Annotated in this window: 49 protein-coding genes, 2 tRNA genes and 1 pseudogene (1 of these 52 running past the window's edge); 25 read left to right on the top strand and 27 right to left on the bottom strand. The window is 65.9% G+C overall.

All coding sequences use genetic code 11. The features are described from left to right. Positions 1–431, bottom strand: partial view of a type VI secretion system contractile sheath small subunit gene (gene tssB / locus RTQ83_RS10490; protein ID WP_312514118.1) — the 5' portion only. It extends 97 nt beyond the left edge of the window; only the first 431 of its 528 coding nucleotides appear in the window; the start codon lies at positions 429–431; its stop codon lies off the left edge, out of view. Between the two features lie 55 nt (positions 432–486). Then, complete coding sequence (locus RTQ83_RS10485; RefSeq protein ID WP_312514116.1) at positions 487–1,080, bottom strand: hypothetical protein; 594 nt, start codon at positions 1,078–1,080, stop codon at positions 487–489. Between the two features lie 195 nt (positions 1,081–1,275). Between RTQ83_RS10485 and tssJ the strand changes: the two genes are divergently transcribed. From tssJ to icmH, 3 genes are read left to right on the top strand one after another with little or no spacing between them, the layout of a single operon-like run. After that, positions 1,276–1,839 (top strand): type VI secretion system lipoprotein TssJ, encoded by a 564-nt coding sequence (gene tssJ / locus RTQ83_RS10480; protein WP_312514114.1) that lies wholly within the window; start codon positions 1,276–1,278, stop codon positions 1,837–1,839. 24 nt (positions 1,840–1,863) lie between these two features. Beyond that, positions 1,864–3,324 (top strand): type VI secretion system baseplate subunit TssK, encoded by a 1,461-nt coding sequence (tssK, locus tag RTQ83_RS10475; RefSeq protein ID WP_312514112.1) that lies wholly within the window; start codon positions 1,864–1,866, stop codon positions 3,322–3,324. Continuing rightward, positions 3,321–4,079 (top strand): type IVB secretion system protein IcmH/DotU, encoded by a 759-nt coding sequence (gene icmH, locus RTQ83_RS10470; RefSeq protein WP_312514110.1) that lies wholly within the window; start codon positions 3,321–3,323, stop codon positions 4,077–4,079. The genes tssK and icmH overlap by 4 nt, the downstream gene beginning before the upstream one ends. Positions 4,080–4,279: 200 nt before the next feature. Here icmH and RTQ83_RS10465 read toward each other — a convergent pair whose 3' ends face one another. The 4 genes from RTQ83_RS10465 to RTQ83_RS10450 all read right to left on the bottom strand — a co-directional run bounded on the left by RTQ83_RS10465 (position 4,280) and on the right by RTQ83_RS10450 (position 10,709). Beyond that, entirely contained in the window at positions 4,280–5,068 is a 789-nt protein-coding gene (locus RTQ83_RS10465; protein WP_409456102.1) for an OmpA family protein, read from the bottom strand. A 1-nt stretch (position 5,069) separates the two neighbouring features. Then, a complete protein-coding gene (tagF, locus tag RTQ83_RS10460) occupies positions 5,070–6,017 on the bottom strand; it encodes a type VI secretion system-associated protein TagF (protein ID WP_312514108.1) in 948 nt (315 codons plus the stop codon). Continuing rightward, entirely contained in the window at positions 6,017–9,778 is a 3,762-nt protein-coding gene (gene tssM, locus RTQ83_RS10455) for a type VI secretion system membrane subunit TssM (RefSeq protein ID WP_312514107.1), read from the bottom strand. The genes tagF and tssM overlap by 1 nt, the downstream gene beginning before the upstream one ends. 94 nt (positions 9,779–9,872) lie before the next feature. Next, positions 9,873–10,709 (bottom strand): M15 family metallopeptidase, encoded by an 837-nt coding sequence (locus tag RTQ83_RS10450; protein WP_312514262.1) that lies wholly within the window; start codon positions 10,707–10,709, stop codon positions 9,873–9,875. A 62-nt stretch (positions 10,710–10,771) separates the two neighbouring features. Here RTQ83_RS10450 and RTQ83_RS10445 point away from each other — a divergent pair, with 62 nt between their 5' ends. The 3 genes from RTQ83_RS10445 to RTQ83_RS10435 all read left to right on the top strand — a co-directional run bounded on the left by RTQ83_RS10445 (position 10,772) and on the right by RTQ83_RS10435 (position 15,744). Continuing rightward, a complete protein-coding gene (locus RTQ83_RS10445) occupies positions 10,772–11,605 on the top strand; it encodes a hypothetical protein (RefSeq protein ID WP_312514105.1) in 834 nt (277 codons plus the stop codon). Positions 11,606–11,707: 102 nt separating this feature from the next. Beyond that, the gene (locus RTQ83_RS10440) at positions 11,708–13,420 is read left to right on the top strand and encodes a VRR-NUC domain-containing protein (RefSeq protein ID WP_312514103.1); all 1,713 of its coding nucleotides are present in this window, start codon (positions 11,708–11,710) and stop codon (positions 13,418–13,420) included. Then, on the top strand, positions 13,417–15,744 hold the full coding sequence (locus tag RTQ83_RS10435; RefSeq protein ID WP_312514101.1) for an ATP-dependent DNA helicase: 2,328 nt from the start codon (positions 13,417–13,419) through the stop codon (positions 15,742–15,744). Before RTQ83_RS10440 ends, RTQ83_RS10435 begins: the two co-directional genes overlap by 4 nt. Here the strand turns inward: RTQ83_RS10435 and RTQ83_RS10430 are convergent. The 6 genes from RTQ83_RS10430 to RTQ83_RS10405 all read right to left on the bottom strand — a co-directional run bounded on the left by RTQ83_RS10430 (position 15,736) and on the right by RTQ83_RS10405 (position 19,360). Beyond that, the gene (locus RTQ83_RS10430) at positions 15,736–16,491 is read right to left on the bottom strand and encodes a LytTR family DNA-binding domain-containing protein (RefSeq protein ID WP_312514099.1); all 756 of its coding nucleotides are present in this window, start codon (positions 16,489–16,491) and stop codon (positions 15,736–15,738) included. The two genes, RTQ83_RS10435 and RTQ83_RS10430, sit on opposite strands and share 9 nt — an antisense overlap. 3 nt (positions 16,492–16,494) lie before the next feature. Then, positions 16,495–17,574, bottom strand: a complete 1,080-nt coding sequence (locus RTQ83_RS10425) for a histidine kinase (protein WP_312514097.1) — start codon at positions 17,572–17,574, stop codon at positions 16,495–16,497. Between the two features lie 27 nt (positions 17,575–17,601). After that, positions 17,602–18,309, bottom strand: coding sequence for a LiaI-LiaF-like domain-containing protein (locus tag RTQ83_RS10420; protein ID WP_312514095.1), 708 nt, complete (start codon positions 18,307–18,309; stop codon positions 17,602–17,604). Further along, the gene (locus RTQ83_RS10415; protein WP_312514093.1) at positions 18,299–18,688 is read right to left on the bottom strand and encodes a LiaF transmembrane domain-containing protein; all 390 of its coding nucleotides are present in this window, start codon (positions 18,686–18,688) and stop codon (positions 18,299–18,301) included. The genes RTQ83_RS10420 and RTQ83_RS10415 overlap by 11 nt, the downstream gene beginning before the upstream one ends. 224 nt (positions 18,689–18,912) lie before the next feature. Beyond that, on the bottom strand, positions 18,913–19,092 hold the full coding sequence (locus tag RTQ83_RS10410; protein WP_312514092.1) for a hypothetical protein: 180 nt from the start codon (positions 19,090–19,092) through the stop codon (positions 18,913–18,915). Positions 19,093–19,198: 106 nt separating this feature from the next. Further along, positions 19,199–19,360, bottom strand: a complete 162-nt coding sequence (locus RTQ83_RS10405) for a hypothetical protein (RefSeq protein WP_312514089.1) — start codon at positions 19,358–19,360, stop codon at positions 19,199–19,201. Positions 19,361–20,341: 981 nt separating this feature from the next. Between RTQ83_RS10405 and RTQ83_RS10400 the strand changes: the two genes are divergently transcribed. The 15 genes and pseudogenes from RTQ83_RS10400 (at position 20,342) to RTQ83_RS10330 (ending at position 38,046) form a co-directional block, all read left to right on the top strand. Then, the gene (locus RTQ83_RS10400; protein WP_409456101.1) at positions 20,342–22,258 is read left to right on the top strand and encodes a polysaccharide biosynthesis protein; all 1,917 of its coding nucleotides are present in this window, start codon (positions 20,342–20,344) and stop codon (positions 22,256–22,258) included. A 217-nt stretch (positions 22,259–22,475) separates the two neighbouring features. After that, on the top strand, positions 22,476–23,804 hold the full coding sequence (locus RTQ83_RS10395) for a nucleotide sugar dehydrogenase (RefSeq protein ID WP_312514085.1): 1,329 nt from the start codon (positions 22,476–22,478) through the stop codon (positions 23,802–23,804). 12 nt (positions 23,805–23,816) lie between these two features. Further along, entirely contained in the window at positions 23,817–24,878 is a 1,062-nt protein-coding gene (locus RTQ83_RS10390; RefSeq protein WP_312514083.1) for a Gfo/Idh/MocA family oxidoreductase, read from the top strand. Between the two features lie 128 nt (positions 24,879–25,006). Then, positions 25,007–25,567, top strand: a pseudogene (locus tag RTQ83_RS10385) (acyltransferase); the annotation flags it as partial. A gap of 315 nt (positions 25,568–25,882) precedes the next feature. Next, complete coding sequence (locus tag RTQ83_RS10380; protein WP_312514081.1) at positions 25,883–27,085, top strand: DegT/DnrJ/EryC1/StrS family aminotransferase; 1,203 nt, start codon at positions 25,883–25,885, stop codon at positions 27,083–27,085. Next, complete coding sequence (locus RTQ83_RS10375; RefSeq protein ID WP_312514079.1) at positions 27,082–28,329, top strand: oligosaccharide flippase family protein; 1,248 nt, start codon at positions 27,082–27,084, stop codon at positions 28,327–28,329. Before RTQ83_RS10380 ends, RTQ83_RS10375 begins: the two co-directional genes overlap by 4 nt. 200 nt (positions 28,330–28,529) lie before the next feature. Next, positions 28,530–29,753, top strand: coding sequence for a hypothetical protein (locus RTQ83_RS10370; RefSeq protein WP_312514077.1), 1,224 nt, complete (start codon positions 28,530–28,532; stop codon positions 29,751–29,753). Continuing rightward, positions 29,677–30,885 (top strand): glycosyltransferase family 4 protein, encoded by a 1,209-nt coding sequence (locus RTQ83_RS10365; RefSeq protein WP_312514075.1) that lies wholly within the window; start codon positions 29,677–29,679, stop codon positions 30,883–30,885. Before RTQ83_RS10370 ends, RTQ83_RS10365 begins: the two co-directional genes overlap by 77 nt. Before the next feature lie 142 nt (positions 30,886–31,027). After that, positions 31,028–31,726 carry a hypothetical protein gene (locus tag RTQ83_RS10360; protein WP_312514073.1) on the top strand — a complete coding sequence of 233 codons (699 nt, stop codon included), beginning with the start codon at positions 31,028–31,030 and terminating at the stop codon, positions 31,724–31,726. Then, positions 31,723–32,505, top strand: a complete 783-nt coding sequence (locus RTQ83_RS10355) for a hypothetical protein (protein ID WP_312514071.1) — start codon at positions 31,723–31,725, stop codon at positions 32,503–32,505. The genes RTQ83_RS10360 and RTQ83_RS10355 overlap by 4 nt, the downstream gene beginning before the upstream one ends. Beyond that, positions 32,502–34,160 (top strand): glycosyltransferase, encoded by a 1,659-nt coding sequence (locus tag RTQ83_RS10350; protein ID WP_312514069.1) that lies wholly within the window; start codon positions 32,502–32,504, stop codon positions 34,158–34,160. Before RTQ83_RS10355 ends, RTQ83_RS10350 begins: the two co-directional genes overlap by 4 nt. 295 nt (positions 34,161–34,455) lie before the next feature. Then, the gene (locus RTQ83_RS10345) at positions 34,456–35,631 is read left to right on the top strand and encodes a DegT/DnrJ/EryC1/StrS family aminotransferase (protein WP_312514260.1); all 1,176 of its coding nucleotides are present in this window, start codon (positions 34,456–34,458) and stop codon (positions 35,629–35,631) included. Next, positions 35,628–36,218, top strand: a complete 591-nt coding sequence (locus tag RTQ83_RS10340; protein ID WP_312514067.1) for a sugar transferase — start codon at positions 35,628–35,630, stop codon at positions 36,216–36,218. Before RTQ83_RS10345 ends, RTQ83_RS10340 begins: the two co-directional genes overlap by 4 nt. 9 nt (positions 36,219–36,227) lie before the next feature. Continuing rightward, complete coding sequence (locus RTQ83_RS10335; protein WP_312514065.1) at positions 36,228–36,824, top strand: hypothetical protein; 597 nt, start codon at positions 36,228–36,230, stop codon at positions 36,822–36,824. Positions 36,825–36,846: 22 nt separating this feature from the next. Then, the gene (locus tag RTQ83_RS10330) at positions 36,847–38,046 is read left to right on the top strand and encodes an acyltransferase family protein (RefSeq protein WP_312514063.1); all 1,200 of its coding nucleotides are present in this window, start codon (positions 36,847–36,849) and stop codon (positions 38,044–38,046) included. 1,015 nt (positions 38,047–39,061) lie between these two features. Here the strand turns inward: RTQ83_RS10330 and RTQ83_RS10325 are convergent. The 6 genes from RTQ83_RS10325 to RTQ83_RS10300 all read right to left on the bottom strand — a co-directional run bounded on the left by RTQ83_RS10325 (position 39,062) and on the right by RTQ83_RS10300 (position 46,416). Further along, the gene (locus RTQ83_RS10325) at positions 39,062–41,335 is read right to left on the bottom strand and encodes a polysaccharide biosynthesis tyrosine autokinase (RefSeq protein ID WP_312514061.1); all 2,274 of its coding nucleotides are present in this window, start codon (positions 41,333–41,335) and stop codon (positions 39,062–39,064) included. 139 nt (positions 41,336–41,474) lie between these two features. Further along, positions 41,475–42,650 carry a polysaccharide biosynthesis/export family protein gene (locus RTQ83_RS10320; RefSeq protein ID WP_312514059.1) on the bottom strand — a complete coding sequence of 392 codons (1,176 nt, stop codon included), beginning with the start codon at positions 42,648–42,650 and terminating at the stop codon, positions 41,475–41,477. Between the two features lie 137 nt (positions 42,651–42,787). Further along, positions 42,788–44,293: an energy transducer TonB gene (locus RTQ83_RS10315; RefSeq protein ID WP_312514057.1), complete on the bottom strand. Its 1,506-nt coding sequence runs from the start codon at positions 44,291–44,293 to the stop codon at positions 42,788–42,790. Positions 44,294–44,723: 430 nt separating this feature from the next. Then, positions 44,724–45,686 (bottom strand): MBL fold metallo-hydrolase, encoded by a 963-nt coding sequence (locus RTQ83_RS10310; protein ID WP_312514055.1) that lies wholly within the window; start codon positions 45,684–45,686, stop codon positions 44,724–44,726. A 52-nt stretch (positions 45,687–45,738) separates the two neighbouring features. Next, positions 45,739–46,113 (bottom strand): DUF5710 domain-containing protein, encoded by a 375-nt coding sequence (locus RTQ83_RS10305; RefSeq protein ID WP_312514053.1) that lies wholly within the window; start codon positions 46,111–46,113, stop codon positions 45,739–45,741. Positions 46,114–46,197: 84 nt separating this feature from the next. After that, complete coding sequence (locus tag RTQ83_RS10300) at positions 46,198–46,416, bottom strand: holin (RefSeq protein WP_312514051.1); 219 nt, start codon at positions 46,414–46,416, stop codon at positions 46,198–46,200. 171 nt (positions 46,417–46,587) lie between these two features. Between RTQ83_RS10300 and RTQ83_RS10295 the strand changes: the two genes are divergently transcribed. The 3 genes from RTQ83_RS10295 (at position 46,588) to RTQ83_RS10285 (ending at position 48,206) form a co-directional block, all read left to right on the top strand. Beyond that, on the top strand, positions 46,588–47,319 hold the full coding sequence (locus RTQ83_RS10295; protein WP_312514049.1) for an XRE family transcriptional regulator: 732 nt from the start codon (positions 46,588–46,590) through the stop codon (positions 47,317–47,319). Beyond that, on the top strand, positions 47,316–47,603 hold the full coding sequence (locus RTQ83_RS10290) for a hypothetical protein (protein ID WP_312514047.1): 288 nt from the start codon (positions 47,316–47,318) through the stop codon (positions 47,601–47,603). The genes RTQ83_RS10295 and RTQ83_RS10290 overlap by 4 nt, the downstream gene beginning before the upstream one ends. A 231-nt stretch (positions 47,604–47,834) precedes the next feature. Then, on the top strand, positions 47,835–48,206 hold the full coding sequence (locus RTQ83_RS10285) for a TerB family tellurite resistance protein (protein WP_312514046.1): 372 nt from the start codon (positions 47,835–47,837) through the stop codon (positions 48,204–48,206). A 17-nt stretch (positions 48,207–48,223) separates the two neighbouring features. On the opposite strand, the gene RTQ83_RS10280 is transcribed toward RTQ83_RS10285, so the two are convergent. The 6 genes from RTQ83_RS10280 to RTQ83_RS10255 all read right to left on the bottom strand — a co-directional run bounded on the left by RTQ83_RS10280 (position 48,224) and on the right by RTQ83_RS10255 (position 53,658). Then, positions 48,224–48,300 (bottom strand) — tRNA-Arg (locus RTQ83_RS10280). Between the two features lie 80 nt (positions 48,301–48,380). Beyond that, positions 48,381–48,457, bottom strand: a tRNA-Pro gene (locus tag RTQ83_RS10275). A 106-nt stretch (positions 48,458–48,563) separates the two neighbouring features. Then, a complete protein-coding gene (glmM, locus tag RTQ83_RS10270) occupies positions 48,564–49,904 on the bottom strand; it encodes a phosphoglucosamine mutase (RefSeq protein WP_312514044.1) in 1,341 nt (446 codons plus the stop codon). Positions 49,905–49,925: 21 nt separating this feature from the next. Further along, on the bottom strand, positions 49,926–50,801 hold the full coding sequence (folP, locus tag RTQ83_RS10265) for a dihydropteroate synthase (protein WP_312514042.1): 876 nt from the start codon (positions 50,799–50,801) through the stop codon (positions 49,926–49,928). Positions 50,802–50,861: 60 nt separating this feature from the next. Beyond that, complete coding sequence (gene ftsH, locus RTQ83_RS10260; RefSeq protein ID WP_312514040.1) at positions 50,862–52,745, bottom strand: ATP-dependent zinc metalloprotease FtsH; 1,884 nt, start codon at positions 52,743–52,745, stop codon at positions 50,862–50,864. 265 nt (positions 52,746–53,010) lie between these two features. Further along, the gene (locus tag RTQ83_RS10255; protein WP_312514038.1) at positions 53,011–53,658 is read right to left on the bottom strand and encodes an RlmE family RNA methyltransferase; all 648 of its coding nucleotides are present in this window, start codon (positions 53,656–53,658) and stop codon (positions 53,011–53,013) included. A gap of 45 nt (positions 53,659–53,703) precedes the next feature. On the opposite strand from RTQ83_RS10255, the gene yhbY reads away from it, so the two are divergent. Beyond that, positions 53,704–54,174, top strand: a complete 471-nt coding sequence (gene yhbY / locus RTQ83_RS10250) for a ribosome assembly RNA-binding protein YhbY (protein WP_312514036.1) — start codon at positions 53,704–53,706, stop codon at positions 54,172–54,174. Positions 54,175–54,223: 49 nt separating this feature from the next. Here the strand turns inward: yhbY and RTQ83_RS10245 are convergent, their stop codons facing one another. The 3 genes from RTQ83_RS10245 to carB all read right to left on the bottom strand — a co-directional run. After that, a complete protein-coding gene (locus RTQ83_RS10245) occupies positions 54,224–54,694 on the bottom strand; it encodes a DUF4149 domain-containing protein (protein ID WP_312514035.1) in 471 nt (156 codons plus the stop codon). Beyond that, a complete protein-coding gene (gene greA, locus RTQ83_RS10240; RefSeq protein WP_312514033.1) occupies positions 54,694–55,167 on the bottom strand; it encodes a transcription elongation factor GreA in 474 nt (157 codons plus the stop codon). Before greA ends, RTQ83_RS10245 begins: the two co-directional genes overlap by 1 nt. A gap of 150 nt (positions 55,168–55,317) precedes the next feature. Further along, a partial coding sequence (gene carB, locus RTQ83_RS10235) for a carbamoyl-phosphate synthase large subunit (protein WP_312514031.1) occupies positions 55,318–57,671 on the bottom strand: 2,354 nt, incomplete at its 5' end.

Raw genomic sequence — 57,671 nt, 5'->3', positions numbered from 1 at the left:
TCCAGCTTGTCGTTCCCGGCCAGCTTGTTGCGCAGGTCGGCCAGCTTGGTGCGCGCCTCCAAGAGGCCGGCCAGCGGCGCCACCTGGCGCACCACGGATTCAGGCCGGAAGTCGTCCATCTCGCGGAACTGCAGCTGCACGCCGAACTGGCCGCCTTCGTCCGACAGGTGGTTGTCGACCTTGAAGCTGGCCACCGGCGCCACCGCGCCCAGCACCTCGTCGAAGTTGCCGGCGTCGACGTTCACGAACTTGCGGTCCTTCAGGCGCTTCTTCTCGACGTTCGGATCGTTGCCGAAGTCGCCGACCACGCCGACCACGAACGGCAGCTCCTTGTTCTCGATGGCGTCGCCGATCTCGACGTCGTAGGTCATCTGCACGCGCGGCGCGCGCACCTTCTGCAAGCGTTTTTGCACGCTTTCGTTCTTGGCCATGGCGACTCCAGTGGATTGAAGCGGGATCGAAAGGCCGGCGGGCGCCGGCCCGGATTCATTTCAGTACGTCGAACGGGCTGCCGCTTGCAGCAGCGGCGGGCTTGGACGGCCCCGCCACCGCTGGTTGCGATGGGGTCTTGCGCGCCGGCGGGTCTTTGCGCACGGCCTGGCGCGACGACACCAGCACTTCCTCGCCCAGGCTGGAACGCAGCAGTTTGGCCAGATCCTGCGCTTCGCTGCGCACCGATCCCTGCAAGTTGTTCTTGCGGGTCAGGTCGGCCAGCGCCTTGCTTGCCACGCGCAGGCCGCTGACGGCCAGAATGCTGTAGGCCAGCGTGTCGTCGGGGTCGCGCGCCAGCGCTTCCTGGGCGTTGGAGATGGCTTCGCCGTACTGGGTGGCGTCGAAGCGGATCTGGGCCATGCGCACCCACGGCTTCTTGTCGACCGGGTGCGCCACGCTGGCCTGCTTGAGCAGGCCGACGGCTTTTTCGCTCTGGCCCGAAGCGAGAGCGGCGTCGGCTTCGGCATAGATGTTCGGGGATACGGCGGCGCGCTTGTCGGCGCTGGCAGCGTTGGGGGTTTCGCACCCGGCCAGTGCGGCGACGGCGGCCGCAGCGACTAGCACGGGTAACAGGCGATTGCGGATCATGCTCGGCTCTCCAGGGTGTGAACAAGCCACCATTATTCGCATCGCGTCTTCACTGAAATTGTGCCCTGTCAATGATTGATAAGTTCCCGCTGGCGGTGTGGCATACGCGTCGCATTTGCGCGGCGTCAGTGCTGCGCCCGGACGGGTCGGGTTCAATCGGTCGCTGGTGCGCGCCAACAATTCCGAGGAGAAAGCATGAACCCCATCCGCCCAGCCCTTTCCCTGTGCTGTCTGTTGCTGGCCGCCACGCTCGGCGGCTGCGGCGGTACGGCGCTGGAAGCCATCGGGCTGCGCAAGCCGCCCGAGATTCCGGAGCTGCAAAAGCCGCCGCGCAACGTACCACTGCGCCTGCATGCGGCCCAGCGCCTGAACGTCAACGAGCGTGGGCAGCCACTGGCCCTGGCGGTGCGGGTCTACAAACTGCGCCAGAAGGATGTGTTCGAGGCGGCGCCGTTCGCCGCTTTTCTCAATCCGCAGGCCGAACGCGAAAGCCTGGGCGCCGACCTGATCGACGTGCGCGAAATCATGCTGGTGCCGGGCCAGCGCTACGAAGCCGTGGAAAAGGTCGGGCGCGAAGCCGGCGCGGTCGGCGTGGTGGCGCTGTTCCACCGTCCTGCCGGACAACGCTGGCGCACCACGGTCAGCGCCGCCGAGGCCGAGCGCAACGGCATCGACATCGGCCTGTACGGCTGCGCGCTCGGCGTCAACGGCGCCGCCGCGCAGGCCGTGGCGTCGATCGCGTCCGTGCGCTGCCAGTGAAACGATGAACTCTTTCGCAAGTTAATGATGTCCGACCAATCGAGCGAGGCCGACGTGAGCATGCCATCCAAGGTCTTATGGGGCGAGGGACTGTTTCTGCGCCCCCAGCATTTCCAGCAACAGGACCGCTACCATGAAGCGCGGCTGAACCAGACCGCCTGCGCGCTGCACCCGTATTGCTGGGGCGTGCGGCGCCTGGCGGTCGACCTCGACGCGCTGCGCAACGATGTGCTGCGCATCGACGAACTGTCGCTGCTGTTCCCGGACGGCGAAGTGTACCGCGCGCCGGGCGGCGATCCGCTGCCGCTGCCGGTGCGCCTGGGTGAGCTTGCCGGCGCGCCGCAGACGGTCACCTTCCACGCCGCCCTGCCCTCGCTCAAGACCCACGGCGAGAACTGCACCATCGGCGACGACAGTTTCGACCAGCTTGACGCGCCGACGATGCGCTACGGCCGCCACGAGCGCGAGACCCAGGACCTGTACACCCAGGCCGCCGACGCCCCGGTCACCTACCTGCGCAAGACGCTGCGCCTGGTGCCCGACAGCGAAGCGCTGGAAGCCTACGAGAGCTTCCCGCTGCTGCGCCTGCGCCGCGTCGCCACCGGCGGCTTCGAGGTCGATCCCGGCTTCATCCCGCCCAGCATGTCGATCGATGCCGTCAGCGGCCAGTCGGCCGGCCTGCATACCGGCCTGGCGCGGCTGATGGAAAAGCTGCTGGCCAAGGTCAATGCCCTGTACGGCGACCTGCGCGAACCGAGCCGCAACGTGGTCGAGATCCGCGGCGGCGACGTCTCTTCGTTCTGGCTGCTGCACACCGCCAGCGCCGGCTACGCCGCCCTGGCCCACTTCCTGCACCATCGCGAACTGCATCCCGAGCGCCTGTACGGCGCGCTGCTGGCGCTGGCCGGCGGCCTGATGACCTATTCGCGCAGCTACCGGCTGGAAGACCTGCCGTCCTACGTGCATGCCGATCCGGGTCCGCAGTTCGCGCGCCTGGACGGCATCATCCGCGACCTGCTCGACACCGTGATCTCGTCGCGCTACTTCACCATCGCCCTGCACAAGGACCGTCCCAACTACTACCTGGGCGCGCTCGACTCGGGCCGCATCAACCTGCAGACCACGCTGTACCTGGCGGTATCGGCCGACATGGCGGCGCTCAAGCTGGTGGAAGCGGTGCCGCTGCAGTTCAAGATCGGTGCGCCGGAAGACGTCGACAAGTTCGTGCTGTCGGCGCTGCCGGGGGTGAAGCTGGTGCACGCGCCGCAGGTGCCGGCGGCGATTCCGGTGCGGCCGGACACCTATTACTTCGTGCTCGAGAACCGCGGCGCGCTGTACGAGTCGATGCTCAAGTCGCAATCGATCTCGGTCTACGTGCCGGGCGGGCATGGCCCCGGTGGCCCGGCGCCGGGAGGACACGCTGCGGCCCACACCGCGCCCGGCATCCGAGACCTGCGGCTCGAACTGATCGCGGTGTCGGCATGAACGCCTTCATCGAGCGCCGCGCCGCGCCTGCCGGCGAAAAGGGTGCCGGCCGCGAACAGCGGCTGGTGGACATCATGTACGAAGGTTTCTATGCGCTGTTCCTGCTGCAGAACGGCTGCGGGCCGCAGGACAAGGGCGCCTTCGCCGACAACATGACCGCCTTCCTGGCCGACGTCGACCGCAACGCCAAGGGCCTGGGCATCGCCGCCGAAGACGTGACGGCGGCCAAGTATGCCTTCTGCTCGGCGGTGGACGAGATCATCCTGCGCTCCAGCTACGAGGTGCGCGAAGCGTGGGAAACCCGCCCGCTGCAGCTGCGCGTGTTCGGCGACCAGCTGGCCGGGGAGCACTTCTTCCACCGCCTGGAAGACCTGCGCGCGCGCGGCGCCCAGCATGTGGAGGCGCTGGAAGTGTTTCATATGTGCCTGCTGCTCGGCTTCCAGGGCCGCTACGCGCTCGATGGACGCGACAAGCTCGATTACCTGATCGCGCGCCTGGGCGACGAGATCGCGCGCATGCGCGGCCGCACGCGCGGCTTCGCGCCGCATGCCGAAAGGCCGGACCAGGTGGTCAACCGGCTGCGCAGCGACTTGTCGATGTGGGTGATGGGGGCGGTGTTCGCGGTCGTGGGGCTGGGCGGCTATCTCGGGTTCAGGACGGTGCTGGCGGGGGAAACCGAGGCGACGCTGGCGCAGTACAACGACCTGGTAAAGCTGCCGCCGAAGGCGGCGCATGTGACGATCACGTTGCCGTGATCGGCCTGGCCTGACGAAATTGTTAGCAGATGATTCGTCATCCCCGGACTAGGCGTCCCCCTTGGCGGGGACCCAAGTTCCTTGCGTACCACTCGCTTCAAAAGATGTTGCTTCGCTTGCGAACTTGGGTCCCCGCCTCCGCGGGGATGACGTGCTGACGACGCGGGGAAGAAATCAGCAGCCCGCTATTCTTGCGGCATTTACTGAATTACCTTGAACTCAATCCTGCGGTTACGCGCCTTGCCCTCCGGCGTCCGGTTATCCGCCACCGGCCGATCCGGCCCCTCCCCCGACACCGCGATCGAATCCGGCGCAATCCCCTGCCCCACCACATAGGCCTTCACCGCCTCGGCCCGCGCCTGGCTCAGCGACAGGTTGCCGGCGCGCGAGCCGGCGTTGTCGGTATGCCCGATCACCTCCACCCGCACGCCCTTCAGCTTCTGCAGCGCCGCCGTCATCTGGTCCAGTACCGCCGTGCCCGCCGGCGTCAGGGCCGCCTTGCCCGACTCGAATTCGATGATGCGGTCGGCCAGCGCCGTGTCCAGCACCGCCTGCTGCGACTGCACCACGCGCAGGCCGTTGTTGACGGTGTAGGTGGGGTTCAGGCTGGCCGCGATCTCGGCGGCGATGCGCTGGCGCTGGGCTTCGTCGGCGACGTCGCCGCGCAGGCTGACGCTGTTGCCTTCGATTTTCAGCTGACCGCCCTTCACCAGGCGCAGGTTCGGTCCGATCAGGCGTCCGACATAGGTGTTCCAGTTGGCCGGGGTCGAGACCGCGCCCACCGCCAGCTGGTCGACCACGCGGCCGGCGCCGTAGAGCGCGCGCAGGCGCTCGAGCAGCGCGGCCTTGCTGGCTTCGTCGGCCACGGTGCCGCTGACCACCACCGGCGCTTCCGCGCCGGCGCCTTGTGCCACCGTTACCGCCTGCGGATCGGCATGCGCCGCCCCGGCGGCCAGGGTTGCCGCCAACACCAAAGTGAATGCTTTCACGTCAGGCTCCAATGAAGGTCTTCATGAACAGGTCGCGCGCCAGCGGCAGCGGCAGGTCGGGCTGGGCCAGGTGGCTGGCCAGCACCCGCACGTCGCCATCGAACTGCAGCTGTTCGTCGATCCAGGCGGTGTCGCGCAGATGCACCTGGAACTCGCTGCCCACCAGCGGGTCGATCACCGCGCGCAGGGTTTCGGCCAGGGCCGCGCAAAAGCCCACCACCAGCACCGGCCGGTCTTCCTGGCGCGTGACGAACAGCGCCAGGTCGAACTGGGCGCGCCGCAGGAACGGCGCGATCAGCTCGAGCCAGAACGCGGCCACGCAATAGCGCGCCGCGCTGTCCTGGGGCAGCGGCAGCACCAGGCTTTTGTGCAGCTCGGCCGGCTGGCTGTGCATCACCGGCTGCAGCAGCAGTCCCAGCGCCAGCACCAGGCGCGCCACGCCGGGGCGCCCGAGCAGCGCGTCGAGCGAGCCGAGCGTGCCTTGCTCCATCCAGCGCGGCAAGGCGTTCTCGTCGCCCAGCCCGATGGCGCTGTCGGCGATCGCCTGCAGCGAGGCGGCCGGATCGGCATCGGCCAGCACCCTGGGGCAGATCTGTTCGAGGAACACCCACAGCGGCGCGAACGCCAGCGGACAGCGCGTCACGAACGCGGCCGGGTCGCTCAGCGCCAGCGTGCGCGTGGCCAGGAACGGGAAGCGGCGCCCGGACTGGTCGCGGCTGGGCAGCAGGTGGCCCGCCACCGCATGATGGCGCGCCGGGCCGACAAGGGCGAAGCTCACCGGCGGCATGGCGTCGTAATGGAAGCGCCAGCGTGCATCGGACGGCAGTAACGTCATGACCTTCGCCAGCCAGTCGTCGAGCATGCCCATCACGGCGGCGTCGTGGGCCAGCTTGATGAAGTCGGCGCGCGCCGGCACCTTGCCGAAGTAGCCGATCCGGTCGGGGCGCATCACTGGCCTCCCGTACTGGCCAGTGCCGGCGCGGCCGGCGCGCCGGGCGGCGCCGCCACATCGCTGCGCCCGACGATCGCCGGCGGCAGGCGCAGGCCGCGGAAGCCCTGGCCGCCGCCGGCGCTGCCGCCGCCGCCGCCCGCTTGCGGGCTGCTGACGATCTTGAGGTCGACCGCCACCGTCACGTTGTTCGCGCTCCAGCGCAGTTCGTGCACGCCGCCGTCCTTGCGCGTGCGCTGCGCCGCCTCGAACAGGCGCTGCAGGCCGAACTGGCCGGGCTGGTTGAACAGCTCCACCGTGCGGCCGTCGAAGGTTACCGCCGACACCCGCGCCCCGGACACGCCCTGCGGCCCCGGGTGCACCATATTGGTCCAGCTGGGCGGCGTGTTGCGGTAGCGCAGCTGCTGGCCGTCGATCTCGATCGTGTATTCGAGCGTGCCGGGCGCGCTCAATGGCAGCACCTGGAACACGGTCTGGGCCGCGCCGCCGCTGGCCACGCCGTTGTTCGACAGCGGCGCCACCCAGCCCGGGAACGACGCCACAGCCTGGGGCACCAGCGCGATGCCGATGTCGGCCCAGGTGCGCGCCGCCAGCACGTCGCCGCGCCGCACCACCAGCGGTCCCATCGAGCTGTTGACGAACTTGGCCACCGCGCCTTCGGGACCGAACACCTGGCCGATCTCGCCCGGAGTGGCTTCGACGGTGGAAGTGGCGCTGAACGGATACTTGGTGGCCAGCGTGCGCGTGAACGGCTCGACCACCTGCGCCTGCCAGGTCTTGTTGATCTCGGCCTCGGACGGTAGCACGATCATGGCGAAGGTCTGGGTCAGCGGCCGCACCAGCAAGGGCCGCAGCGCGCCTTTCTGGCTGTCGCTCATCCCGGTCAGCATCTGCTCGTCGACGTAGCGCAGCGCATCGGCCAGTTCCGAGCCGCTGCCTTCCAGCGTCTGCTGCATGAACTGCTTGGCGCCGGGGCCGGGGTCGCCCTGGTTCTTCAGTTGATTGAGCCGGGTGCGCAGCCGCGACAGCGCGTCGAGGTAGCCGGTCATCAGGGACGCTTCTTTTTCCTTCGCACCCACCAGCCGCGCCACGCCGGCGAATTCGCGCCCGATCGGCCCGGCCCCGCCGTTCTGCCCCATCAGCTGCACCGGATCGACCGTATCGGCCAGCGTGCGCGCATCCGACGGCGCGCGGCGTAGGATCACTTCCTTGACCCACTGGATCACGCCGCGCTCGGTCTTGCCCAGCGCCGGGCGCAGCGCGCCGGGATTGTCCCACGCCGTCTCTTCATAGATCGTGCGCACCAGCTTGGCGATCGGCGACGCCTGCGGGTCGCCCAGCCGGTTCATGGCCTGCACGCTGGCGTCGAAGCCGCGCAGGTCGGCCACCGCCACGCCCTGCACGAACTTGACCCATTCGCGTGCATAGTCGGCCTTGTACAGGTCGATCAGCGATTTCTGGATCTGTTCCGGGCTCCCCTCAAGCGTCAGGTCGTCGCGCGCGGTGGTCTTCAGCACCCAGTCGACCGTGTTCAGTTCTTTATTCGACGCATCGCGGATCGCACCGACCACGAACTTTTCCCAGGCCGCGCGGGTGAAAGCGCCGCTCACGGCATGGCTGCCGGCCACCAGCGCCGCATCCTGCTCGCCGACGATGCGCGCCACCGTCACCGCCGGGAAGCGCGTGGCGGCGCGGGTCCTGATGTCGGCGTAGACGCGCTCGCGCGCCGGCGTGCCGCGCACCACACGGCGCAGGTGTTCGCGGGTCGCGTCCAGCAGGCCGAGTTTGAGCGTCATCTGCGGCCAGGCCGGGTCGTTGATCTGCTCCAGGTGGAAGGTCAGCAAGCGCTCGGCGCTGCGGATCATCTGCTCGCGCGGCATGCTGCCGCGGTTCGTCTCCAGCCAGCCGCGCCAGTAGCGGGTCAGCTGGTCGTTCAGGTGGCCCGGTTCGGCGTGCCGTTTGTCGCCCAGCATCAGGTAGGTTTTCAGGGCGTTGTAGGCGTCGCCGACATTGGTGGGCGATGCATCCTGGTACGGCTGACCGGGCTTCGGGGGCGCGGTCGGCGCCTGTGCATTCGGGTCGAGCGCGGCGGCATTGTTGTTCACCTCCGTCAGCATCGATTCCAGCGCCGCCGTCACCGGTTCCACCATCACCGCGCGCACACCGGCGAAGTATTCGTCGCGCAGCTTGCGCTCCAATGTCTCTCCCTGGTACAGGCCGAAGGCCAGCGCCAGCGGCTGGTCTTCGGCGTAACGGTCGAGCTGCTCGATCCGGTCCTGCAGGATGTCGAGCGCCTCCAGGCGCGACTGCAGGTCGATGCGGCCGGCCTGCAGTTTCTGCACCTTCTCGAGATCGGACTGCACGTTGGCCACCAGCTGGCGGTTGCCCATGGTCGACCACGACCAGCTGCCCATCGCCGCGCCCAGCACGATGGTGGCGGCGAAGAAGGCGCCCACCTTCCAGCGCGCCGCCGACGGGTTGGTGTAGCGCTTGACCAGTTCGCGGTCGGCGAAGATCACCTTGCGGAACAGGTCGAGCAGGAAGAAGCCGGACTGCTCGCCAGCGCAGTCCGGAGCGCTGCTCTTGTGCTCCTGCAGCGCGAGGTCGAAGCGGCTGGCGACACGCCGGCTCGACAGGTCCTGCACGCTGCCCTCCTGCAGCGCGCTGGTAAAGTAAAAGCCGCGAAACACCGGCTTGAACTGATAGGTGTTTTCTTCGAACAGCGTGGCCAGGAAAGCGCGCAGCGGCGTCTTGATCGCCGCAAACTCCAGCGGGAAGGTGAACACGCCCGGGCGCATCGCGCTGCTGCGGTTGGCGCCCATTCCGGCCAGGCTCATTTCCTTGAGGCCGTCGACCAGCTCTTCGAACTGGCTGTCGAAGAAGCCCAGCACGTCCTGCGGCGCGGCGCGCCGGTTGTAGCGCAGCGTGGCGCCCCAGATGCGATCGCGCTCGGCGCGCTCGGCGCCGTGGAAGAAGTCCTGGAAGCCGGCGATCAGGTCGGCCTTGGTGAACACCACATACACCGGCGCGTGCACGCCCAGGCGCTCGGTCAGTTCCTGGACCCGGGTGCGCAGGTTCTTGGCCAGTTCGTGCGAGGCGCTGGCCGGACCCGCCACCAGTTCGGCCACGCTGACCGCGATCAGGATGCCGTTCACCGGCGCCCGGCTGCGGTGCTTACGTAGCAGATCGAGGAAGCCGAACCACTCGTCGCGGTCGTCGTCCTGCACCGAATAGCGCCCGGCGGTGTCGAGCAGGATGCCGTCGGTGGTGAAGAACCAGTCGCAGTTGCGGGTGCCGCCGACGCCCTGCAGCGCCTTGTTGCCGGGGATCGGGAAGGTCAGCCCGGAATGCACGATGGCGCTGCTCTTGCCCGCCGCCGGATTGCCGATGATCATGTACCACGGCAGTTCGTACAGCGCCGCGGCGCCGCGCGTCAGGCCCAGCTTCGAGGTCTTGATCGTGGACACCGCCTCGAGCAGGTTCTTGCGCAGCACGGCGACTTCGCCCTTGCCGTCGGCGTCACGGCCGCTGTCGGCGTCGGCCATCGCTTCCAGCAATTGCTTGGCCTTGCGCGCGCGCCAGGCGCGGCGCAGCATCCACCACGCCGCCCAGCAGGCCAGCAGCACCAGGCCGACGATGGCGGCCCACAACAGACCGACGCCCAGCAACGCGGCGCCGATCACCAGGATGGCCGCGAGCGCGGCGATACCGAACACCGCCAGCACGCGGGTATCGGTCAGGAATTTCCAGATTCGTGCCATGGCGGGAAATGTGTGGTTGCGGAAGAGTCCAGCGAGAAATGTCGCATGCCGAAGTAAGCCGGGATTTGAGCCGTCGCAACGCCCGCCGACCGTATCAACGGCGCATCACTCCGCGCATCCGCAACTCGATGTGGCCAAAATCCATCATCTGCCAGCGCCCGCCCCAGGTCAGCCCGAGCGACTCGGCCACCTGGCCATACAGCTGGTAACCACGCATCGCCCACGGATCCTTTTCCGAGATCACCAGCTTGCCGTCGCGCAGGAAGGCGCAATCGGCGGCCAGCCCGTACTGGTGCCAGCTCTGGAAGGCGCGCGCATTGGTGACGTGGCTGCCGGCACTGGCCAGCTCGTCCTGGCGCGCCGGGCTGCGATAGCCTTCCAGCAGCGCCATCTCGTAGCCATGCTGTTCCTTCATGATCTTGAATGCCAGCAGCAGGCGGGCGCTGAAGTCGGGATGCAGCAAGCCCCAGTTGCGGCTGGCGTTGACCAGCATCGGCCGCACCAGTTCCACTTCGCGCGTGGTAAAGGCGTCGGGCGGCAGTGCCACCGGCGGTACCAGCTGCTCACCGGCCAGCAGCGCCGCGATCTGTTCGTCGGGCAAAGCGTTGCTGCTTTCATACACCGGCAGCATGGTCGGATTGCTCAGCGCCAGCGCCAGCAGCGACGGCACCAGGATCACCGGCACCCCGACCGCGAGCAGCATGCGGTGCCGGCGCACGCCCTCGAACAGGCGCTGGCGCCAGTCGGTGGCGGCTTGCTCCAGCGCGGCGCCGGACTGTTGCTGCGCATGGCGCCAGGCCGGCACCCGGCGCGCGAACAGGCCGCGCACATTGAACACGCCGCGCGCCACCAGCGCGCGTCCGCCCGGAAACAGCACAAGCCAGATCAGGGCGGATGCAACACAAACGTACAGAAGGGCGATAAAGATCAGCATGGACATCCCCAAGATTGTTTCTAATCGGAATCGGAAAAGCCAATCTTAGGAGTGTTGTCGTGCGTCCTTCAGACGAAAATCAAGCCAGCTCGCATCCCCATCTGCGTCCCAACCTGATGTCGTCATCGCGCCGCGGTGGCCACGACGACAGCATCCTCGCCAAGCTCGAGCGCGAGCCGGCCCGCCGCACCGGTGGCCGCACCGGCCGCCGCCTGGCCTGGTACGGCGCCTCGGCCCTGGTCGCGGTGGCGCTGACCGCTACCCTGGCCTGGCTCGCCGCCGGCAGTGGCGACCAGGTGCTGGAAGTGGCCCAGGCGACCGAAAGCGACACTTCGAGCGCCGCCGGCACGGTGACCCAGCCATTGCAGGAGGCGCAGCCGACCACCGAAGAAGTATTGGGGCTGCCGCCGGAACAGGAAGCGAAGTCAGCCCTGATCGTCGACAGCGCGCCCGATGCGGCGCCGCCGCTGCGCATGCTCGACGCGCCGGCGGCCAGGCCGACGCCTGCACCAGCGCCGCCCGCCGCCGCCCCGCCCGCGCCGGTACGGGTGGCGGCGCCGCCGGTGCCCGCTAAACGACCCGAACCGCGGCCCGAGCCGCGCCCGGAGCGCCGCGCCGAACCGCGTGCGGAGCCCCGTGCCGCGGCGCGCCTTGAAGCACGCCCGTCCGCGGCCCGTCCCCGCAGTGCCAGTGCCCGTCCGCCGGCGCGCCCTTCGTCACGCTCGGCACGCACCATCAACCCGGCCCGCACTGGCGAGCACGACGACAGCGACGTCGCGCTGATCTCGGCCGTCATCTATCACGCCAACGGCCACGCCAGCGCCGACGGCAATGACGAAAACACATCGAACTGCGGCGACGAACCCTGCCGCGCCCGCCCTGCCCGGCAATAGCGTGGTAAAAAGTCCGCGCCGCCAGCCGGCGCGGACAAAAGCGCTGGGATTTTCCAGCCCGGGAGCGTTATACTGTACATAAGCACAGTAGGACGTTCCGTCATGATCAGGGTTCTGGAAAACGAGTTTTATTATCTGGACAATTTCCAGCGCGTTCTCGATTGGATCGGCGAACGCTATGCCGACCTGCTCGACGAGACCGAACTGGCCTTCCTGGCCGCCTTTCCCCTGCTGCCGCAGAATGCGCGCGCCCTGTTCGTGCGCATGGTCATGCGCAAGGGCGACCTGTTCCGCGCCAGCAAGCTCATGTATGCCGAGATCGGCTGCCCGGTCGAAGCCGCCAACCTGCTGCTCGGCACCGGCTGGATCGAGCGCGACCCCGAACTGACGCTGGACGAACTGTTCGAGCTGCTGTCCAAGCCCGAGATCGCCGAAGCCTTTGGCCCGCAGCTGCGCCACAAGAACGCGCGCAAAGGTGACCAGTTGGAAGCCTTACGTGAGGTGCTGAGCGAGGTCTGCGCCGAAGACGGCAACAGCCGCCGCTTCTCGGCCTGGTACCGCGCTTGCCCCGACACTGCGCTGCGCATCCTGGTCAAGCCGCTGTGCGACCGCCTGCGCCTAATCTTTTTCGGCAACCTGCATCAGGACTGGACCGAGTTCGTACTGTCCGACCTCGGCCTGTTCCGCTACGAGCAGGTCGACATCTCGCCGGCCTCGCGCGGCTTCCGGTCGCGCGCCGACGTCGAACACTACATCCAGCTCTATTCGTGCCGCGAACGCTTCGCCACGGCCCGTGACACCGGCGAGACGGTCGACGACATCATGCGCGACGTACCGCAGCACGCCTTCGGCAACGACTGGCTCGAAGGCCGCCGTGAAAAGCTGCTGTTCCAGATCGGCCAGCACTACGAAAAGCTGAAGGACTGGGACGGCGCCTTCGCCGCGTACGCGCGCTGCCGTTTCCCCGGTGCGCGCGCCCGTTCGATCCGGGTGCTGGAAAAGCACGAGCGCTTCGACCACGCCTACGAGCTGCTGTGCGCGGCGCAAGCCGCACCGGAGAGCGACGCCGAACGCCAGCACCTGACGCGCATTGCCCCGCGCCTGGCACGCAAACTCGGCCACGCACGCCTGCCCGCACGGCGCGCCGCCGCCGTCGATCGCATCGACCTGTGCCTGCCTCTGCCGCATCTCGATCCGTGGGTCGAAGGCGTGGTACGCGACCATCTGGCGCAGCAGGGCGAAGTGAACGCACCGGTGTTCTACGTCGAAAACGCCCTGGCCAACACCCTGTTCGGCCTGTTGTGCTGGCGCGCCGTGTTCGCCGCCATCCCTGGTGCCTTCTTCCACCCCTTCCACCGCGGCCCGGCCGACCTGCACAGCGCCGACTTCCACCAGCGCCGCGAGGCCGAATTCGCCGCCTGCCTGGCGCAGCTGGACGATGGCAGCTACCGCGACACGATCCGCCGCAACTTCGCCGAAAAATCCGGCCTGTCCTGCCCCTTCGTGCACTGGGAAGCGATCGACGCCGGCCTGCTCGACCTGGCCCTGCACTGCATCCCGCCGGCCCACCTGCGCAAGTGGTGCGAGCGCATCCTGGCCGACGTCAAGGCCAACCGCACCGGCTTTCCCGACCTGATCCAGTTCTGGCCCGACGAAGCGCGCTACACCATGATCGAGGTGAAGGGACCGGGCGACCGCCTGCAGGACAACCAGCTGCGCTGGATCGAGTACTGCGCCACCCACGGCATGCCGGTCTCGGTGTGCTACCTGCAGTGGCAGCAAGCCGCCGAGCCGGCACTGGAACAGGCCGCGTGAGCTATACCGTCGCGGTACGCGCGCTGTGCGAGTTCACGGCAAAGCAGGGAGACCTCGACCTGCGCTTCACACCCTCGCCCAGCGCCCAGGAAGGCATTGCCGGCCACGCCGTGGTCGCGGCGCGCCGCGGCGACGGCTACCGCACCGAGGTCGCGCTGTCGGGCGAATGGAACGGCGTGCAGGTGCGCGGCCGCGCCGACGGCTACGACGAACACGAGAATCTGATCGAAGAGATCAAGACCCACCGCGGCCGCGCCGACGCGATTCCCGACAACCACCGCCATCTGCACTGGGCCCAGGTGCGGGTCTACGGCCACCTGCTGTGCGCCGAACAGGGTCTGGAGCGGATCAACCTGGCCCTGGTCTATTACGACATCGGCAGCGGCGTCGAAACCGTGCTGCGCGAAACGCGCGACGCCGCCTGGCTCGAAAACCACTTCCGCGAACTGTGCGAGCGCTTTGCCGCCTGGGCTGCCAGCGAAGCCGCGCACCGCGCCGCGCGCGACGCCGCCCTGGGCGCGATGCGCTTCCCGCACGCCGACTTCCGTCCCGGCCAGCGCCAGCTCTCGGAGAACATCTACCGCGCCAATGCCAGCGGCCGCTGCCTGCTGGCGCAAGCGCCGACCGGCATCGGCAAGACCGTCGGCAGCTTGTTTCCGGTGCTGAAAGCGATGCCGCAGCAGGGGCTGGACAAGCTGTTCTTCCTGGCCGCGAAGACGCCGGGAAGGCGACTGGCGCTGGATGGCGCGGCCAGTCTGTGTCGTCCCAGCCCGTCCTCGGGCAAGACGATCCCGCTGCGCGTGCTCGAACTGACCGCGCGCGACAAGGCCTGCGAGCATCCCGACAAGGCCTGCCATGGCGAATCCTGCCCGCTGGCGCAGGGCTTCTACGACCGCCTGCCGGCCGCGCGCGCCGCTGCCGCCGAAGTGCCGGTGCTGGACCGCGACGCGCTGCGCGAAGTGGCGCTGGCGCACGACGTCTGCCCGTATTACCTGGGCAGCGAAATGACGCGCTGGTCGGACGTGATCGTCGGCGACTACAACTATTATTTCGACGGCAGCGCCATGCTGTACGCGCTGGCCCTAAACAACGGCTGGAAGACCAGCGTGCTGGTCGACGAAGCGCACAACCTGGTGAGCCGTGCGCGCTCGATGTACAGCGCGCAGCTGGACCGCAGCGTGCTGCGCCTGGCGCGCGCCAATGCGCCGGGCGAGATCAAGAAGGCGCTGGAACGCGTGGGCCGCGCCTGGTCGGCAGTCAACAAGACTGCCGCCGCGCCCTACCAGGTGCTGGAGTCGCTGCCGTCGAAACTGGTCGATGCGCTGCAAAACGCCGGCAGCACCATCAACGAGCACCTGGCCGCCTTCCCCGGCCCACTCGACCCCGACCTGCAGCGCTTCCATTTCGACGCGCTGGCATTCGTGCGCCTGGCCGAAGCCTTCGGCCCGCACTCGCTGTGCGACCTGTCGCGCGAGGGCCAGGCCGACCCGGTACGCGACTCGGTGATCTGCATCCGCAACGTGGTGCCCGGCCCCTTCCTCGGCCCGCGCTTCGCCGCCGCCCATTCGGCCACGCTGTTCTCGGCCACCCTCGGCACCTGGCACTACTGCTGCGACACGCTCGGCCTGCCCGAGAACACGGCCTGGGTCGACGTCGCCTCGCCGTTCAAGGCCGACCAGCTCGATGTCCACGTCGCGCACGGCATCTCGACCCGCTACCAGCAGCGCGCCGCCTCGGTGGCGCCGATCGCGGCCCTGATCGCGCGCCAGTACCACGAACGCGCCGGCAACTACCTGGCCTTCTTCAGCAGCTTCGACTACATGGACCAGGTGGCGTCGGCGCTGGCACGCCTCGATCCATCGATCCCGCTATGGCGCCAGGAACGGCGCATGAGCGAATCCGAGCGCCAGGGTTTCATCGACCGCTTCGCGCCGGGCGGCGCCGGGGTCGGTTTCGCGGTGCTGGGCGGCGCCTTCGGCGAGGGCGTCGACCTGCCGGGCGAGCGCCTGATCGGCGCTTTCGTGGCGACGCTCGGCTTGCCGCAGGTGAATCCGGTCAACGAGCAGCTGCGCGAACGGATGCAGTCGCTGTTCGGCGCCGGCTACGACTACACCTACCTGTATCCCGGCATCCAGAAGGTGGTCCAGGCGGCCGGGCGCGTGATCCGCACCGAGCAGGATCGCGGCGTGGTGTGGCTGATCGACGACCGCTTTGCGCAGCCGGGCATCCGCGCCCTGATGCCGGCGTGGTGGGAGCTCGACGCGCGTTCCACCGCGAACAAATCCGCAAGCGCGCCGGCAACCGCACCTGCGCTCTCAGCCTAGCAGTTCGCGGATCTTCTGGTAGCCGCTGCGGCTGATCGGCAGCCGCACGTCGCCGTCCAGTACCGCACAGTGATTGTCCTTGCTGACCGGCTCGATGCGCCGCACCGCGCCGACATTCACGATGTACGAGCGGTGGATGCGCACGAACACCGCCGCATCGAGCTGCGCTTCCAGTTCCGACAGGCGCTGGTGCTTCAGATAGCGCTTGCCTTCGGCGCTGATCTGCACATAGTCGTCCTGGGCCTCGATGTAGTCGATGCTGCCGCTTGCCACCACGTGCACGCGCGCGCCGTCGCGGATCAGGACCCGTTCCAGCGGCTGGTGGCGCGCCGCCGCCTCCTTGACCAGCGCCTCGATCGCCGGCGCCTGGTGTGAGTCGTGGGCCCGGTCCACCGCCGGCATGCGCAGCCGCGCCTGGGCCAGCGCTTCGGCCAGGCGTTCGCGCGAGAATGGCTTGAGCAGATAGTCCAGCGCATGCACCTCGAACGCGCGCAGCGCGAACTGGTCGTACGCCGTGGCGAAAATGTAGTGCGGCTTGCTGCCCGCCAGTTCCACCACCTCGAAGCCGTCCAGCTTCGGCATCTGGATATCGAGGAACACCAGATCGGGGTCGTGCTCGGCGATCGCCTTGACCGCCTCGAAGCCGTTGGCGCACTCGCCCACGATCTCCACATCCGGATGCGGCGCCAGGGATTCGCGCAGCACTGCGCGCGCCAGGTATTCGTCATCCACGATCAATACGCGCATCGTCTACTCTCCCGTTTCATAAGGCAGCACCAGGTCCACCCTGAACCCATCGTCGCTTCTGGTCCAATGCACGCCGGCTTCAATGCCGTAGGCCGCCGCCAGGCGCTGGCGCACGTTGACCAGACCGATCCCTTTGCCCTGCACCGGCGATCTGGCATCGCAGCCGGCCTGGGAGTCGACATCGTTTTCGACGCTGATGCGCAGCTGCGACCCGGCACGCTCGGCGCGCAGCCGCACCGCGCCCCCTTCGAGCAGGCCGCCGATGCCGTGCTTGACCGCGTTTTCCACCAGCGGCTGCAGGATCATCGGCGGCAGCAGGACGCGCTCGGCGTCAGGGCCGATCCGTTCTTCGAACGCGAGGCGCGGCCCGAAGCGTACCGCCTCAATCGCGATAAAGCGCCGCACCAGCTCGACCTCGTCCAGCAGCGTCACCTTGCGGTGCGCTTCCAGTCCCAGCGTCTGGCGAAAGAAGCCGGCCAGCTGCAGCGTCATGGCGCGCGCCGCGGCCGCGTCGATCGCAGTCAGCGCGCTGATCGAATTGAGGCTGTTGAACAGGAAGTGCGGATCGATCTGGGTGCGCAGCATGCGCAGCTCGGCCTCCTGCGCCAGCAGGCGCGCCTCCAGCTCGCTGCGTTCCAGGCCGCGGGCGCGCTCGAATTCCATCGCCAGGTAGTGCGCCGCCGCGCTCACCCCGTACAGCAGCACCCCGATCCCGAACATCACCGCTATCAAAGGGCGCGACATCGTCACGTTCTGCGCGTGCGGCACCAGCCATGTGCACAGCGCCGCCCAGGCGCTGCCGGCCGCGCACCACAGGAGGGACGCGGTGACGGCGCTGGCGCAGAACACGCCCAGTATCGCCGGCAAGGGCTTGCGCGCCAACGGAAACGCGCGGCACAGGTAATAGGCGGAGAAGCCACACACGCTGGCATACATCAGCACCAGCGGCAACGCGAACACCAGGCCGGCGCCGAAACTGCCGCCATCAAGGGCGCCGAGCAGGCCCGCCAGCATCAGTCCCAGCATCAGCCAGGCCGCCAGGTACAGCGCCGCGCTGCGCCGGCCCCAGGCGCCCGCTCCCATCAGCGATGCTCCATCAGCGCTGCCCCATCAGTTCCGCACCTCGACCCCGCCCATGATCGCGTAGCCGCGCACGATCAGGCGCTTGCCGTTGTGCGGCGGGGCGATGGTCTTTTCTTCGAACGCGCCCAGGATCGGCGTGCCTTCCAGGATCACGGTCCAATCGGGTGGCACCTTGAGCGTCAGCCCGCCCCAGAACGCGAACACGCTGACGGTCGCCTCGTCCTGGATCGACGCCGTGCGCAGGTCGAGCGCGCAGCCGCCCATGATCGCCGTGACTTCGGCGCCGCGAAAGTCCTGGCTGGCGACGCGGCGCTCGAAGCCGCCCAGCACCGCCACCACATCCAGCACGCTGTCGGTCGGCGCGCCATCCTTGAGCGGCATGCCATGCAGCGTGCGGCGCCCGCGCAGCGACTTGGCCACCAGGTACACGCCAAACCCGATCAGCGCCAGCGGCCACACGGTACGCCAGTCGAAATCGATCACGTCCATCCGGTGCAGCATCATCAGCACACCGACGCCGACCAGCGCACCGCCCATCAGCAGACCGCCCTGGGTGCGGGTATCGCACAGCTTGACGGTGCCTGCGACCACGAACACCATCGGCCAGAACGAAAAGGCGCGGTGCATGTCTAGGATGCCCAGGTTATCGAGCAGGAACAGCAGCCCCATGCCGATCACCAGCACGCCGAGCACCACCTGGCTGCCCACGCCGCGCGGCTGCAGATCATTTTTCATGGCGGCTCTCCAGGTGACTCGCGGCCCGGTTGCTGTCGTAGCGGCGCGCGATGAAGGGGTCGAGCACCAGCTTGACGCCCCACATCAGGATGAACAGCGGCCAGCTGTTGCGGAAGGTGAGTCCGAAGGCGTTCTCGAACACGGCGAACAGCCACAGGCCGGTGAACACGGTCCACAAGCCGTTGCCAAATTCTTTCGGACTCGGATAGCCGATGGTCTGGGCCACCCCGATCACCACCAGCAGCAGCGGCGCGTAGTGCCAGTAGTCCTGGGCGTCGATGTGGCCCAGGCGGTCCAGCAGCACCACCGTGCCCAGGATGATCAGCGCCAGGCCCCACAGCACCTGCTTGCGCCAGCGGTATGCATCGTCGGTATTCATTGATTCGGCTCCATCGGTGATTGAACGTCGGTACAGGAGCAACGATAACAAGAACCGCGGCCGGAGCAAAACCGCTTTTCGGCGAACGGCGGGCGGCGGGCGGCGAATGGCGAAAAAAGTGGAACGGAACGCGCAGACGTCGGCCCGCGACGCGATCAGCCGCGGCACAGGGACGTAAAAAAGCCCGCCTCGGGGGGCGGGCTTTTTCGCTGCGCGAAGCGCGATCAGGCGGCGACGGCCTGTGCCTCGTCGCGTGCGCGCATGCCTTTCGGCTGGTTGCGGTACTTGGCGCGCGCTTCCGCCTGGCGGATCGCTTCGCGGGCGACGTTGGTGCGCTTGATTTCCTGGCGTTCTTTCTTGCCGCGGTGTTGTGCGATGTGCTTGCTGCCGATCTTGCTGGTCATGGATGTCTCCTTGGGTTGAGGCTTGCCGGGTGGCGCCAGGCTGGCGCGCTGCGGCGGATGATGGGCCGGTTGGTGAACCGGCTCGCGTGTTGGATCAGATGCGGGATCAGGTGCGGTTGGTACCCATCTTGAGATCGGCCGGCATCAGCATGCCCCATCCAAGCTGGCGCCGGATCTCCTCGGGCGTCGGAGGCGGTGCGCTGGCACGGGCGCGCCGTTCGAGGTAGGCGCGAACCAGCTGCTTGGGTGCTTGCTTCACTTTTGACATGGCAACCTCCGCTTCCGATACGGACCGCCGTTCCAGCGACAGGCAACGGCGGCCCTGAATTGGTGCCGGTCCTCGAGGCGACCGGCTAACCTGTTGAGATAGTTGGAATGCGCCGAATCGAATCGCGCGTTCCTCACTCAGACAGGTGAATCATACCGAGCCGTACGGATCTTCACCGTTAGGTGCCGCACACTATGGCGACACGTCTCATGTTCGACCCGCTACTGCATTGATTGCGTCGCCGCTTCGCGCTTGATTTGACGCGGGCTACGGCATTTTCTTGATGGCCCACATGCGTGCATTACGCGCATAGTGCTGTGATGTTTGCTTTGCCTGACCCTCACTGCGCGTCGTCGCCGTCATCGCGCTGTCGATGCCTGGAACGACCTTCGGATTAACCCGGACGCATCGGCCGTCCATGCGTTCGTCAAAGCAGCAGTCGAGTGGGATTGATGATCCGTACGTCGTTCGTGAGCCGACGCTTGCGGTTCGTCCCGCAAGGCCCTCCATTCGGCCTGTCAAGACCGGGCGATCTTCGCCTGCGGCATGGCCCGCTGTCCGCCCATCGCATCAAAGTGGGCCACTTTTCAAAGCCCCGGTTTCTCCCATAAAGAAATAACCGCTTAAAAATAATTATTTAAATCTATTTCCATTACTCATCCATTCCAAACTTAGATAAGACGAAGTCCATCCCGATCCCGATTCGCCGTTGAGTGACCTCAAATCGATTATTCAATCACGGACAGATAATAAACTTATAAATGATCGGCCAATCCAATCAGCGCGTTATTTCGTCCCACTATTTTCACCAAAGTCGCTGAGTCATGCTTTGATTCAATTGCTGCGTACATTACGACTCATTACAGGCGTTTATTTATTTTCAGGACAAACAGCAAGCACCCCTGGTCTCCCGATAAGCCGATCGCCATGTCAATTCAACGCCTCAGCCTACCCAGACAGCTTTGCGCCCGAATCGTGTCCATGCATCGCACCAGCAAGGTCGGGTTGGCGATACTGGCCGACCTGACCGCCCTGCCCCTGTGTTTTTTAATCGCGATGATATTGCGTGGCGGCGATTTACAGCTAGCAAAACAATTCGATGCGGCATCGTACATGCTGGTCGCCGTATTAACTATCGGCGCATTCTGGCTATCCGATTTATACCGCGCCGTCATTCGATATATCGATCATCGCCTGCTGATGCTGACCGGCCTGGCATTGGCGATCGCGGTACTCGGCGCTTATCTGACCCTGGTATTGGTCGATGAAGCGCGTTTCCCGCGCAGTGCCCTCGCCATTTACTGGTTTATCGCCTTTTCCTACGTGGTGGTGTCGCGTATCGGCGCGCGCAATCTGCTGCGCAGCCAACGCCCTCCGTGCGCCACCAATTCATTGGCGGTCGCCATCTATGGCGCCGGCGAGGCCGGCGCGCGCCTGGCCCAGACCATGCGCGATGGCGACGAATACCGTCCGCTATGCTTCTTCGACGACAAGCGCGCGCTCACCGACCGCACCGTCGCCGGCCTGCGCGTCTTCCACACCGCGCGCCTGCTCGAACTGGTGGCGGCACTGCGCATCCGCACCGTGGTCATCGCCCTGCCCAGCGTCGCCCCCGAACGCCTGCGCGAGCTGATGCAGCGCCTCGGTCAGGCCGGCGTACCGACCCGCATCCTGACGCGCCTGGTCGACCTGGGCGACGACAAGTCCGCGCCGCGCGAAACCATCCGCGAACTGAAATTCGAAGACCTGCTCGGACGCCCGCCGGTGCCGCCGCGGCTCGACCTGTTCGCCCGCTGCGTGCGCGGCAAGGGCGTGCTGGTGACCGGGGCCGGCGGCTCCATCGGCAGCGAACTTTGCCGCCAGATCGCGACCCTCGGTCCGGCGCGCCTGCACCTGCTCGATCACTCCGAGTACGCGCTCTACACCATCCGCCAGGAGCTGGCCGCGCGCTTTCCCGAGCTGCCCCTGCATGCCCATCTGGGCTCGGTCTGCAACGCCGACCTGGTCGAGCGGGTGCTGGGCGGCGGCCAGGTCGACACCATCTACCACGCGGCCGCCTACAAGCATGTGCCGCTGGTCGAATCGAACATTGTCGAAGGCCTGCGCAACAACGTGCTGGGCACTCAGGTCGTGGCCTCGGCCGCGGCGCGCCACCGCGTAGCGACCTGCGTGCTGATCTCGAGCGACAAGGCGGTACGCCCGACCAACATCATGGGTGCCAGCAAGCGCATCGCCGAACTGATCTTCCAGGCGGCGGCCGCACGCGGCGGCGACACCACCTTCTGCATGGTCCGCTTCGGCAATGTGCTTGGTTCCTCGGGCTCGGTGATCCCGCTGTTCCAGCGCCAGATCGCGCGCGGCGGCCCGGTCACCATCACCCATCCCGAAGTGTCGCGCTACTTCATGCTGATCCCCGAGGCGGCCCAGCTGGTGATCCAGGCCGGTGCCATGGCCAAGGGCGGCGATGTGTTCGTGCTCGACATGGGCGAGCCGGTACGCATCGTCGACTTGGCGCGCACCATGATCGCCATGCACGGCTTGACCGAACGCACCCCACAGCAGCCGCGCGGCGACATCGACATCGAATACGTGGGCCTATTCCCCGGCGAAAAGCTGCACGAGGAACTGCTCACCGACGGCACCGTGTTCCCGAGCGAGCACCCGCGCATCATGCGCATGAAAGAAAGCGCACTGCGCCCGAGCGTACTGGAGACCTGCATCACCTGTCTGATGATGGCGTGCGAGACGCATGAACGCGGCACCATCGAATCGATGGTCAAGGCGATCGTGTCCGAATACGTGCCCTCGCCGCTGCCACCGGTCGTGCAACCGGCGCTGCCGGAGCCGGAGCCCGCGGGCCTGATCCGCAAGCTCGTGCCATTCCGGATCCAGACGTGAACACCGGCGCCCCTCCCGGCTTGTGGCCGCAATCGCAGGCGGGCGCATCGCGTCGCCCGGTCCTGCGGCAGTCGGGGCGCCACTAACGGCACATATCACCAACTTCACGCTTCAACGCAACACGCAGGACAGCAACAGACCTACCGCAGCACGCTTCACCGCATTCGACACACCGCAAGCAGCACCGTATTCATCACCGTACAACCCGAGGAAAACCATGCGAGACGAGAATCAATCAGTTCACCTGGAGCAGCTGCTGTCCCGGCTGCGCGAGCGCCAAGCCGTGATCGGCATCGTCGGTCTCGGCTACGTCGGCCTGCCGCTGGCGTTGCGCTATGCCGCCGCGGGCTTTCGCGTGCTCGGGATCGACATCGACGCCGACAAGGTCGCCCGCCTCAACCGCGGCGACAGCTATATGCAGCACATCGGCGCCGCCGACATCGACGCCGCGCGCGCCGCCGGCTTCAGCGCCAGCACCGATTTCCAGCGCGCCGAAGAACTCGACGCCCTGGTGATCTGCGTCCCCACCCCGCTCACCGCCTACCGCGAACCCGACCTGTCCTACGTGCTCGGCACCGTCGACTCGCTGCTGCCGTACATGCGTCCGGGCCAGCTGCTGTCGCTGGAAAGCACCACCTACCCTGGCACCACCGAGGAAGAACTGCGTCCGCGCCTGGAAGCGCGCGGCCTGCGCGTCGGCCACGACGTGTTCCTGGTGTTTTCGCCCGAGCGCGAAGATCCGGGCAACCCCAATTATCACACCCGCACCATCCCGAAAGTGTGCGGCGGCTCCACCGAAGCCTGCCTGGAAGCCGGCCTCGCGCTGTACCGGCCGGCAATCGACACCGTGGTGCCGGTCAGCTCGACCCGCGCCGCCGAACTGACCAAGCTGCTCGAGAACATCCACCGCGCCGTCAATATCGGCCTGGTCAACGAGATGAAGATCATCGCCGACCGCATGGGCATCGACATCCACGAGGTGATCCGCGCCGCCGCCACCAAGCCGTTCGGCTTCACTCCCTACTATCCTGGCCCCGGCCTGGGCGGACACTGCATCCCGATCGATCCGTTCTACCTCACCTGGAAGGCACGCCAGTACGGCCTGCATACCCGCTTCATCGAGCTGGCCGGCGAGATCAACAGCGACATGCCGCACTGGGTGGTAAGCAAGGTGGCCGACGCCCTCAACAACCGCGGCCGCGCCGTGATGGGCAGCCGCATCCTGGTGCTGGGCATCGCCTACAAGAAGGACGTCGAGGACATGCGCGAATCGCCCTCGGTGGCCCTGATGGAGCTGCTGCGCGCGCGCGGCGCTACGGTCGACTATTCCGACCCGCACGTGCCGATCTTCCCGCGCATGCGCGAACACCGCTTCGAGCTGTCCAGCGTCACGCTGGCGCCGGCCACGATCGCGTCCTATGACGTGGTGCTGCTGGCCACCAGCCACAGCGCCTTCGACTACGACCTGATCCAGCAATACGCCAACCTGATCGTCGACACCCGCGGCGTGTATCCGCCGCGGCTGCCGAACGTGGTCTCCGCTTGAGCGAAGGCATCCATGCTCCACTATCCTCCTCCCATCCTCGACCGCAAGATCCGGTTCGCCCTGGTCGGCTGCGGGCGCATCGCACGCAACCACATGAACGCGATCCGCGATCATGCCGAACGCTGCGAGCTGGTGGGCGTGTGCGACATCGATCCGCGCGCCCTCGACGAAGCCGCCGGCAACACCGGCGCCCGTCCCTTCGCCAGCCTGGAGCAGATGCTGGCCGGATGCGAGCCTGACGCGGTGGTGCTGGCCACGCCGTCCGGCCTGCACTCGCAGCAGGCGATCCGTATCGCCGCCGCCGGCCGCCACGTGATCACCGAAAAGCCGATGGCCACGCGCTGGGAAGACGGCAAGCGCATGGTGGCGGCGGCCGACGAGGCCGGGGTGCGCCTGTTCGTGGTCAAGCAGAACCGCCGCAACGCCACCCTGCAACTGCTCAAGCGGGCGGTCGAGAAGAAACGCTTCGGACGCATCTACATGGTCAACCTGAACGTGTTCTGGACCCGGCCCGACGCCTACTACCAGAGCGCCAGCTGGCGCGGCACCTGGGAATTCGACGGCGGCGCCTTCATGAATCAGGCCAGCCACTACGTCGACCTGCTGGAATGGATCGTCGGCCCGGTCGAAAGCCTGCAGGCCTATACCGCCACGCTGGCGCGCGACATCGAAGTCGAGGACACCGGCGTGATCAGCCTGCGCTGGCGCAATGGCGCCCTGGGTTCGATGAACGTCACCATGCTCACCTGGCCGCGCAATATGGAAGGGTCGATCACCATCCTGGGAGAGCGCGGCAGCGCCCGCATCGGCGGCGTCGCCGTCAACGAAGTCCAGCAATGGGAATTCGCCCAGCCCGATCCCGACGATGCCCAGGTGGCTCAGGCCAGCTACCAGACCACCTCGGTGTACGGCTTCGGTCACCCGCTGTATTACGACAACGTGATCCGCGTGTTGCGTGGCGAAGCCGAACCCGAGACCGATGGCCGCGAAGGACTCAAGTCGCTCGAGGTGCTGGTGGCCGCCTACCGCTCTGCGCGCGACGGCCGCCGCGTCGCCCTGCCGCTGGAGTATTGACCATGACTTTCACGCCTCAATCCTTGACGCCGGGCGCCAGCCAGACTGCAGATCCCTCCGCCGGCGTGACCGCGAGCACGGACGCGGTGACGGCGGGCGCCGCGGTCTGGTCTGCACCGCCGGCCGTGATCCACCCCAGCGCCATCGTCGATGACGGAGCCGAACTCGGCCCGGACACGCGCGTCTGGCACTTCGCCCACGTGTGCGCCGGGGCGCGCATCGGCGCCTACTGCTCGCTCGGCCAGAACGTCTTCGTCGGAAACGATGTGCGCCTCGGCAATCAGGTCAAGGTCCAGAACAATGTCTCGATCTACGACGCGGTGACGCTCGAGGATGAAGTATTCTGCGGCCCCAGCATGGTGTTCACCAATGTCTATAACCCGCGCGCTGCGGTGCCGCGCAAGCACGAATACCGGCGCACGCTGGTACGGCGCGGCGCCAGCATCGGCGCCAACGCTACCATCGTGTGCGGGGTGACGATCGGTGAATACGCCTTCATTGCCGCCGGCGCCGTGGTCAATCGCGACGTCGCTCCCTATGCCCTGATAGCCGGCGTGCCGGCGCGTCACATCGGCTGGATCAGCCGCACGGGCGCGCGCCTTGCCCTGCCCCTGAGCGGCAACGGCGAAGCGCGCTGTCCCGACACCGGCGAATTCTATGTGCTGCACGACGGCGTTTGCAGTCTGGCCGAGGCCTCGTTCGACGCGGCACGCGGCGCGGCGGACAAGGCGTCACGGGCGCCGGCCGCTCCCGCCCGTGAAGATAGTCCCGGCTTAGAGTCCAGCGCCGGAAGCGGCATCCGCCCCAGCGCTGGCGCCAGTTCCAGTTCCAGTTCCAGTTCCGGTCCCGGTTCCGGTTCCGGTTCCAGCAGTTGCATCAGCCGGAACATCGGCGCCGATGCAGACAACGCATCCGACCGCGCCGCGGGCGCCGCCGACACCGACACCGACACGGACACCGCCGCCGACGCCGACGCCGACGCCGATACCGCCCGAGGATAAGCCATGGAATTCATCGACCTCAAATCGCAATACCTGGCTTCGCGCGAGCTGATCAACGCGCGCATCCAGGCCGTGCTCGACCATGGTCAATACATCATGGGGCCCGAGGTCGCCGAACTGGAGCAGCATCTGGCCGCCTGGACCGGCGCGCGCCACTGCATCACCGTGTCCTCCGGCACCGAAGCACTGGTGATCTCCCTGATGGCGCTCGGGGTCAAGCCCGGCGACGAAGTGATCACCACGCCGTTCTCCTTCATCGCCACTGCCGAAGCGGTGCTGCTGGTCGGCGCCACCCCGGTGTTCGTCGACGTCGAATCCGCCACCGGCAACATCGACGCGCGCCTAATCGCCGAACGCATCACGCCGCGTACGCGCGCCATCATCCCGGTCTCCCTGTACGGCCAGCCGGCCGACATGGACAGCATCAACGCCCTGGCCGAACGCCATGGGCTGGCCGTGATCGAGGATGCGGCGCAGAGCTTCGGCGCCAGCTATCGCGGCCGCAAGAGCTGCGCGCTGTCGACGATCGGCTGCACCAGCTTCTTCCCGAGCAAGCCGCTCGGCTGCTACGGCGACGGCGGAGCCCTGTTTACCGACGACGCGGACCTGGCGCGGGCCATGCGCGAAATCCGGGTCCATGGCCAGTCGCGCCGCTACGTCCACACCCGCCTGGGCGTGGGCGGACGTATGGACACCCTGCAGTGTGCGGTCGTGCTAGCCAAGCTGGAAAGCTTCGAATGGGAGCTGGAACAGCGCCGGCGCGCCGCCGCCGATTACGACGCGCTGCTGCTTCACCAACTGCCGGCACTGGCGGTGCGCCACGACCGCACCAGCGCCTATGCGCAGTACACGGTGCTGGTGGACGATCGCGAGCGCGTGCGCGCCGAGCTCGACGCCGCCGGCATCCCGACCGCAGTGCATTATCCGCTGCCGATCCACCAACAGCCCGCCTACACCCACCTGGCGCGCGGCGAATCGTATCCAGTGGCAGAAGCGCTGTCGCGCACCGTACTCAGCCTGCCGATGAGCCCTTTCCTGAGCCGCGCCGACGCGGAGCAGGTCGTACAGGCGCTGCTGCGGGCTTGCCATCGCACCGGCGACGAATCCGCAGCGGCGCCGGACTCGACCAGCACGCCGGCCGACAGTCAGCCCGGCGCCGCGCGCAATCCCTGTGCGGCGTCGGCAATCTTCGCTTCCAGCCCATGAAGCAATTGCCGCAGTTCTGGCGCCAGGTCGTAACCGTCCTCGGCGGCGCGGTCGGCGCGCAAGCCCTGCCGCTGCTGGCGGCGCCGCTGCTCACGCGCATGTGCACGCCTGAGGAAATGGGCGCCTACAGCGTTTGGCTCGGCGTCATCGCCCTGAGCGCGATCGGCGCCACCCTGCGCATGGAAGCGGCGATGATCCTCGACCACGAAGCCGAACACCAGCGTACCTGTTTTCGCGTCGTGTTCTACAGCGCCACCATTACCGCCCTGCTGCTGACCCTCGGTGCCGCCCTGGCACGCCTGGCCGGCTTCGCCCCCGCGCTGCACCTGCCCTGGGCAGCGCTGCTGACCCTCGGCGCCGGCGCCTGGCTCACCGCCTGCATGCAGACCACCTATGCCTATGCCACTTCGCACAACGCCTTCGGCAAGGCGGCGCGCGCCAAGGTCACCACCTCGGCCACCATCGTCCTGACCCAGCTGGCGCTGCTGTACGCCGGCATGGGCGGCGCCGGTCTGGTCGCCGGTCACCTGGCCGGCCTGGTCGCCGGCTACGCCACGGCGCGCTGGCTGCTGCATCCGCCACCGGCGCCGATCGGCTGGTTGCCGGATGTGTTCCAGCGCGCTTATCTGCGCCGCCACCAGGCTTTCTGGCGCTTCTCCCTGCCCTCGAACCTGCTCAATGGCGCGGTCAGCCAGTTGCCGCTGTTCCTGATCGGTATCCGCCACGGGGCCCTGGCCGCGGGCCTGTACGCGCTGACCCAGCGCGTGTTGTCGGCACCGGTGTCGCTGCTGGCGGCATCGGTGCTGGAAGTGTTCAAGCGCGAATCGGTTCTCGAATTCCGCGCACATGGCAACTGCAACCGCGCCTACCGGCACACTTTCAAGGCGCTGCTGCTGCTCGGCACCGGTCCTGCGTTGCTGTTGCTGCTGTTCGCGCCGCCCCTGTTTGCCGCCGTGTTCGGCGCATCCTGGCGCGCAGCGGGCGAACTGGCCCAGCTGATGGCACCGCTGTTCCTGCTGAACTTCATCGCCAGTCCGCTCAGCTACGTGTTCTTCGTCGCCGGGCGTCAGAAAGCCGACCTGCTGTGGCAGGTGACGCTGTTCGCGAGCACGCTCACCGCCTTCCTGCTGCCCGGCAGCGTCAAGCAAAACGTCCTGTGGTACGTGATCGGCTACTCGAGCCTGTACCTGGTCTATCTGCACATGTCCTGGAACTGTTCACGCAACCGATTGGCGGCGGCATGAACACGCCCAACCATACGCCGCAATCGGGGCAGCACCCCGGGCCGCACGGACCGCCACACGAACTCCCATCCGGGATCAAATCGGTCGCGCCGCCGGGGTGGCCAGGAGTGTGGCAGGAGCCGATGCCCGGGCTGCCGTGGCCCGGCACGCCTCAGGGTGCCCGTCAAGGCGCGGCCCGCCAGCGGCGCGAACAGTGGCTGATGATCGGCTGTTTCTTCATGCTGTTCCCAGGCTTTTTCTTCTATCACACGCTGCTCGGTACCGGCACCACCGGCGCATTCCTGGGAGGCTATTTTGCGCCGGTGGCCCTGGTGTTCGCCATGCCGATGATGCTGGTGTACCTGGGTCGCATGCGGCGTGATGCCGCACGCCTGACCATGGTCGACCTCCATTACGGCCTGTTTTTCGCCTACTTCCTCGGCGTGGTCGGGGTCAACGCCGCAGGTGGCGCCAACCTTGCCATCGTCGCCTATCACGTGCTGGCGATCCTGTTCATGGTGCTGGTCTACGTCATGTTCTGCTTCATCGATTTCGACAGCCGCCGCTTCCGTGTCGTCGGGCTGCTCAGCCTGTGCGCCATGTCGGCCATCGTGTTTTCGTATTCCGTCGACGGCGTGTTCTATCTGGGCGCGCTCGGCATTGCCAAGGACAGCAATGCGCTCGCTACTTACCAGGGCTTCTCGCGCTCTTATCTGTTCACCTATCTGGCGGTGGTCAGTTTCACCCGCAGCCTGCCGCTGCGCCTGGTGCTGCATGCGGTTGGCGCCGCCACCCTGTTCGTGAATACCGCGCGCAGCGAATTCGTCGCCCTGCTGTTCGCCATTCCGCTGATCGAGCTCTACTACTCGTGCCACAAGCTGTATTTTTTGCTGGCCGGCGTCTGTCTGGCCACCGCGATCGGTCTGCACCTCGACCAGATCCTGGCCGCACTGCCCTCCAACCGCATCCTGGAGCTGCTCGACCTGTCGCACTCGACGTCGGCCAACAAGCGCCACCAGTTGACGGTGTACGCGATGGAGACCATCGCCGCCCATCCGGTGCTGGGCGACTACGGCAGCTACAAGCCGGGCTACTACTCGCACAACGTGCTCTCGGCCTGGGTCGACCTGGGCCTGTTCGGCATGGTCTACCTGGCGGCGCTGGCGATCGTCCCGATCACGCCGATGTTCTTCCACGAATACTTCGCCGCGCGTGCGCGTCCCCTGTTCCTGCTGGCGTTCGCATTCGCCTGCGTAACCATCCTGTTGCTGCTGTCGTCCCACTACTTCACCGACATGCTGCTCAGCGCCACCCTCGGTGCCTGCAGCCGCTATTCGTACGAGAGGAAACATGCCGCGCATCGTGCACATGACTTCAGCGCATCCGCGCTACGACACCCGGATCTTCGTCAAGCAGTGCCGCACGCTGGCCGCCCATGGCCATGAGGTGAGCCTGGTGGTGGCGGATGGCCGCGGCGACGAAGTGCGCGACAACGTGCGCATCGTCGATGCCTGCCCGCGCGCCGGTCACGTGGCGGACGCCCTGCGCGAGCGTGGTACCGGCACGGTCCCGCACAAGCGTCACGGTCCGCTCGTCACACGCCTGGAACGCATGCTGCTCACCACGCGCAGGGTCGCCGCGCGGGCACTGGCCCTCGAACCCGACGTGGTGCAATTGCACGATCCTGAGCTGCTGCCGGCCGGCTTGCGTCTGCAGCGCGCCGGCATCCACGTCGTTTTCGACGCCCACGAGGACGTGCCGACCCAGTTGCTCGACAAGCCCTATCTGGCGCCGTTCGCGGCGCGCCTGCTGTCCGCCGCCTACGCGCGCTACGAACGTTATGCCTGCGCCCGTCTCGACGGCGTGCTGGCGGCCACGCCGCACATCCGCATGCGGCTGGAAGCGTACAACGCGCGCACGCTGGATGTCGCCAACTATCCGCTGGCGGATGAATTCGTGCCCGCGACGGACGGCGAGCCGGACGGCGAACCAAACGGCGAGCCGCGCCTCGAGGTCTGCTACGTCGGCAGCATATCGGCGATCCGCGGCATCCGCGAACTGGTGCAAGCCTGTGACCTGCTGCGCACGCCGGTCACGCTGGCACTGGCCGGAGGTTTTTCGGAACCCGCGCTGGCGGCTGAAATGGCAGCCCTGCCCGGCTGGGCGCGCGTGCGCCCGCTCGGCCATCTCGACCGCAGCGGCGTGGCCCAGATCATGCGGCGCGCCTGCGCCGGCCTGGTGACGCTGCTACCGACCGCAAGCTACCTCGATGCCCTGCCGGTCAAGATGTTCGAGTACATGGCGGCAGGCATTCCCGTGATCGCCTCGGACTTTCCGCGCTGGCGCGCCATCGTCGAGACCAGCGACTGCGGCCTGTGCGTCGATCCGCGTGACCCGACCGCGATCGCGGCGGCAATTGACCGCCTGGCAGGCGACCCGGAGCTAGCGCGGCGCATGGGCGTCAACGGCAGGCGCGCGGTCGAGCAACGCTACAACTGGCGCCATGAAGCGCAAAAGCTGGTCCGTTTTCATGCCGACCTGTGTCGTCATCCGCTGGCGCATCGCCTCGCGCTTTAAGCGTATGAAAGTTATCGGTGGAAATTAATCTGAATATCAGCGATATCAACCGAACGAAATAAAAGATTCGACACTACCGATCATTTAAGCGAATCAAGGAAGTAATAAGCAAATCACTTTATTGTGGTCAGACGACGCATGAATGGGCAATCACATGTTTTTACAACACTACAATACATTTATTCAAGCCATTAATTTGCCCGTCGCAAAACTGTGTTTTCACGAACATATCGACCCGGACGATATCCGCAATACCTATCGCACGTTCACTCAGCCGCATCCACGCTTTCCCTTCATCCGTGCCAAGACGATCGGCGCCGCACTGATCGACCTGGCGCGCTTCAACGACCGCAATGCGTACCTGGAGCACATCAAAGCCAAGAACCATGGTGGCTACCACGCGAAACGGGCACGCAAGCGCGGTTATGTATTTTCAGAGATCGAGCGCAATAACCATATCGATGAAATTCACGAGATCAATATATCGCTCGACCATCGCCAGGGCCGCCCGATGGATGCCAAGTATATGGAGAAACGCGATGCATTCGAGCGCCGCCCGCATTTTCGGTATTACGGCGTGTTCGATCCAAAAGGAAAACTCGTCGCTTACGCCAATTTGGGCATTTACGGCAATTTCGCCGCTTATTCGCAAATGCTCGGCATCCGTAACAACGACGGCATCATGCACCTGTTGCTGGCCGAGTCGATTTGCCGTCTGATCGACGAAAAACAGGTGCGCTACGTCATGTACGACACCTTTTTTGGCGCCCAGCCGGGCTTGCGGACCTTCAAGACCATCCTCGGCTTCCAGCCTTATCGCGCACGCTATTCATTGCAATGAAAACGCTCCTGAACCGGGTCTATGCCGATTACCTGATGCCCAGCCGCCTCGGCGAGTACGCGGCGCTGCTGCGCGCTGCGGCCGAGGCCGGCTACGCGCAGGTATCGGTGCGCAGCTTTTTCCGCGACCTGAACCGGACAGCGCAACGCGGCCGCACCCTGGTGCACCGGCACGACATCGACAGCGACCTGCGCACGGCGAAGAAAATGTTCGCGATCGAGGCCCGCCATGGCGTCAAGGCCAGCTATTACTTCCGCCTGCGCACACTCGACTACGGCTTCATGCGCGAGATCGAAGCCGCCGGCAGCGAGGCCAGCTACCACTACGAGGAAGTCGCCGACTTCGCCAAACGCCACCGCATCCGCAAGAGCGACGAGCTGCGCCGCCGCTTCCCTGAAATCCGCGAACTGTTCGTGCGCAATATCGGCCAGATCGCTTCGCGCCTGGGCGCGCCACTGGCGACCGTGGCCAGTCACGGCGACTTCGCCAACCGCCGTCTGAAGGTGATTAACCACGAACTGCTGCGCGACGCTTCGCTGCGCGCCCGCTGCGGCATCGAATGCGAGTCCTATGACGTCGAACTATTGCGCGGCTTCGACATGTACATCAGCGACCGCAAGCACCCAGTCTATTACCACCCGATCTCGCCATTCGAAGCGCTCGGGCGCTACGAGCGCATCTGCCTGCTGACCCATCCGGTGCAGTGGGAAACCAACTGGATCGAAAGCACGCGCTGCAACCTGCGCCGTCTACTCGAAGAAATGGCGTGGCGGGTATGAACATCCTCCTGATCAACCACTACGCGGGTTCAGTCCATCACGGCATGGAATACCGCCCGTACTACCTGGCGCGCGAATGGGTGCGCCGCGGCCACCGGGTGTACATCGTTGCCGCCAGCTGCTCCCATCTGCGCCACCAGGCCCCGGACGCCGGCACCAGTTTGCGCACCGAAGAAAATATCGACGGCATCCGCTACATCTGGCTTCGCACGCCACCCTACCGTGGCAATGGCGCGGCACGCGTGCGCAATATGCTCGCCTTCGTCGCGCGCCTGTGGCGCGAAGCGCCGCGTCTGGCGCGCAGCGTGGCGCCGGACGCCGTGATCGCCTCCAGCACCTATCCGCTTGACATCTGGCCGGCGCACCGGATTGCCCGCCTGGCCGGCGCGCGTCTGCTGCACGAAGTACACGACCTGTGGCCGCTGTCGCCGATCGAACTCGGCGGCTATTCGCGCCGCCACCCGTTCATCATGTTATTGCAGGCGGCCGAGAACCACGCCTGCCGCCACGCCGACGCCATCGTCTCGATCCTGCCCAAGGTGCGTGAACACCTGGAAGCGCGCGGCATGGCGCCGCACAAGCTGCACATCATCCCGAACGGCGCCGATCCCGACGAATGGAGAGTTGCGGCCGGACCCGTGGCGGTCGCCGCACCGGTTCCGATGACGCCGACGGCAAACAGCCCAGGTGCGGCAACGTCCACGAGAAGTCGTGTCGCAAAGGCCGATCCGGCAACCACGCCCGCGTTGGTCGGCCTTGCGCTCGAGCGAACACCGGCGCTGGCCGAGTCGTGCAATGCATCAGACTGGCTGCGTGCTGGTTTGGCAGCACGGCCGACACTTACACTCGTCAAGTCCGCTACGTCGCCGGATTCCGACACGCCACGGCCCGGCCCGGATGCGGGTACTGGCAACATGGGGACTGCCAACGCGTTGTCCCGGCCGAATCCAGGGCCTTCCACGTCGGCCGTCGGGCTGGCGGTATCAGGCATCGGCGTGGCCGAGACCGCGCCGGCACTGGCGCGGCAAGCGGCATCATCTCTACCCCAGCTGCCGCCCGAATTGAGCAAGCTGCTGGGACAGCTGCGCGATCAAGGCAAGACGATCGTCGCCTATGCCGGCAGCCACGGTACGGCGAACGCGCTCGACACGCTGCTCGACGCCGCACGCCTGCTTCACGACCAGCCGCTGGCCTTCGTGCTGGTCGGCGCCGGTCCCGAAAAGGAACGGTTGCAGCAGAAAGCGCAGCGGCGTGGGCTGGCACAGGTTTACTTCGCCGCGCCAATCGCCAAGCGCCACATTCCGGCGCTGCTGGCCAATATCGACATCGCCTTCCTCGGCTGGCAACGCCAGCCACTGTACCGCTTCGGCATCGCGCCCAACAAGCTGCTCGACTACATGATGGCGGGCTGCGCGGTGCTGCATGCGGTCGATGCCGGCAACGATCCCGTTGCCGAGGCGGGCTGCGGCGTCAGCGTCGCGCCGGAAGATCCCGTCGCCCTCGCGCAGGGGTTGCTGCGTTTGCTCGAACTCGGCACGCAAGCCCGGCGTGCGATGGGGGCACGCGGCCGCCAATATGCACTCGCCCATTTCACCTATCCGGTGCTGGCGCAGCGCTTTCTCGATGTACTCGCACAGGAGGTTCCCCATGGCTGACCAGGCACTCGCCGATCCCGACGTTCCGGCTGGCGCAGGCAACGTGGCGCCGTTCGACGGCAAAGACGGGCTGACCGAACCTGCTGTGCCAGGGGAGGACGCCGCCGTCATTGTTCACGACGCGCCCAACGCCTGGAGCTGCCGTGACGCCGTGCAGGAAGCAGGTAGCGCCGCGCCCCCCGCCATCGCCAGTCTTGGCGGCAGGACAATGGTCGACGTTGGCGCACTTGCTGACATCGCCAGCGCAGCCCCCCCGGCGAGCTCCGTCAGCAGAACCGAACACGCCGCCAGCGCGGTGGACGCGTCGCCAACCGCATCTCAGGACGACTTCCTGCCCTTCGCCCTGCCCGATATCGGCGAAGAAGAAATCCGCGCGGTCGAGGCCTGCCTGCGCTCCGGCTGGGTAACGACCGGGCCGGTCACCAAGCGCTTCGAGGAAGCGTTCCGCGACTACCTTGGCGCCGGCGTCGAGGCGATCTCGGTCAACTCCGCTACAGCCGGACTGCACCTGGCGCTCGAAAGCCTGGGGATTGATCCCGGCGACGAGGTCATCGTGCCAACCCTGACCTTCACCGCAACCGCCGAAGTGGTGCGCTACCTCGGCGCACGCCCGGTGTTCGTGGATGCCGATCCGCACACGCTGAACCTGGCGCCGGATGCGGTCGCGGCGGCGATCACGCCGCGTACACGCGCCATCGTGCCGGTGCACTACGCCGGCCTGGCCTGCGACATGGCTGCCCTTGGCGCACTGGCCGCGCGCCACGGTCTGCGCGTGGTCGAAGACGCCGCCCACGCCTTCCCGGCACGTTGGGACGGTCGCCTGGTCGGCACGCTCGACAGCGACGTGACGGTATTCAGCTTCTATGCCAACAAGACCATGACCACCGGCGAAGGCGGCATGGTGGTCACACGCGACGCGGCCCTGGCGCAGCGCATCCGCTGCATGCGCCTGCATGGCATCAGCCGCGACGCCTTCGACCGCTATGTCGCGCGCACGCCGTCCTGGTATTACGAAGTGGTCGCGGCCGGCTTCAAGTACAACCTGACCGATATCGCCGCTGCCATTGGCATCGAGCAATTGCGCAAGATCGACCGATTCCACGCGCGCCGCGCCGCGATGGCGGCGCGCTATGACGATGCGCTCGCCGGCCTGCCGCTGCTGCTGCCGGCCCACCCCGGCCCCGGTGCCGCCCACGCCTGGCACCTGTACGTGGTGCGGCTGACCGAAGACGCCGGTGTCAAGCGCGACCAATTGATCCAGCGCCTTTCCGAGCGCGGCATCGGCACCAGCGTGCACTTCATTCCGCTGCACCGTCAGCCCTACTGGCGCGACAGCTGTGGCCTGCGCGCGGCCGACTTCCCGGTCGCCGAGCGCGCCTTCGAGACCATGCTCACCCTGCCGCTGTACACGCGCATGCGCGATGCCGACCAGGAACGGGTGATCGCGGCGCTGCATGACCTGCTGTCATGAGCAAGCGCGGCTTCGACCTGCTGGCGTCGCTGGGCGGCCTGGTGCTGCTGTCTCCGGCGCTGCTCGCGATCGCGCTCTGGATCCGCTGGGATTCGCCCGGTCCGGCGTTGTACCGCCAACAGCGGGTCGGCCGAGGCGGCGTGCTGTTCACGATCTATAAATTCCGCACCATGCACCAACGGCTGGAAGCCGGCGCCGAGCTGACGGTCGGGCACGATCCGCGCGTTACCCGCGCCGGCACGCTGCTGCGGCGCTACAAGCTCGACGAGCTGCCGCAACTGATCAATGTCGTCCGTGGCGACATGAGCCTGGTCGGGCCGCGCCCGGAGGTGCCACGCTACGTGGCCTGCTATCCGGAACCGCTGCGCCGCATGGTACTGTCCGTGGCGCCGGGGATCACCGACTGGGCCTCGATCCTGTACAAGGACGAGAACGCGGTGCTGGCGCGCTCGGCCGATCCGGAGCGCGCCTACATCGACACCGTGCTGCCGGCCAAGCTCGACTATTACGTGCGGTATGTGCGCGAGCGGTCGTTCTGGATCGACCTGCAGATCATCGCGCGCACGCTGGTGGCGATTGTCCGTTAGGCGGTTCGCATGATGCGCATGATCCATCTTGGCGACCTCGAAGTGGCGCTGCCACTTGCGGCCGCGCTGGGCGCATGGCTGGTGGCCGCCGGCGCCTGGCGCACGGCATTGCGCTGGGGTCTGTGTTTCGGTGCCGCGGTGGTGCTGGTCGGCGGCAGCAAGATCGCCTTCCTCGGCTGGGGCACCGGCCTTGCCGCGCTCGAATTCAAGGCGCTCAGCGGCCACGCGACGGTCGTCACCGCCCTGTATCCGATGCTGGCCTGGGTGCTGTTGTACCGGCAAGGCCCTGCCGCATCCCGAGTCGGTCTGGCGACCGGGCTTGGCCTTGGCGCGGTGGTCGCCGCGCTGCTGGTCGTCGAGGGCGAGCACACCGGTGCCGAAGCGCTCGGCGGCTGGCTGCTCGGCGCCGCCGTCAGCCTGGCCGGTATTGCGTTATCACGCGAGCTGCGCACGGCACGCCTGTTGCCCGGGCTGTGGCGGTCGCTACCGGTGTTCGTCGTCGGCGCCTGGCTGATGGAATCCGCGCATGTCGGCTACTGGATGGTCCGGGTGGCCCTGGCGCTGTCGGGCAACAGCCGTCCCCATGCGTGGGATACCTGTAGCTAATTCTTCACCAAAGGAGCAAGAGATGCCTTCCCTATCCCTTCCCACCCTGCGCTGTCGGGCGCAATCGAACCTCAACGAGCACCCACTGCAGTCGCTGGCGCTGTCGCTGCTGCGCGGGCTGGCGGCGCTCGAGGTCGCGGCGGGACACTTGCGCTCCGAAATCTATCCCGGCTTGCGCTCGCTGGCGGATCCGACCTTCGCCTATCAGGTATTCGCCTTCGTCACCGGCTTTGCGCACCAGGCCGTGATCGTGTTCTTTCTGATCAGCGGCTGGCTGGTCGGCGGCAGCCTGCTCAATCGCCTGCACCACCCGCGCGCGCTCGCCAACTACGCGATCGACCGCGTCACGCGCCTGTGGACCGTGCTGCTGCCGACGCTGGTATTGATTCTGCTGATCGGCATGGCGATCGGCGAAGCCCATCCCGGCCAGGTCGACGCTTCGCCCGCCAACAACTATTCGGCGCTGAGTTTCATCGGCAACTTGCTGGGCCTGCAAACGATTCTGGTCCCTAACTTCGGCGGCAACTATGCCTTGTGGAGTCTGACTTACGAAACCTGGTACTACGTCCAGTTTCCGCTGCTGGCGCTGGCCTTGTTCGGGCATGGACGCTGGCGCCGCGCCGGGTGCGCGGCCGCCTTCGTGTTACTGGTCTTCGCGCTGCCGGGCATGATCTCGACCTATTTCATTCTCTGGCTGCTTGGCGCCGCCTTCTCACGTATCGAACTGCATTGCGGGAACGCGATGCGCGCGACGCTGCTGCTGCTGACGGCCATCCTGTTCAGCTATTACCGGCTCACCGGCAGCAACAATGAGCTGGTGCCCGAATCGTTCTGGCAAGACCTGATCTGCAGCATTCCCCTGCTCCTGTTGCTGGCGTCGCTGCATCAGCCGGTCGACACCCGCTCGCCACGCTTCGCGCGCCTCAGCGCCGTGGCCAACTTCTTTTCGGAATTCTCGTTCACGCTGTACGTGATCCACCTGCCGCTGATTTTCCTGCTGCTGCACCTCGGCGCCGAACACTTGGGACGAGGCCAGCTCGATCCGCACGTCACGCTCGACTATCTCTGGTACGGTGCCATCCTGCTGGCATTGGTCGCGATCGCTTACGTTTTCTATCTGCTATTCGAACGCAATACCTTCCGGATTCGCCGCGCACTCAAGAATTGGCTGCTGGCACCGCCGGCGAAACGTCCTGTGGTGACGGTGTTGTCGCCAGATTGAACACAACGGTATCGGGGAGGTCCTGGCATCGGGAGAACGGGTACGTACAGGCGGCTGCGGGCGAATCTCGAGATTCGGGATCCGCGGCTGCCATCGCCTGCCGTGCCGAAGCAAGCTTGTGAAGCAGCCGGCATTGATGCAGGCCACCGATTACGGAATCTGGCGCTCGACTGGTCGAAACAGTACCAGGCTGTCGCGCAAGGCTGCACGAAGTTGAGCTGACTGGGGTGTTTACATTCCCCTCCATCGCCAGTTGCGGGGGGTGCGTTTATTCGTTCGACGTATGTATAAGATCAGAAGTCGGCTGGGGACGCTAAGGGACAAACAACAGAACGGTTAGCCGGCAACATGGCTAGACGGCTAAGTGGCCCGGTTCCAGAGTGGCCGAACGGCTGGCTGGATGGCTGGCTGGAGGGACCGCTCGGTGGCTGGGTGGCTGGGTGGCGGAGTGGCTGAGTGCCTGGGTGACTGGGTACCTGGGTGGTTGGCTTAGTGGTCAGGTGGCTGGGTAGCTGGGTAGCTGGGTAGCTGGGTAGCTAGGTGCTTGGGTACCTAGGTGGGTGCTTGGGCACCTGCGTGGGTGCCTGGGTGGCCGCGTGGTCGCGTGGCTGGACGATCGGGTGGGTGGATGACCTGGTGTCTGAATGGCAGGGAGCTGAGCGATTGAGCAACTGTAGGGGCACTGTCGGAAATCCGACACATGGATCGCCAGCCACATAGACGGTCTGGCGAATACGCGTATGCAAATGAGCCGATCTACGCATTCGCAAATGCGTTATCGCACTTTGCCAAGGTTGCGGATACTCCACCCAGCGAATCTCCATTCCAGATGCCGGTTCGCACGTCTCAGCACCTTCGCAAGTCCAGATCGCCGCGTGCCCGCTGCCAAGCTGTGCTCGCCCCTCAATGCAGGCGTGGAACGGCCATCAGGTAAAGGCTTCGGCGTGGCTGTGCTTCAGCAAAACTGGCAGTCGGCCTGCGAAATGTGCCATGCCTTTGCCGCGCGATGGCTGCATCAGGCAGCGTACCCAAGCTGCGCCGGACTGTACTGCGAACGATATTCGCCCAGGCGGAGGGCCATGTCGTTGAACAGCACGCCACGCGGAGAAATGCCGGCGTGGTTCAGACGCTTAATCGACTCGTTGATGTGGTTTTCGGTCGTCACCCCGGAGCGGGCGACGATGAACACGGCGCCGGCATGGGCGCCGATGATCAGCGCGTCGGCCACAGCCAGCAGCGGCGGTGGGTCGAGCAGCACCAGGTCGTAACGGGCGCTGGCGGCCTCGAGCAGGTTGGCGAAATTCAGCTGCAGCAGGAATTCGGAACGGTTGGTCGGCAGCTCGCCGGTGGGAATGAAGTCGAGGTTATCGAGCACGCCGCGGTGGATGACCTCGTCCACCGTCATGGCACCCAGGATGGCGCGCGACAAGCCGCGCACCCGGTCGACGCCGAAATAACGGTGCAGATGTCCATTGCGCAGGTCGGCGTCGATCAGCAGCACCCGCATGCCGCTGGCTGCCATCACGGCCGCGAAGTTGGCGGTGACGAAGGATTTACCGAGGCCGCGCGTGGGCCCGGCCACCATCACCACGTTGTTCTTAAAGTGCGGCATTGAGAAACGCAGCGCGGCGCGGAAGCTGCGCAGGCTTTCGACGGCAGGGTCTTCCGGCAGGATCTGGGCCAGCAAGGGCAGCACGCCATCGGGCTTCACCTTGCGCATCAGACGGTCTTCATTGCCGCTGTGCGGGATCGATGCGTACACCACGCGTGCGCGCAACAGGCGCTCGATCTTGGCCGGATCGTCGATGCCACCGCGCATGGCCTTGCGGGTGAAGGCGATCAGTGTGCCCAGGAACAGGCCGGTGACGACGGCCAGCGCCACGATCAGCGGACGGTTCGGCTTGATCGGACGTTCCGGCGCGATCGGCGCATCGACCAGCCGTACATTGCTGACCCGGCCAACCGAGATCAGGCGCAACTGCTGGGCGGTGTTCGACAGTGCGGTGTACAGGTCGGTATTGACCTTGATGTCGCGCGTCAGACGCGCCTCGTCCTGCTCCATCACTGGCAATGTACGGATGCGGCCCGCGATCGCTTCGATTTCGGCGTCAACTTCGCGGCGCTGGCGGTTGATGGCGGCGACCACCGGATGGTCTTCGGTGAAGCGTGCCAGCAGTTCGGCCTTCTTCTGCGTCAGCTCCATGCGCCGCGCGCGCGCGGCCGCCGCCTGCGCCAGGCTCATGCGCGCTTCTTCGCGCAGGTCGACGGTGCCGTGCGCGTTACGGAACTGGTTGTAGCGGTCTTCGGATTGCTCCAGCTGACGCTTGAGGATCGGCAGTTGCTGGTTGAGGAAGGCCAGCGACTTTTCCGCTTCCTCGGTCTTGCGTGCCAGGTTCTGGCGCATGTACTCGCGCCCGATCTCGCTCAGCAGGCCGTTGATGCGCTCGGCGTTTTCACCTTGCAGACGCACCTCGATCACGCCCGACTGCTTGCCCTGCTCGGTGATCACCATCGCGCGCTGGATCGCCTGGATGGTGCCGAGGCGCGACTTGCGCTTGATCTTGAAACGCGCGCCGGGCTTGGCCGTCATGCGGTCGACCTTGATCTCGACCAGTCCGTCCGGCGTGCGTACCCGGTAGCGCTGGCCGACGCTGGCATCGAAGGCGATGCGCTGGCCGCCGCCCGAGAAACGATAGCGGTTGCCGGGGCGCGCGGTCAGCACGAACTCGCGATTCAGCCAGCTCTCGGGCACCTCGAACACCGATACCTCGGCGCCCTCGCCGCCCCATACGAAACCGCCATAGCCGAACAGGCCGGGATTGGACAGCGCGCCGCCGTTCTGGCTGGCGAACCACGATCCCAGCACCGGAAAGTACTTCGGCTGCACCTCGACATAGAGCTGCAGGTTGTCGACCGCGCGCGAGACAACCATGCGCGAGCGCAGCAGCTCCATCTCGGCGATGGCGGCCTTTTTGGTTTCGAACAGCGACGACGCTTCGCTCAGAATGTTCTTCGATGCGTTCGGGCTTTCTTCCTCGACGTGGATCATCAGGTTGGCTTCGTACACGGGATTGGCCACCAGCGCGTACAGCACCGCCACCACGGTGATGATGGCGGTGATGCTGCCGATCAGCCAGCGGCTGTCGTACAGCGTGTTCAGATAGCCTTTCAGGTCGACGCTGGATTCCTCGGGCAGCGGCTCGGGTGGCCGCGGGTCGAACGGCACCGACAGCACCGGCGGGCTGTGCGATACCTGTGTGAGCGAATGCGCGTCGTGCGTACTGGTCATGCTGGCTTCCTCCGGCTCGGTGCGCTCACGGCGCTGACAGGTGCATCGGACATCGGCATCGGATCGGCTTTACACGGTCGAATCATGCATGGGCGCAAGACGCTCATGGACGCGCTCATGGACGTGCTCATGGACGCGCTTATGGCCGGTTGGTGACGCCGACCGCATTGGTCAGCGCGCCGGGGAAGATCAGGCTCAGGTTGCGATTCCAGTTGGCCAGGGGCGACGCGGCGACGTACACCACGTCCTTGGGACGCAGCTCGAAGGTTTCGGCCATCGCCAGCGCGCCTGAATCGCGGGCATCGAGACGGAACACGCGGGTGCGCTCGGCCGTCTTGCGCACCACATAGACCTGGCGCGCGTCGCCGCTCAATGGGCTGATGCCGCCGGTTTCGCCCAGCGCCTCATTCAACGTCAGACGGCCGTTGTGCATGGTGAGCGCGCGCGGCGTGATCACCTCGCCCGAGACGAACACCTTGCTTTCGTCGCGCGAATGCACGCGCACCACGTCGCCATGCGCTAGCAGGATGGTGCCGGGGTTGACGCCCTTTTGTACCAGCTCGCGCATGTTGACGGTGTAGCGCGCGTCGCCGCGCTCGACCACGATGCGGCTCTGGTCGGCCGTGGGCTGCATGCCACCGGCGCGGTTGATCGCCTCGACCAGCGTCATCGGAATGTCGTCGATGGCCTGCAGTCCGGGCAGGCGCACCTCGCCGTCGACATATACGCGGCGGCTGCGGTAGGCCTGCACGCGCAGGGTCAGGTTGGGATTGGCGATGTAGCGCGCCAGCCGCTTGGTGAGCAGCGCGCGCGCCTGCTCTTCGGTCAGGCCCTCGACCGGCAACAGGCCGGCAAGCGGGAACTGGATGCGTCCCTGGTGGTCGACCGCGAAGCCGGGCGGCGTCACGTTGGGCTGGACCACGCCGGCGTCGGCGGCCGAGGTGGCCATGGTCATGCCGCCGGCCGCGAGCTCGGGGTGGTCCCAGACCACGATCGAGAGGATGTCGCCGCGCCCGATCGTGTAGGGTGGCGGATGCTGCGCGAATAGCGGGCTCAGGTCTTGCCTGGCCGCCGCAGCGTTGGCCTGGCGTTCGCTGGCGATCAGGTTTTCGGTGATCAGCTCGGTGGGCGGCGCGGACTCGTTGCCGTGGCCCGAGCGCGCCGCTTCGCCGAAGCTGACGCCGGCGCTGGAAGCGCAGCCGCCGAGGATCAGCGCCAGGGCCAGAATCGGAACCAGGGTCGCCGCAGCGGACCAGCCTCGAACGCTGCCCGGATGGCGCCAGACGATGCCTGCAACTGAACGAAACAAAGCCATGATTGTTGCCTATCAAAAATAGTCGCGGTACTTGAACGATGCAGTCCAGAGTACGGCGTCCATCGGGCTTGGCTTTGCAGCTCGTCAAAAGGCAATCGGGCAGGGCGCGCGGCCGGGCCGGTCATACAGAACGTAAATCAGCGCATTTCTTCGAGCAGCTTGAGCCCGTCCGTGAAGCGCCAGATGCGGCGGATTTCGATGACGTCGAAACGTGCGGCCACGTTCGGCGGGAACGCCGAATAGCGCGCGTTGAGGCGCACGAAGCGGCGCACCGCCTCGTCCATGTCGGGCTGGCCGCTGGAGCGCACGATGGTCACGTCGTCGATGCTGCCGTCGCTGCGCAAGGCCAGGCTGACCAGGGGATCGGTGCGCACGTCGCGCGGTGCCAGCCGCGCGCCGCCCAGCACGGCATTGCGCTCGAGCTTCTGGCGCACGCTGTCAACGTACAGGCGCAGCGGCGCGTCGCGTTCGCCGCCGTTGGCCACGACACGGCGCGGATCGTTCTGCCCGGCTACGGGCGCCGGGACGCCGGCACCGGGGATGGTCAGGCCGCGCAGCAGCTCGCGCGCGCGGCTGCCTGGTAGCCCCGCAAGGGCACCCGGTTGCGATCGTTCGCCCATGCCGCTGCCGCTGCCAGGGGCGCCGACGCCGCTGCCGAGGCCGTCCGGCTGGCCGCTTCCCTGGCCCAGGCCGGGGCCCTGCGCCTGCAGGCGATCGGCCGCCGAACGCCGCGCAGCTTCGTCGGCCTGCTGCCGCGCCAGACGTTCGGCATCGGCACGGGCGCGTTCCTCGGCCTGCTGGCGTGCGCGTTCCTGTGCCAGCCGGTTCTGTTCCTGAATGCGCTGCTGCTCGGCCTGCTCTTGGGCCAGACGCTGCGCTTCGAGTCGCTGCCGCTCGGCTTGCTGCTGCGCCAGGCGCTCCGTTTCGAGCCGCTGTGTTTCAGCCTGCTCCCGTGCCTGGGCCAGGCGCCGTGCTTCGTCCTGGGCACGCTGCTGGGCGATGGCCTGCGCCTGCAAGGCCGCCTGTTCCGCGGCGCGCTGATCGGCCAGCTGGCGCGCAGCCTGCTCCTGCGCCTCGCGCTGTCGCAGCAATTCGTCATTGGCGCGGGCTGCCAGTGCCGCTTCCTGCGCCCGCCGCCCCTCCTCCTGACGCGCGCGCAATGCCTGCTCGTCGGCCAGCTGCCGTTGCTGTTCCAGTTGCTGACGCGCCAGACGCTCCTGCTCCTCCAGCTGCGCCGTCCTGCGCGCTTCATCGTCCGCCTGCTGGCGGGCGATCCGTTCGCGTTCCTGTTCCTGCTCCAACGCGCGCCGGCGCTCTTCTTCGGCCGCGATCCGTGCCAATTCCTCGGCATCGTCGGGGGCACTGGTGCTGGCTTCCTCGGCGGCGGACTGCGCCAGTTGCGGCGGCTCGATAATTTCTTCGACTTCCTGCGCCAGCAGTGGCGCCGGCTCCGGCACGACGTCGGGAAGCGGAACCGTGAAATCGGACTCCGGATTGGGCGCCGCGACGATGACCGGTGGCACGGCTTCGCGCACACGGCGCTTCACGGACGGCTGCTTGGCACGCTTCGGACGGGCGCGTGCGGGCGCCGGCGTTGCAGGCTCGATTGCAGGAGGCGGCGGCGGCAGGTCGACAAGACGCAAACCGGTCACCTTCGCGGCCTCGGGCGGCAGTAATGGTGCAGGTGCAGGCACAGGCTCCGGGACCGGCGCGCGAGGAGCCGCCGTGAGCGGAACCGATGCTACCGGCTCCGGCGCAAGCGCGACCGGCGGCGCAACAGGCGTCGCATCCGGCCCCAGACTCACGCTGATCGGTCCCCCGCTGCCCAGATCGAGTCCCGGCACGCCGAACTGCAGCGACAACAGCAAGCCATGCAGCAGCACCGATACGGCAATCCCGGCGCCAAGGCGACGGTCGCTGCGGATCGTGGCAGGGGATCGACTGCGTGCGGACGCTGATGGCATGTCGGGCTTGAGCAATTGTCAAGCTGGCATCTTAGCGTTTACTCAGCAGTAAAGCGAGGTGCACACGATACGATCCAGCCTCCGCCGGAGGCGAGCGCTGTGACGCAGGTCAGCGCTTGACCGGCAGGAAGGTGTAGGTTTCGCCGTGCGCCAGATACACCACCTCGCGTTCGAGTCCGGCGGCCTCGACCTCGCGCGCGAAGTCCTCGAGCGGCGACTTGAAGACGTCGTAGTCGTTGTAGTGGATCGGAATGGTCTTGCGTGGCCGCACTACCTGCATCATGCGCACGCCGTCCTTGCCGTCCATCGTCACCTTGACCACGCCCAGGATGCGGGTGCCGCCCAGGTGCAGCAATGCCAGGTCGATGCCGGGGAAGCGCTGCGGCACTTCCTTGATGTCGTCGATCACCAGCGTGTCGCCACTGATGTACATGCGATAGTCGGGCCGCGCGGCATTCTGGCCGAAATCGAGCACCGAGCCCATCACCTTGGGCAGTAGCGCCGCCACCCCGGCCGGTCCATGGCGGCCCGGGGTCGCGGTCACGCGCAGCTTGTTGCCGCCCTTGTTCACCTCCAGCTGGTCCCACGGATCGAGGCCGGTGACGCGAGTGAACCCGAGCTTTTCGAGGCTGCCGGTGGCCTGGCGGGTGCTGACGATCGGCACCGCACGGTCGAGGCGTTTCTGCACCAGCTGGTCAAAGTGGTCGCCGTGGAAGTGCGACAGCACCACCAGGTCGATCGGCGGCAGCTGGTCGAAGCTGATGGCGGGATTGGTCTTGCGTTCCGAGGTCAGGCCGTAACCGAGGTGGACGTGGTCGCCCTTGTGCAGGAAATTCGGATCGGTCAGGATCGTGAAGCCCTGGTAGCGGATCAGAACGGTTGCGGTGCCGATGAACTGCACCGTGCCCTGGCTGTTGTCGACCGGCGCTCCACTGCCAGGCAATTCAAGCGTGACGACTCGGCCGGGCTTGCCGCTCGGGGCCTGGGCGAAGGCTTGCTGCTGAACGCCGATCAGCCCGATGACAATTGCAGTGACGATGGCACAGACAGCGGACAGAGGGGCAAGGCGCATGGACAGTCTCCGGAAACCGGCGAACCGCCCGGCTCGCCCAGCCGTGAAGCTATCATGAAGCCGATGCGCGGGGCGTCCGCTTGCCGCCCAGGCTGGCGACCACCGCATGCAGGCTGGACTGGGCCTGGGCCCATGGCGTGCCGGCCAGCTGCGCGCCGCAGACAGGACACGGCTCGAGCGGATTGCAGTCGTGCTCGAGCTCGACGTAGTTGGCACCGACCACGGTCTTGCCCTGGTAGCTGTCGACCCGGCCCGGACGCGCGGCGGCCGGCGCCGCGCCCTCCCCTGCGGCGCCATCGATCCACTTGGCGAACGGTTCGGTCGCGGCGCCATCCGGGACATACCAGCGGCGCCGGGTCGGATTCCAGCGGGCGCCGAGCGCCTTGGCGGCGTCCTTCTCGGCATAGGGAACATTCAGAAAAACCATGGACGGGAAGTACTCCAGAATCGTTGGCGTGTGGGGGCGTCATTGTACAGCCAGCGCGCCCGCAGATGCGTACCGGCGACTGTTTCACTGCTCCTTCTCCAGACGCGCTGCAGCGGCATCGCTGGCGCGCTGTTCGCGCCGGTCCTTGCGGTAGGTGTAGACCAGGTTGGCGATCGAACTCAGCAACGCCGTGACGATGCCGACCAGGATGCTCACGTCCGCCAGCGTCCATGCGTCCCATATTGCCACGACACTGCCCAGGTATCCGGCTAGTCCGGTCAGATTGAATTTGTCGGTGAACACTGCGTCTCCTTTGCTCCGGCCAGCCGGCTTGCATACAGCGGTGGTTATCCATACGGCGTTCTTACAACGCTCTGTGCTAAATCAATACTGATGACAAAGTATAGAAAAGCTAAACCATGCAAGTCAAGAAAAACTATACACTTGCGTATAGCTTTCCTATACCATAAGCACATGGAACTTCAATCGATGATTGCCGGCTGGGTGCGCGATGCGCGCACGACGGCGGGACTATCCGGAGCCGCGCTCGGTGCCCGGCTCGCGCTCGAGCTCGGAACCGAGCGTGGCCATACCAAGGCCAATATCTCGCACTGGGAAAACGAGAAGCACAGCCCGAACCTGAAGCAGCTGCTGGCGATCGCCAAGGTCACCGGCAAGAGTCTGCCGGCCGATATCCTGGCGCCGATGTCCGGCAAGCCATGGGCCGAGCAGCCCGCGGAGGTAGCCGGTGCCATGCGCGTTGTCACGGCCGAGCACGACGACGATGGCTTCGTCCAGATCCCGATGGTCAAGCTACGGCTGTCGGCCGGCATCACCGGCTATCAGACCGAGCCCGAGCGGCGCGATGGCGGTACGCTCGGCATGCGCCGCACCTGGCTCGAACGGAACCAGTACAACCCGGTGCACTTGATCGCGATCTACGTCAAAGGCGAAAGCATGGAGCCGTCGCTATACGCGGGCGACATCGTGGTCATCAACACCCTGGATACCAAGCTGGTCGATGGCGCTGTGTACGCGTTCAACTATGAGGGAGAAGCGGTGGTCAAACGGCTGGCGCGCGACGCCGGCCAGTGGTGGCTGACGTCGGACAATGTGGACAAGGGAAAGTATCACCGCAAGCTGTGCCAGGGTGGTGAATGCATCGTCATCGGACGGGTCGTACGCAAGGAAAGTGACCGGATTTGAAACTGCGTGCCGGCATCGTCAGCATACGCGGCGTGCGGATCGCGCTCGCATTCGTGCAGGCGCGCTATCTTAGCGCCGGCATGGGCGACACGCTGCTGGCGCAATTGACGCCCTATTTTCCCGGCCTGCCGATCATGCTGGTATCGATCAAGGGCAGTCCCCGACGCGCGTATGCGACGTTCGACACGAGCGCCCTGCTCGCCGAGCTCGACCTGGAGCGGATGGAAGAACGCGAGATCAATTTCGATATTCCACCTCCGGATACGCGCGAGCTGCCGTTCTGACGTTTTTGTAAGAGTGCGGAACAGTTGCGCACACGGGCGAATAACCCGCGGCCTTACTGCCGCCCGTATGACGCTCGCTCATGACGGCTTACGCAACACCTCCAATAAATCTGATTGTCACTCAGGATTATTCGAATTTATTTTCGCTTCGCCCAGCCGTATATTGATGACTCCAGTTCATTTTGAAGCGAGAAAGCAATGCGAAGTTATCCGACTAATAGTCCTAAAGCCATGAGCCGCCTGCTGACCCTGGCCATGATCGCCGACGGCCGCCTGGCGCCGCAAGAGCTCAAGGCCCTGCACCGCAGCGGCCTGCTCGCTGTGCTGCGGGTGAGCGAAGACACGTTCGATGAAACCGCCGGCGAGCTGTGCCAGGACCTGCTGTCGACCAGCCGCAATCGCGAGCCGGGCATGGTGGATATCGAGCCGGAAACGATCGACCGGTTGCTGGAAGAGGTACAAGACCCGGCGCTGCGCGCGACCGTATTGAAAGGCATGCTGGAAATCGCGCGCGCCGACAGCGTGATCGATCATCGCGAGCGCAGGCTGCTGCGCCGGGCAGTCAATGCCTGGGCCGAATCGGAATTCGCCGCTGCGCTGTAAGAAAACAGGGATGGTCTTGGCCTGCCCAGCTGGGTTCGAACCAGCGACCCTCAGCTTAGAAGGCTGATGCTCTATCCAACTGAGCTATGGGCAGTTTATGCCGCACTGCGATGACGCCAGAACGGCGCCACCAAAAGAAAACGGGCTGTCAAAAGACAGCCCGTCATGAAGCTATGGTCGGAGTACAAGGATTCGAACCTTGGACCCCCTGGTCCCAAACCAGGTGCGCTACCGGGCTGCGCTACACTCCGTCGACCAGAATAATACTCCTGCCGGGGCGCGGCGTCAATCCAGCCAAGTCGCTACCTTTCAAGAATCAGCGTTGGCGGCGCCGCGCATCACGGCGCCGACCTCGTTTCAGGCCGCCAGTTTGTCGGCGATCCGGCGTGCCATGCTCTCCGCCAGCTCGGCTTCCCTCGCCTCGACCATTACTCGGATCAGGGGCTCGGTGCCCGACGCCCGGATCAGCACGCGGCCATTGTCGCCCAGCTCGCGCTCGACCGCTTCTTTCTCGGCCACCAGGGCCCCGTCGCTGGTCCAGTCGAAGCCTGGCGTGACCTTCTTGTTGATCAGGGTCTGCGGGAACAGCGTCAACTCGGCGCAGCAGTCGGCCAGCGACTTGTTGCCGCGCTTGAGCGCCGACAGCACCTGCAGCGCCGAGACGATGCCGTCGCCGGTGGTGTGCTTGTCCAACGCCAGCAGGTGGCCCGAACCTTCGCCGCCGAGCAGCCAGCCGCGCTCGTTCATGACTTCCAGCACGTAGCGGTCGCCCACCTTGGCGCGCGCGAAGCCGATGCCCATCTGCTTGAACGCCACTTCCAGCGCCATATTCGTCATCAGGGTGCCGACGGCACCGGCCACCGGGCCGGTGCTCATGCGGTCGCGCACCATCACGTACAGCAGCTCGTCGCCGTTATAGACACGGCCATTGGCGTCGACCATGATCAGGCGGTCGGCGTCGCCGTCCAGCGCGATGCCGAGGTCGGCCTTGTTGGCCACCACGGCTTCCGACAGCGCTTTCGGTGCGGTGGCGCCGAAGCCGGCGTTGATGTTGAAGCCGTCCGGCTGGGCGCCGATCGAGATCACCTCGGCGCCGAGTTCGTGGAACACATGCGGTGCGATGTTGTAGGCGGCGCCATGGGCGCTGTCGACCACGATCTTCAGGCCGCGCAGGTCGAGTTCGTTCGGGAAGGTGCTCTTGCAGAATTCGATGTAGCGGCCCTGGGCGTCGCGCAGGCGCGTCGCGCGCCCCAGCTTGTCGGATGGCACGCAACCCATCGGCTGGTCGATCGCTTCTTCAATTTCGAGCTCGACCGAATCCGGCAGCTTGGTGCCGTGGCGCGAGAAGAACTTGATGCCGTTGTCCTGGAACGGATTGTGCGAGGCCGAGATCACCACGCCGGCCTGCAGGCGCAGGGCGCGGGTCAGATAGGCGATGGCAGGGGTCGGCATCGGGCCGGCCAGCATCGAATCCACGCCGGCGGCCGAGAAGCCGGCCTCCAGCGCTGCTTCGAGCATATAGCCGGAGATCCGGGTGTCCTTGCCGATCAGGACCACCGGACGGCCGCCGCTCGACTTGGCGCCCTTGGCCAGGACGGTGCCGGCGGCGTAGCCGAGGCGCATGACGAACTCGGGAGTGATCGGTGCGACGCCCACCAGGCCACGGACGCCATCGGTACCGAAATATTTGCGTGCCATCTTGTTCTCTTTCTTAAAATTTCAAACGGTTGCAGCGCTCGCGCTCGCGCCCGGGTTCATCGCCGCATGCCACACCTTCAGGGCGTCGACGGTCTCTGCCACATCATGCACACGCACGATTCTAGCGCCATGCGCTACCGCAGCCAATGCCGCTCCGATGCTTCCAGGCATTCTTGCCTCCAGTGGACGGCCCGTAACCGCGCCGATCATCGACTTGCGCGACATGCCGGCCAGCACCGGCAAGTCCAGTTCATCGCGCATGCGGCGCAGGCCGTGCAGCAAAGCATAGTTGTGCTCGACGGTCTTGCCGAAGCCGAAGCCCGGATCGACGCAGATGCGCGAACGCTCGACGCCGGCCGCGGTCATTGCATCCACGCGTTCGCGCAGGAAAGCGATCACTTCCCCCACCACGTCGCCGTACTGCGGCGCCTGCTGCATGGTCTCGGGCGTGGCCTGCATGTGCATCACGCACAGGCCGCAATCGCTGTCGAGCACGGCTTCGAGCGCGCCGGGCGCGCGGAAACCGTTGATGTCGTTGATCATGTCGGCGCCCGCGATCAGGGCTTCACGCATCACCTGCGGCTTGCAGGTATCGACCGACAGTGCGACGTCGAGCGTCTTGAGCGCATACAGGGCCGGCATCACGCGCCGCAGTTCCTCCTCGACCGGCACGCTGGGCGCGCCGGGACGGGTCGATTCGCCGCCGATGTCGATCATGGTGGCGCCATCGCGGATCATGTCTTCGGCGCGGCCGAGTGCGAACTCGAGGCCCTGGTAGCGGCCGCCGTCGGAAAACGAATCCGGGGTGACATTCAGGATGCCCATCACGATCGGGCGCAGGGAGTCGGGCCCGCTCAGCTCGAAGCTGAAGCGGCCGCATTGGAGTTGCTTGTTCATGGCGAGAAGGTAAACGAAAAAGGCACCCTGACGGGTGCCTTTTGATTGAGTCAGACAGCGTCAGGCCGGTGCGGTGGCATTCGGCGCCACACCGCCCGAGCCGCTGTCGCCCGGCGGCGAGCGCTTGGTCAACACCGTCTTCGGCTGGCGCGGCTCGTGGCCGGCCATGATGTCGTTGATCTGCTCGGTGTCGATGGTTTCCCAGTCGAGCAGCGCTTTGGTCATCATCTCGACCTTGTCGCGGTTCTCTTCCAGCAGACGGCGTGCCAGCGCGTACTGCTTGTCGAGGATGGCGCGGATTTCGGCGTCGACCTTTTGCTGGGTCGCTTCCGAGATGGTCTTGGTGGCGCCGCCGAAGAAGCCTTCGTTCTCGCTGTCTTCGTACACCATCACGCCCATGCTCTCGGACATGCCGAAACGGGTCACCATCGAGCGCGCCAGCTTGGTGGCACGCGAGAAGTCGTTCGAAGCGCCGGTCGACATCTGGCCGACGAAGATCTCTTCGGCGATACGGCCACCGAACAGGATCGAGATTTCTTCCAGCATCTTGTCCTTGTAACCCGACAGCGCGTCGTGCTCCGGCAGCTGCCAGGTCAGGCCCAGCGCATAGCCGCGCGGCATGATGGTGACCTTGTGTACCGGATCGGCCTTCGGCAGCAGCTTGGCGACCACCGCGTGGCCCGACTCGTGGTAGGCCGTGTTGCGGCGCTCTTCCTCGCGGATGACCATCGACTTGCGCTCCGGACCCATGTAGATCTTGTCCTTGGCGTCTTCAAAGTCGATCATCTCGACCAGGCGCTTGCTGCGGCGTGCGGCGAACAGCGCGGCTTCGTTGACCAGGTTGGCCAGGTCGGCGCCCGAGAAGCCCGGGGTGCCGCGTGCCAGGATGTCGGCCTTCACGTCGGTGCCGATCGGCACTTTACGCATGTGCACGTTCAGGATCTGTTCACGGCCGCGGATGTCCGGCAGGCCCACCATCACCTGGCGGTCGAAACGGCCCGGACGCAGCAGCGCTTTATCGAGCACGTCGGCGCGGTTGGTGGCAGCGATCACGATCACGCCCGACTGGGCTTCGAAACCGTCCATCTCGACCAGCAGCTGGTTCAGCGTCTGTTCACGTTCGTCGTTGCCGCCGCCCATGCCGGCGCCGCGGTGACGGCCGACCGCGTCGATCTCGTCGATGAAGATGATGCAAGGCGAATGCTTCTTGGCATTCTCGAACATGTCACGCACACGGCTGGCGCCGACGCCGACGAACATCTCGACGAAGTCGGAACCCGAGATCGAGAAGAACGGCACCTTGGCTTCGCCGGCGATGGCGCGTGCCAGCAGGGTTTTACCGGTACCCGGTGGACCGACCATCAGCACGCCGCGTGGAATGCGGCCGCCCAGTTTCTGGAACTTGGTCGGGTCTTTCAGGAAGTCGACGATTTCCGAGACTTCTTCTTTCGCCTCGTCGCAACCGGCGACGTCGGTGAAGGTAACGGTGTTGTTGGTTTCATCCAGCATGCGCGCCTTCGACTTGCCGAAGGAGAACGCGCCGCCCTTGCCGCCGCCCTGCATCTGGCGCATGAAGAACACCCACACGCCGATCAGGAGCAGCATCGGGAACCACGAGATGAACACTTGCTGCAGGAAACCTGGCTCTTCAGGCGGCTTGACGTCGAAGCGCACGCCGTTCTCGCGCAGGTCGCCGATCAGGCCACGGTCGAGGATGGTGGCAGTGGCGCGCACCTTGGTGTCGTCGCTCTTGACCGCAGTGATGTTCTGACCTTCGATCAGGACTTCCTTGATGCGGCGCGCCTTCACTTCATCGAGCAGCTCGGAATAAGCGATGGTCTTGCTGCCGCCGGCGACGCTGTGGGTGTCGAACTGCTTGAACAGCATGAACAACAGCAGCGCGACGACCACCCAGATGGCGGATTTGGAAAACATATTATTCACGAAAACTCCTCCGATGCGATGTGCATCTCTACCGATTTCAGACTTCCGATTTTACTCGCAATAAGCCGACGCTGCCACGCAACACCTGCAATAGTGCCGGAAATACACTTGATTATCGCCTTATCGGCGACGCATCCATGAAAATGCGGCGCCAAGCGGACGATCACGGGGCTGATGTGTGGCCGCGCGCGGAGATTTCAAGAGCAATTTGCTGCCCTGGATCAAGCATTTTCCCGGCCAACAATTCGGCCCGGCGGCGCCCGCCCTATTCCGCCGGGTTCTTGAGGCCACGCCCGAGCAGGAAAATCTCGGACGATTTATCGCGGCTAGCTTTTGGCTTGATCTGTTTCACGACCTTGAATTCGGTGCGGAATTTTTCCAGGATCTGGGTAAAACCCATGTCTTTAAAACACTTCACCAGCAGGGCGCCGCCCGGTTTCAAATGCATTTGTGAAAATTCGATCGCCAGGTCGATCAAATGTTCCATGCGCGCTGCGTCGGCGTGGCCGATGCCCGATAGATTTGGCGCCATATCGGACAGCACCAGGTCGGCCTTGCGCCCGGCCAGCACCTCGTCGAGCTGGTCCAGCACCTCTTCTTCGCGGAAGTCGCCCTGGATGGTGTGAACGTCGGCCACCGGTTCCATCGGCAGGATGTCGAGGCCGATGATGGTGCCATGGATACCGCCCTCGGCCGCGCCGGCCAGCTTGCGCCGGGTGTACTGGGCCCAGCTGCCGGGAGTGCAGCCCAGGTCGACGATGGTCTGGCCCGGCTTGATCAGTTTCTCGGCCTCGTCGATTTCTTTCAGCTTGTAAGCGGCGCGGGCGCGGTAGCCCTCTTTCTGCGCCAGTTTGACGTACGGATCGTTAATGTGGTCGTGCAACCAGTTTTTGTTTAATTTGTTCTTGGCCATTCGCGTAGAATACTGCTTTTATAGGTACATCAAAGATTTATTATTATGCTTAAACTCACTCCGGCCGAGCGCAGCGCCCTGCGCGCGGAAGCCCACGGGCTCAATCCAGTCGTCATGATCGGCGAAGCCGGCCTCACCGAATCCGTGGTCAAGGAAATCGGCGCCAGCCTCGACGCCCACGGCCTGATCAAGGTGCGCGTGTTTGGCGACGATCGCGAAGCGCGCGTCGCCATGTACGAGCAGATCTGCGCCGACCTGGATGCGGCCCCGGTCCAGCACATCGGCAAGCTGCTGGTGCTGTACCGACCGAAAAAGGAAGCCGTCAAGGAACGCAGCAGCAAGGCCGGCCCGGGCATGCGCGAAGTCACCATCGTCAAGGCCAGCGCCAGCGGCACCAAGAAGCCGAGTGTCACCAAGGTCATGCTGAAGGGGAACGAACGCGTTACCGCCGGCGGCAACATCAAGCGCGCCAAGCCGCGTCAGACCAGTACCAAGAAGAATTTGCTGAACAAGTAATTCGAGAAACCGGGGCAACCCGGTTTTTTTACGCCCGCAGGGTTGGCGGCTAGCGCAGCCTGACCAGCAGCCATGCCCCGAGCACGCTCTGCACGATGTGGAACAGCTGCGACACCCCATGCATCACCGCGAACCGGGTCCAGTACGGCGAAGCGCGCACGCCGTCCGGGCCGGCAAGCTCGCGCAGGTGCGCCATCGCCGGCTGCAGGCCGACGAAGATCACCAGGGTACAGGCCAGCATCGCCAGCACCAGCAGGTTCAGAAAACGCTTGCGCGCCGGCGCCAGGTCTTTCGACACCCGCAGCAGCACGAACAGCAGCAGCGCACAGGCGATCGACAGCCAGGCCTGGCGCGTCAGGAGCGTGGCGACCAGGTTACCGGCTTGCCCGCTTTCCAGCACCGCAAACGCCGCCGGCGCCGCGATGTAGCCGAGCGCCCACAGGCTGCCCGCCCACAGCGCCGCCACCAGCAGGCGCGCCGCCGGCAGGCGCCCGCCGGCAGGAGTCGCGGCTTGCGTCATCAGACGTAGCGCACTTCGAGGATTTCGTACTCGCGTGGACCCGACGGGGCCTGGACTTCGACCACGTCTTCGGCGTACTTGCCGATCAGGGCGCGTGCGATCGGCGAGGTCACCGATACCTTGTTCAGCTTCAGGTCGGCTTCGTCGATGCCGACGATCTGGTAGCTGACCTTCTGGCCGTTTTCCAGGTCTTCCAGGTCGACGGTGGCGCCGAACACCACACGCCCTTCGGCGTCCAGGGTCGACGGGTCGATGATCTGGGCGGTGCTGAGTTTACCTTCCAGCTCGGCGATGCGGCCTTCGACGAAGGCCTGGCGCTCCTTGGCGGCGTCGTACTCGGCGTTCTCGGACAGGTCGCCATGCGAACGCGCCTCGGCGATCGCATCGATCACGTTGCGGCGCTCCTTGGTCTTGAGCTGGTGCAGCTCTTCCTTCAGGAGTTCCGCGCCGAATTTGGTCAATGGAGTGTTCATGGTTCTCTGCGTTAGTGTGAATTCAAGCGTACCGCATGCTTCCCTCTCCTCGCTCGACAATCGCCGCACGAAGCACAGTAAAGCGAAAACCACAGAGGCACGCGGCGCCAGGGCCGCGCGAACTCTGTGGTTGATGGGTACTACGTGTGCTTAGTGTAAGGTTTTATGCAGACCTTGTAAATCGTACACGCGCAGTTCGTCGATGTGACGCATGCCCTCGATCGCCGCTTCGGCGCCGAAGATGGTGGTGAAGGTCACCACACGCGAAGCCAGCGCCGAGGTACGGATGGTGCGCGAATCGTTCACCGCGCTGCGCTTTTCCTCGACCGTGTTCACGACCATCACGATCTCGTGGTTCTTGATCATGTCGACCACGTGCGGACGGCCTTCCAGCACCTTGTTCACGGCGCGTACCGGCAGGCCGGCGGCCGCGATCACGGCGGCGGTGCCCTTGGTCGCGACCAGCGTGAAGCCGAGCGCCACCAGATCACGCGCGACAGCGACAGCGCGCGGCTTGTCCGAACCCTTCACCGACAGGAACACGGTGCCCGACTTCGGCAGCGTGACGCCGGCCGCCAGCTGGGCCTTCACAAAAGCTTCGCCGAACGAGGTGCCGACACCCATCACTTCGCCGGTCGACTTCATTTCCGGTCCCAGGATGGTGTCGACGCCCGGGAACTTCACGAACGGGAACACGACTTCCTTGACGCTGTAGAACGGCGGGATCACTTCCTTATCGATGCCCTGGCTGGCCAGCGTCTGGCCAACCATGCAACGCGCGGCGATTTTTGCCAGCTGCAGGCCGGTCGCTTTCGAGACGAACGGCACGGTACGCGAAGCGCGCGGGTTCACTTCCAGCACATAAACGGTATCAACCGTTTGGCCGTTTTCCTCGGTCTGCTGGATCGCGAACTGCACGTTCATCAGGCCGACCACGTTCAGGGCTTTCGCCATCAGCGAGGTCTGGCGCTTGAGTTCATCGATGGTCGCTTGCGACAGCGAGTACGGCGGCAGCGAGCAGGCCGAGTCGCCCGAGTGCACGCCGGCCTGTTCGATGTGTTCCATCACGCCGCCGATAAAGGTGGCTTCGCCGTCCGAGATGCAGTCGACGTCGACTTCGATGGCGTCGTTCAGGAAGCGGTCCAGCAGCACCGGCGAATCGTTCGATACCTTGACCGCTTCGCGCATGTAGCGCTCCAGGTCGCGCTGCTCGTGCACGATTTCCATGGCGCGGCCGCCCAGCACGTAGGATGGACGCACCACCAGCGGGTAGCCGATCTCGGACGCCAGCGTCAAGGCTTCGGCTTCGGTACGCGCGGTGCGGTTCGGCGGCTGGCGCAGGCCGAGCTGCTGCAGCAGTTGCTGGAAACGCTCGCGGTCTTCGGCGGCGTCGATCATGTCCGGCGAGGTGCCGATGATCGGCACGCCGTTGGCTTCCAGGTCCAGCGCCAGTTTCAACGGGGTCTGGCCGCCGTACTGCACGATCACGCCGACCGGCTTTTCCAGTTCCACGATCTCGAGCACGTCTTCCAGCGTCAGCGATTCGAAGTACAGACGGTCCGACGTATCGTAGTCGGTCGACACGGTCTCAGGGTTGCAGTTGACCATGATGGTTTCGTAGCCGTCTTCGCGCATCGCCAGCGCAGCATGCACGCAGCAGTAGTCGAACTCGATGCCCTGGCCGATGCGGTTAGGACCGCCGCCCAGCACCATGATCTTCTTCTTGTCGGTCGGATTCGACTCGCACTCTTCATCGTACGTCGAATACATGTAGGCGGTGTTGGTCGCGAACTCCGCGGCGCAGGTGTCGACGCGCTTGTACACCGGACGGATGTCCAGGGCGTGGCGACGGGCGCGCACCGCGCTCGGCTCGACCTTCAGCAGGAAGGCCAGGCGGCGGTCGGCGAAGCCCTTCTGCTTCAACTTGTACAGCACGGTCTTGTCGAGCGACTCCAGGGTCTGGGTTTCCAGCCACAGTTCGATGTCGACGATCTCCTTGATCTGCACCAGGAACCACGGGTCGATCTTGGTGAGGTTGTGCACTTCGTCCAGCGTGAAGCCCTGGGCGAACGCGTCGCCCACGTACCAGATACGCTCGGGACCAGGCTCGCCCAGTTCTTCTTCGATCTTCTCGCGGTCGCGCGTCTTTTCGTTCAGGCCGTCGACGCCGACTTCCAGACCGCGCAGCGCTTTCTGGAACGATTCCTGGAAGGTGCGGCCCATCGCCATCACTTCACCGACCGATTTCATCTGGGTGGTCAGGTGCTTGTCGGCGGTCGGGAATTTCTCGAACGTGAAGCGCGGGATCTTGGTGACCACGTAGTCGATCGACGGTTCAAAACTGGCCGGAGTGGCGCCGCCGGTGATCTCGTTGCGCAGTTCGTCGAGCGTGAAGCCGACAGCCAGCTTGGCCGCCACTTTGGCGATAGGGAAGCCGGTTGCTTTCGAGGCCAGCGCCGACGAACGCGACACGCGCGGGTTCATCTCGATGACGATCATGCGGC

This window comes from Massilia sp., assembly GCF_031995545.1.
Lineage (GTDB): Bacteria > Pseudomonadota > Gammaproteobacteria > Burkholderiales > Burkholderiaceae_D > Telluria.
This window is presented reverse-complemented; position numbering and strand designations above follow the sequence as displayed.

Excerpts from the sequence above, each read along its gene's own strand:
- RTQ83_RS10485 (WP_312514116.1), bottom strand. The coding sequence starts at position 1,080 with ATGATCCGCAATCGCCTGTTACCCGTGCTAGTCGCTGCGGCCGCCGTC.
- tssJ (WP_312514114.1), top strand. The coding sequence starts at position 1,276 with ATGAACCCCATCCGCCCAGCCCTTTCCCTGTGCTGTCTGTTGCTGGCC.
- tssK (WP_312514112.1), top strand. The coding sequence starts at position 1,864 with ATGATGTCCGACCAATCGAGCGAGGCCGACGTGAGCATGCCATCCAAG.
- icmH (WP_312514110.1), top strand. The coding sequence starts at position 3,321 with ATGAACGCCTTCATCGAGCGCCGCGCCGCGCCTGCCGGCGAAAAGGGT.
- tagF (WP_312514108.1), bottom strand. The coding sequence starts at position 6,017 with ATGCGCCCCGACCGGATCGGCTACTTCGGCAAGGTGCCGGCGCGCGCC.
- tssM (WP_312514107.1), bottom strand. The coding sequence starts at position 9,778 with ATGGCACGAATCTGGAAATTCCTGACCGATACCCGCGTGCTGGCGGTG.
- RTQ83_RS10440 (WP_312514103.1), top strand. The coding sequence starts at position 11,708 with ATGATCAGGGTTCTGGAAAACGAGTTTTATTATCTGGACAATTTCCAG.
- RTQ83_RS10430 (WP_312514099.1), bottom strand. The coding sequence starts at position 16,491 with ATGCGCGTATTGATCGTGGATGACGAATACCTGGCGCGCGCAGTGCTG.
- RTQ83_RS10425 (WP_312514097.1), bottom strand. The coding sequence starts at position 17,574 with ATGGGAGCGGGCGCCTGGGGCCGGCGCAGCGCGGCGCTGTACCTGGCG.
- RTQ83_RS10420 (WP_312514095.1), bottom strand. The coding sequence starts at position 18,309 with ATGAAAAATGATCTGCAGCCGCGCGGCGTGGGCAGCCAGGTGGTGCTC.
- RTQ83_RS10415 (WP_312514093.1), bottom strand. The coding sequence starts at position 18,688 with ATGAATACCGACGATGCATACCGCTGGCGCAAGCAGGTGCTGTGGGGC.
- RTQ83_RS10410 (WP_312514092.1), bottom strand. The coding sequence starts at position 19,092 with ATGACCAGCAAGATCGGCAGCAAGCACATCGCACAACACCGCGGCAAG.
- RTQ83_RS10405 (WP_312514089.1), bottom strand. The coding sequence starts at position 19,360 with ATGTCAAAAGTGAAGCAAGCACCCAAGCAGCTGGTTCGCGCCTACCTC.
- RTQ83_RS10400 (WP_409456101.1), top strand. The coding sequence starts at position 20,342 with ATGCATCGCACCAGCAAGGTCGGGTTGGCGATACTGGCCGACCTGACC.
- RTQ83_RS10395 (WP_312514085.1), top strand. The coding sequence starts at position 22,476 with ATGCGAGACGAGAATCAATCAGTTCACCTGGAGCAGCTGCTGTCCCGG.
- RTQ83_RS10390 (WP_312514083.1), top strand. The coding sequence starts at position 23,817 with ATGCTCCACTATCCTCCTCCCATCCTCGACCGCAAGATCCGGTTCGCC.
- RTQ83_RS10380 (WP_312514081.1), top strand. The coding sequence starts at position 25,883 with ATGGAATTCATCGACCTCAAATCGCAATACCTGGCTTCGCGCGAGCTG.
- RTQ83_RS10375 (WP_312514079.1), top strand. The coding sequence starts at position 27,082 with ATGAAGCAATTGCCGCAGTTCTGGCGCCAGGTCGTAACCGTCCTCGGC.
- RTQ83_RS10370 (WP_312514077.1), top strand. The coding sequence starts at position 28,530 with ATGATCGGCTGTTTCTTCATGCTGTTCCCAGGCTTTTTCTTCTATCAC.
- RTQ83_RS10365 (WP_312514075.1), top strand. The coding sequence starts at position 29,677 with ATGACTTCAGCGCATCCGCGCTACGACACCCGGATCTTCGTCAAGCAG.
- RTQ83_RS10360 (WP_312514073.1), top strand. The coding sequence starts at position 31,028 with ATGGGCAATCACATGTTTTTACAACACTACAATACATTTATTCAAGCC.
- RTQ83_RS10355 (WP_312514071.1), top strand. The coding sequence starts at position 31,723 with ATGAAAACGCTCCTGAACCGGGTCTATGCCGATTACCTGATGCCCAGC.
- RTQ83_RS10350 (WP_312514069.1), top strand. The coding sequence starts at position 32,502 with ATGAACATCCTCCTGATCAACCACTACGCGGGTTCAGTCCATCACGGC.
- RTQ83_RS10340 (WP_312514067.1), top strand. The coding sequence starts at position 35,628 with ATGAGCAAGCGCGGCTTCGACCTGCTGGCGTCGCTGGGCGGCCTGGTG.
- RTQ83_RS10335 (WP_312514065.1), top strand. The coding sequence starts at position 36,228 with ATGATGCGCATGATCCATCTTGGCGACCTCGAAGTGGCGCTGCCACTT.
- RTQ83_RS10330 (WP_312514063.1), top strand. The coding sequence starts at position 36,847 with ATGCCTTCCCTATCCCTTCCCACCCTGCGCTGTCGGGCGCAATCGAAC.
- RTQ83_RS10325 (WP_312514061.1), bottom strand. The coding sequence starts at position 41,335 with ATGACCAGTACGCACGACGCGCATTCGCTCACACAGGTATCGCACAGC.
- RTQ83_RS10320 (WP_312514059.1), bottom strand. The coding sequence starts at position 42,650 with ATGGCTTTGTTTCGTTCAGTTGCAGGCATCGTCTGGCGCCATCCGGGC.
- RTQ83_RS10310 (WP_312514055.1), bottom strand. The coding sequence starts at position 45,686 with ATGCGCCTTGCCCCTCTGTCCGCTGTCTGTGCCATCGTCACTGCAATT.
- RTQ83_RS10305 (WP_312514053.1), bottom strand. The coding sequence starts at position 46,113 with ATGGTTTTTCTGAATGTTCCCTATGCCGAGAAGGACGCCGCCAAGGCG.
- RTQ83_RS10295 (WP_312514049.1), top strand. The coding sequence starts at position 46,588 with ATGGAACTTCAATCGATGATTGCCGGCTGGGTGCGCGATGCGCGCACG.
- RTQ83_RS10285 (WP_312514046.1), top strand. The coding sequence starts at position 47,835 with ATGAGCCGCCTGCTGACCCTGGCCATGATCGCCGACGGCCGCCTGGCG.
- glmM (WP_312514044.1), bottom strand. The coding sequence starts at position 49,904 with ATGGCACGCAAATATTTCGGTACCGATGGCGTCCGTGGCCTGGTGGGC.
- folP (WP_312514042.1), bottom strand. The coding sequence starts at position 50,801 with ATGAACAAGCAACTCCAATGCGGCCGCTTCAGCTTCGAGCTGAGCGGG.
- RTQ83_RS10255 (WP_312514038.1), bottom strand. The coding sequence starts at position 53,658 with ATGGCCAAGAACAAATTAAACAAAAACTGGTTGCACGACCACATTAAC.
- yhbY (WP_312514036.1), top strand. The coding sequence starts at position 53,704 with ATGCTTAAACTCACTCCGGCCGAGCGCAGCGCCCTGCGCGCGGAAGCC.
- RTQ83_RS10245 (WP_312514035.1), bottom strand. The coding sequence starts at position 54,694 with ATGACGCAAGCCGCGACTCCTGCCGGCGGGCGCCTGCCGGCGGCGCGC.
- greA (WP_312514033.1), bottom strand. The coding sequence starts at position 55,167 with ATGAACACTCCATTGACCAAATTCGGCGCGGAACTCCTGAAGGAAGAG.